The sequence below is a fragment of the Planococcus glaciei genome, from assembly GCF_900099655.1.
Lineage (GTDB): Bacteria > Bacillota > Bacilli > Bacillales_A > Planococcaceae > Planococcus > Planococcus glaciei.
In genome coordinates, this window is sequence record NZ_FNDC01000019.1 from 1 (window position 1) to 50889 (window position 50889).

Consider the following 50889-nt stretch of genomic DNA (forward strand, 5'->3'; position numbering starts at 1 on the left):
GTCCAGTGATGATGGCAAAGAGGCCACACCCGTTCCCATCCCGAACACGGAAGTTAAGCTCTTTTGCGCCGATGGTAGTTGGGGGTTTCCCCCTGTGAGAGTAGGACATTGCTGGGCCAAGAAAAAAAGCCGTTGCCGGTATTTCCGGCGGCGGCTTTTTTTGTGTTTTCTTTTTTTATTTCTGCCGAATGCGCTATGCCTGCCAAACTGCTAAAGGCGGGACATTCCGGTATAATGAACGTAATTCAAATTAGGTAAGGATGGAGATTTATGACGCACCGCAGACCATTAATTGATGCTTTAACTGCATTTCAACAACAGCAGCCGATTTCATTTCATGTACCGGGACATAAAAACGGGGAGTTGTCGGCGTTGCCGCCTGAGATGCGTTCAGCGCTGCCGTATGATTTGACTGAAGTGACAGGCCTTGACGATCTTCATTATCCGGAAGAGGCTATTCAGGAGGCGCAGCAGTTGCTGGCGGAAGCTTACGGCGCGGACCAGAGTTTCTTTTTGGTAAACGGTTCGACAGTCGGCAATTTGGCGATGGTCTATGCGGCATGCCAAGAAGGGGATACGGTCATTGTCCAGCGCAATGCGCATAAGTCTATTTTCCATGCGTTGGAACTGGCAAAAGCACGCCCGGTATATGTGGCGCCGGAATGGGATGAAGAATCGCTGACAGCATCCGGTGTGGCATTTGCCGATATCACAGCCGCCGTCATGGCTTATCCCGAAGCGGCGGCCGTCATTTTGACCTACCCGAATTACTACGGCATGGCGACGGCCGGATTAAAGGAAACCATTGCGTTTTGCCAATCTCATGGGATGGCTGTATTGGTCGATGAAGCACACGGTGCCCATTTTCAAATCGGCGATCCGTTCCCTGCTTCGGCACTGGCATACGGCGCAGATGTTGTCGTCCAGTCCGCCCATAAGACCTTGCCGGCTATGACGATGGGGTCTTTTTTACATATTCAAGGCGATTTGGTAAACCGAGAAAAAATCAAGAAATATTTGCGGATGCTGCAGTCGAGCAGCCCGTCTTACCTTATTATGGCTTCGCTTGATGACGCACGCGCTTTTGTCCAAACGTATTCGCAGCCGGATATCCGGTATTTTAAAGATAAGCGGAAACAATTTATCAGAGGGCTGAAAAGCATTCCGAGACTGGAAGTCTTTGAATCGGACGACCCGTTGAAGCTGATGCTCCGGGTAGAGGGCTATAATGGCTTCCAACTGAAGACGCAGCTGGAGAAAGCCGGAATCCATGCGGAATTGGCTGATCCATATCAAGTGCTGTTGATTATGCCTTTATTAAAGCAAATTCATGCCTATCCTTTTGCGGAAGTGCGAAAACGGGTGAAGGAAGCGATAAGGGAACTGGATCAGTACCCGGGAGATGCGCTTGCGGTAAAGATGCCGATTCAGCAGGCCATCAGTGTCCCTGACATTTCCTACGCGCAAATGGACACGGAGGCCCGTGAATGGATCCCTTATACAGCGTCGGTTGGGCGAATTTCTGCCGGCATGGTCGTCCCTTACCCGCCAGGCATTCCGCTGATTGTTCCAGGGGAAAAATGGACCCTCGAAAAGCTTGAAGGACTCGCCGATTATTTGGCAACCGGAGCGCAGATTCAGGGAGAACACCGGCTGGAAGAAAAATTAATCTGTGTGCTGCCTGAGATAAAAAGGCAATAAATGCTGAGAATTGGGTATGGTAAAGTATACGAAATTTTACAGGGCGGGATGTGGAGATTATGATGGACCAGGAAAAGTACGCCATTGTGGATATTGGATCGAATACGATGAGGCTTGTGATTTACTCGCGGGATAAAAGCGGCAGGCTGACAGAAAGCGAAAACGTCAAAGCGGTCGCGCGCCTGCGCAATTATTTATCGGAAAGTGGAAAGCTGGAGCCGGAAGGAATGGATGTTTTAATACATACTCTCCAAGGCTTTCAGGAAGTGACGAGGCACCATAATCTCAATGAAGTCAGATGTGTGGCAACCGCTGCCATTCGGCAAGCCAATAACCAGGAAGAGATTTTGGAGCGGGTGGAAAAGGAAACCGACTTTTCGATGCGGATTTTATCCGAATTCGAAGAAGCGAACTACGGTTTTTTGGCGGTCGTCAACTCCACGCCATTTGAAAGCGGGATCACGGTGGATATTGGGGGAGGCAGTACGGAAATCACGTATTTCCAGAAGCGGAAGCTGATTTATTTCTATAGTTTTCCGTTCGGGGCCTTGTCATTAAAGCAGCAGTTCGTCAAAAATGATGTGCCGACTGCACAGGAGCTAAAGGCGCTTCGGAAGTTCCTGAAAGAGCAGTTCAGCATTTTGCCCTGGCTGAAGAACAAGAAACTGCCTTTGATCGGCATCGGGGGAAGTGCGCGGAACCTGGCTCAAATCCATCAGGAACACATCGGCTATCCGGTAGCCGGCATCCATCAGTACATGATGTCCGAAAGCAATGTGAAAAGCGTCCATAGCATGCTGTTGGGCATGGATTTTTCAGAAATTCAGCGAGTGGAAGGACTGACCAAGGACCGGGCGGATATTATCATTCCGGCCATCGAGGTGTTTGTCCACTTGATGGATTATATCGATACGGATACCTTTGCCTTAAGCAGAAAAGGCTTGCGTGACGGCGTATTTTATGAAGAGATGATCAAAGATTTCGAGCTTTCCATTTTTCCGAATGTGCTGGAAGAAAGTTTCTATGAGCTGGCCAGCGATTTTGACATCAACCTTACCCACGCCACTCATGTCACTGCGAATGCTACGATGATTTTCAGGGAACTGGAGAAATGCGGCGTCTTTTCTTTAGAGCCGAACGACACGAAATATATCCGCCTGGGCAGCGCCTTATACAACCTGGGCTCTTACATCGATGCAGAAGCGAGCCATCAGCATACGTTTTATTTACTGGCAAACCGCACCATTGACGGCTTGCTCCATAAAGACCGGATGACAGTGGCGCTGATTGCCTCCTTTAAAAACCGGGAAGTGTTTAAACGCAATGCAGCAATGTATGAAGATTGGTTCACAAAAGACGAACTGGCCAAATACAGTTTGTTTGGCGCCATTGTAAAACTGGCATACAGTTTGAATGCGACCAAGCGGGACATTATCAAGGATATCCAAATCGAAGCGTCGGCCAATCAGGAACTGGTGTTTAAAATCCGATGCAACAGTGATTGGAAACCGGAGCAATACCAAGCGGAAAAACAAAAGAAGCATCTGGAAAAACAGCTCAAGAAATCCATTCAATTTCAATTTATGAAGAATTAATTGCCTTTTGGCTCTCCTAATCCGGTGAGAAGGCAAGAATCTGACATGAAAAGGTGGTGGAACATGTGCCGAACGTAAAGAAAACCGCCGTTAATCTGGATAACCCTTCTTATTACAACAATAGAGAACTCAGCTGGCTGGCATTTAACGAACGGGTATTGAGGGAATCGCTGGATGAGCGCAATCCTTTGCTGGAACGCTTTAAGTTTTTGTCGATTTTCAGTTCGAACCTGGATGAATTTTTCATGGTGCGGGTGGCAGGCCTCCAGGACCAAGTCAAAGTGGGATTTGCCCGGCCGGAAAACAAGGCGGGCATGACGCCGCGGCAGCAGTTGAAGGAAATCGGCAATAAAACGCATGAGTTGGTAGATTTGCAGTACAAAACTTTGCGCGATGTGCTGATTCCGCAAATGAAGCAGCACGGCGTCCGGATCCATAAAATAGACGAATTGACCGAACGGGAGCTCAAGGAAATTGAAGCGTATTTTGATGAACTCATTTTTCCGGTGCTGACGCCGCTGGCGATTGATGCCTATAGGCCGTTTCCGATGCTGCTGAACCGCAGCATCAACTTGGCCGTTTTGCTTGAGGACCGGGATAAAGAAGCGGCTTCTCCGTTCAAAACAGCGATTGTCCAAATGCCGGCCGTACTGGACCGCTTTGTTTATTTGGATGACAAGGCGGGCAAAGAACGTTTTGTCCTGCTGGAAGACGTTATCCGGCGCTTTATCAGCAAATTGTTCCAAGGGTTTAAAGTGGTGTCGGCGTCTGTTTTCCGAATTACGCGCAATGCCGATATGACCATTCATGAAGAAGGCGCCCGCGACTTGCTGAAAGAAATTGAAGAAGAGCTCAGGAAGCGCAAATGGGGGGCAGCAGTCCGCCTGGAAGTGCAAAAAGAAGGCATTGACCCCGACATGCTTACGTATTTAACCGAAGCGCTCGAAATCAATAAAAAAGACGTTTATGAAGTGGAAGGTCCAATCGATTTGACCTTGTTTTTCAACTTCTATAAAAAAATGGAGAAAACCCATAAAAAGCTCGTCTATGAAAAACGAATTTCCCAGCCTCCCCGCGATTTGGCTTCCGGTGAAGACATTTTTGATCAAGTGGCTGAACAGGATATCTTTTTGCATCACCCTTATGAATCGTTCGGGCCTGTTGTGGAGTTTATGTCAAAAGCTGCTGATGACCCGGATGTTCTGGCGATCAAGCAGACGCTGTACCGGGTGAGCGGCGATTCGCCCATTATCAAAGCTTTGAAAAGAGCGGCTGAAAACGGGAAGCAAGTCACGGTGCTGGTGGAATTGAAAGCCCGATTTGATGAAGAAAACAATGTACAGTGGGCAAAAGAATTGGAGCAGGCGGGGTGCCACGTCATTTACGGCATCACGCATTTGAAAACCCACAGCAAAATTACGCTCGTTGTACGCAAAAAAGACGGACAGATTGCCCGTTTCGTGCATTTGGGGACCGGCAACTACAATGATCAAACTGCAAAGATCTACACCGATATGAGCCTTTTCACTTCTGACCAGGAATTCGGTGTGGATGCAACGAACTTCTTCAATTACTTGAGCGGCTATACGGAAAAGCCGGCATTCCATCATTTGTCCGTGGCGCCTTTCAGTATCCGCAAAGATTTTTTGGAGATGATTGAAGCAGAAATCAAGCACCACCGAAAATCCCATAATGGCCGCATCATTGCAAAGATGAACTCGCTTACGGACAAAGCGATCATTAAGAAGTTGTACGAAGCTTCGATCGAAGGGGTGCGCGTGGATTTGATTGTAAGAGGCATTTGCTGCTTGCGCCCCGGCATCAAAGGAATCAGCGAACATATCCGGGTCCGGAGCATTGTCGGGAGGCTGCTCGAACACAGCCGGGTCTATTATTTCTACCATAACGGGGAAGAAAAGACGTTTTTGTCTTCAGCCGATATGATGACGCGGAATATGGAAAACCGCATTGAAATTCTCTTTCCGGTTCGCAGCCGCCGGATTAAAAAACAAGTGAAGCATGTGCTGGAAATGGCTTTGAAGGACAATGTCAAAGCGCGTGAACAAGATGCATCCGGACAATACCATTACGTGAAAAGAAAAGACGGCGACAAGGAAATTAACAGCCAGCTGCAATTGTACAATGAAGCGTATCAAGTGGCAGAAGACGAGGAATGAGCCTGATTGAAGCTTTTAATCAGGCTTTATTTGCCTGTAAGTGCTCAGCTTCCTGTATAGTGGAAGAATAACAACATCAAGAAAACGGGTGAAACGAATGGGTTATTTAATTACGCTGGAAGGCGGGGAAGGGGCCGGGAAATCGAGCATCTTAGCACGTCTGGCTTCTGCACTGGAACAACAGGGACATACAGTGGTTTGCACAAGGGAACCGGGCGGCATCGAAATCGCAGAACAAATCCGGAAAGTGATTCTTGACCGGGAGAATGTCCAAATGGATCCACGGACAGAAGCTTTATTGTATGCAGCCGCCAGAAGGCAGCATTTAGTGGAACGCATTATTCCGGCTATGGAAGCGGGGAAAGTCGTGCTATGCGACCGTTACATAGACAGCAGTTTGGCATATCAGGGTCACGCAAGAGGCCTTGGCATAGAAGAAATTTACGCCATCAACAAATTTGCCATCGATGAATACATGCCGGATTTAACGCTTTATTTTGATGTAGAGCCGGCCGTCGGGCTTGCCCGCATCGAAAAAGACGCCGGCCGTGAAGTGAATCGGCTGGATGTGGAATCGTTGAAATTCCACGTCGCGGTGCGCGAAGGCTATCAGCTGCTTGTTCGGCAGGATCCGGAGCGGATCAAGGTCATTGACGCTGGAAACAGCATGGATGAGGTATTGGCGGATGCGCTCTATCGGGTCACGGAATTTATCGGAACAGACGGAAAATCCGGGAATCGCTGACAGAGGTGGGCCGGGTTTGATTGGGCATTGGAAGGGGCGGCCGCAGGAAAGATATGCGGTGCCCGCCTTTCTTCATGGTATACTTATATAGAAGGAATACGAAAAAGGAGTGAGTGCTGATGAAACTCGTTGTTGCAGTCGTGCAAGATCAAGACAGTAATCGTTTGTCCAATGCGTTAACAAAAAATGATTTCCGGGCTACTAAACTTGCCAGTACTGGGGGGTTCTTGCGCTCAGGGAATACCACTTTTTTGATTGGTGTTGAAGATGGCCTTGTGCCGAATCTAATGGATTTAATCCGGGACAACTGCCGTTCGCGTGAACAAATGGTTGCGCCTGTTTCGCCGATGGGCGGAAATGCAGATTCATATATTCCATATCCAGTTGAAGTGGAAGTAGGCGGCGCGACGATCTTTGTCTTGCCAATTGAGCAATTCCATCATTTTTAAGTGTTCCTAAAAACGCTTGAGGCGTGAAGCAATAAAGAGAAACTTCCACCGGCGGGGATTGTTCATTCTTCGCCGGTTGGCAGTTGATCCAAATAGACGTTTATGGACAGTTCGTCTCCGTTATATAGGGATAAATAATAGAGGAATCCCGTGCTCCGTCTGGAACACGGGATTTTTTACAAAGGCTGAATGAAGGTGAAAGTGTGCAAAAGACCATCGAAGAATTCCAGGAAATGCAGCCGGTCGTCATGAAAAGGCTCCAAGGCGCATATGCAAAAGATCGATTGGCCCACGCTTATTTGTTTGAAGGGCCGGCAGGGTCAGGCGTAACGGAAGTGACGCACTTTTTTGTGAAGCTGCTGCTTTGTGAAAATCCGGCAGAAAATGTTCCATGTGAAACATGCCGAAGCTGCCAGCTTTACAATTCAGGAAACCATCCGAGCATCGTATTCATTGAGCCGGATGGCCAAAACATCAAAATCGATCAAATACGTGAATTGATTTTCAATATGAATAAAACGGGTTTTAGTACAGGCCGTAAAATATATGTGATTCAAGATGCAGACCGTATGAACAACGCCTCTGCCAATGCATTGCTGAAGTTTTTAGAAGAACCGGAAATGAACGTCACGGCGATTTTGCTGACGGAGCGCTTGAATGCCATCATGACAACGATTCGTTCGCGCTGCCAGCTGGTATCGTTTCAGCCGCTGTCACGGCCGAAAATGATGGAACGGCTGATCGGCGGCGGCATGACGGCATCACTCGCCGCGACGGTCAGCATGCTGACGCAAAACTTGGACGAGGCAAAAGAGCTGTCGGCGGATGAAGCTTTCATTCAACAGCGCAAAGTTGTGTTAAAATTAGTGGAAGCTGTAAACAGCAATGTCCACGAAGCGCTTTTGTTGCTGCAATCGGAATGGCTTCCAGTATTTAAAGAAAAAGAAGATACCGAAAGAGGGCTCGACATGTTATTATTTGCATATCGGGACATCGCTTCGGTAAAAGCGGGTCTTGAAACTGCCCGAACTTATCCAGATATGGATGAACTATGGAAACAGATGGCGCTTCAGCGTTCATATCCCGTGCTTTCCAAGCAATTGCAGGCTGTTTTGCAGGCCAAACAGCAATTGCCGCGCAATATGAACCGAACGCTGCTGATGGAGCAGTTAATGCTGAACCTGCAGGAGGGATAAGCAAGTGTACAATGTAATTGGTGTCCGCTTTAAGAAAGCGGGTAAAATATATTATTTCGACCCTGGCGAGTTTGCGATCCAAAAAGACGACTACGTTATCGTAGAAACGGCAAGAGGGATTGAATACGGCAAAGTTGTCGTGCCGGTCAAAACAGTGGAGGAACACGACGTCGTGCTTCCCTTAAAACAAGTGGTCCGTGTTGCAAGTGAACGGGACCGCCAGCAAGTAGAGGAAAACCGCTTGGAAGCCGGACGTGCTTTTGAGATGGGAACGCAAAAAATCGAAGAGCACCGGCTGGAAATGAAGCTGGTGGACGTGGAATATACATTTGACCGCAATAAAGTCATCTTTTATTTCACAGCGGAAGGGCGTGTCGACTTCCGCAACCTGGTCAAAGATTTGGCTTCTATTTTCCGGACGCGCATCGAACTGCGCCAAATCGGTGTACGGGATGAAGCAAAAATGCTGGGAGGCATCGGCCCTTGTGGACGGATGCTGTGCTGTTCGACGTTTTTGGGCGATTTTGAGCCGGTGTCGATCAAAATGGCGAAAGACCAGAATTTGTCGCTGAATCCTTCGAAGATCTCCGGGTTATGCGGACGCTTGATGTGCTGCCTGAAATACGAGAACGATGAATACGAAACGGCGAAAAAAGAAATGCCGGACGTTGGCACCCGGGTTTCTACGCCGGACGGCGATGGCCGTGTCGTAGGCATGAATATATTGGAACGTGTGTTAAAAATTCGCTTAACTGAGCAGGAACAGACATTAGAATACTCATTAAGTGAGATAATGGGCCAAGGAACGAGAGCGTGAGGTGGTTTTAAGTGAAAGAGAAAAACTTTTTGGACACGGTCATGGATTTTGAGCAGCAGCTTGAATCCATCCAAGAACAATTTCGGGAATTGAAAGCCGTAGTTGCCCATACGATGGAAGAACATCATGCGCTGCAATTGGAGAACCATCATTTGCGTGCGCGTTTGGATGAACTCCATCAAGCGGTTCCGGAAACAGCAGCGGTGGATCCGATAAAATTGAAAAAAGCAGCCATGGATATCGGAGAAGGCTACGATAACTTGGCGCGTTTGTACCACGAAGGCTATCATGTGTGCCATGTGCATTTCGGCAGTTCAAGAAAAGGCGACGACTGCCTGTTTTGTTTATCCTTCTTAAACAAACAAAACTAAAGAAAAGCGGAAGCGCCTGGGCAGCTCCGAACAGCTTAAGGCAGACTGCCGAAGCGGCGCTCTTTGCCGCACAGGCGGGCTGCCTTAAGAACCGAGGAGCTAGGCGCTGCAGCTGGACATAAAGAAAAGCGGAAGCGCCTGAGATCTGGGTGCTAGAGCAAAAACAAACAGAAAAGGCTTCCGACACTCCGTGTGGCGGCAGCCTTTTCCTGTGTATCGGAGGTGAAAACATGTTATTGGATGACGAAAGACTCGATTATTTGCTGGCGGAAGACTTGCGCATCATACAAAGCCCATCGGTATTTTCCTTTTCCCTCGATGCCGTCTTGTTGGCGCGTTTTGCTTACGTGCCGTTAAAGCGGGGAAAAATTGTCGATTTGTGCACAGGCAACGGGGCCATCCCATTGTTCTTAAGCGCACGGACAGAATCTGCCATTGTCGGAGTGGAACTTCAGGAACGGCTTGTTCACATGGCCCAAAGAAGCGTCGCGTACAATGGGCTTGAAGAACAGATCCAGATTATTGAAGGGGACGTGAAGGAAATTCCCGCACGCCTCGGAATTGAAAAATATGATGTGGTGACATGCAATCCCCCTTATTTCCCTGCGCATGAATTGAGCGACAAAAACCTCAGTGAACATATGGCGATTGCCCGCCATGAACTCCACTTAACATTGGACGAATCGGTCCAGGCAGCCAGCAAACTGCTGAAACAGGGAGGCAAAGCCGCTTTTGTGCACCGCTCCGGACGCCTGATTGACATCATCACCGCAATGCGTGCCAACCGGCTGGAGCCGAAACGGGTCCGGCTGGTGTACCCGAAAGCGGGAAAAGAAGCGAATACGCTATTGATTGAAGGAATAAAAGACGGCAAACCGGACTTGAAAATTCTGCCGCCGCTGATTGTATATGGAGAAAACGGGGAATATACAGAAGAAGTGAGAGAACTGCTTTATGGAAACGAATAACCATTATTTTTATGTCCTTGAATGCGCCGATGGTTCCTACTATGCAGGGTATACGAATGATCTGCAAAAACGGCTGGAAGCCCATAACGCAGGAAAAGGGGCAAAATACACACGTGCCAAGGGTCCGGTCGAAATGATCCACCACGAAAGTTTCGAGACGAAATCCGCTGCGATGAAAGCGGAATATGCCTTCAAGCAATTATCAAAACCGCAAAAAATTCATTACATTGCTGAAGGAAAGGAAGATGGCAAATGAAATCCCAAAAAAGCTTCATGGAAAACAAAGCGACTCTGTACTTAGTGGCGACACCGATCGGCAATTTGGAAGACATGACCGTACGGGCAATCCGGGTCTTAAAAGAAGTGGATGTCATAGCCGCAGAAGACACCCGCAATACAAAAAACCTGTGCAATTATTTCGATATCCAAACCAAGCTGGTCAGCTACCATGAGCACAACCAGGACAGCGGAGGCTTTAAAATTCTCTCTTACTTGAACGAAGGCAAGTCCGTAGCGTTGGTAAGCGACGCCGGCATGCCCTGCATTTCCGATCCCGGCGAGGATATTGTGCGGCGGGTGGTGGAAGAAGATTATCCGGTCGTCCCGGTTCCGGGAGCGAATGCCGCACTCAGTGCCTTGATTGCTTCCGGCATTGCACCGCAGCCGTTTCTGTTTTACGGATTTTTGTCGCGCCACAAGAAAGACCGCCAAGCAGAATTGGAAACCTTGAGCCAAAAAGAAGAGACGCTGATTTTTTATGAAGCGCCCCACCGGTTAAAAGACAGTTTAAAAAGTATCCAGAAAGCCTTTGGCGATGACCGGAAAATCACGTTGGCCCGGGAAGTGACAAAGAAGTTTGAAGAATTTTTGCGGGGAACGGTGGAAGAAGCCGTCGAATGGGCAGAAGCCAATACTATACGGGGAGAATTTTGCCTTGTTGTAGAAGGAAATGCTTCGCCGGATGCCGCAGAAATCGAGCAATGGTGGGAGCATTTATCCATTGCAGACCATGTCACAGAACTAATGGAAAAAAAGCAGTTGACGTCCAAAGAAGCCATTAAACAAGTGTCGCATGAGCGGAATTTGCCAAAACGTGAAGTTTATCAGGCCTACCATATCTAAAGCATCCCATGCAAAAAAACCGGAACGCAACAGCGCTCCGGTTTTTATTGGCTTAAGCTTACTTTTTCAAGTTGTTTTGAATTTCTTTTACCAGCATTTCGGCGCCTTCAGGGCTTAAGATCAGCTTGCCGCCAACCAGTTGCATGTTGTCATCAGATACTTCACCTGTTACGGCACAAGTCATATTTGGCAAATACTTTTTCAAGATAATTTTATCGTCGTCAACGTAGATTTCCAGTGCATCTTTCTCTGCAATTCCTAGAGTACGGCGCAATTCAATTGGAATCACCACACGGCCTAATTCGTCAACTTTACGTACAATTCCTGTCGATTTCATAATATTAATCTCCCTTCAAATTTGTCGGATGTTTTCGTCAAAATTCGACATTTACCACTTCCTGTCATAAATCATACCAAGTACTGGCAATTTGGTCAATAAAAAACTATCGGCTTTATAATAAATTTTCTTATTAATTAATAATAAAATGATTAATAGGAGGTGTTTTGTCACAATTTTGTCCTTCTATTGCATTATGAAATGAAACGGTAATATTTCACAATGTTCTCACTTCTTCGCCATTGTCGAAAAAAGCCTCAGAATCGAAAGATTGTACAATATTGAGGACTTCGTTAAAATAAGAACTATACAAACAAACTGGAGGAATTTTTCGTGACTGCTAACAAAAACACTTTTTACCTGACCACCCCGATTTATTATCCAAGCGGAAAATTCCATATTGGGACTGCTTACACCACGGTCGCTTCCGATGCTATGGCCCGTTACAAGCGCTTGCGCGGTTTTGATGTCCGGTTCCTGACTGGGATGGATGAACACGGCCAAAAAATTGAAGAAAAAGCACAGGAAGCTGGCCTTGCGCCACAGGCATACGTGGACGACATGGCAGCTTCCGCTAAACAAGTTTGGTCGGTTATGGACATCACGTATGATGACTTTATCCGCACAACGGAAGAACGCCATAAAAAAGGCGTCGAAAAGATTTTTCAAACATTTTTGGACAACGGCGATATTTACAAAGGCGAATACGAAGGCTGGTACTGTACGCCATGCGAGTCGTTCTATACAGAAGCCCAGCTAGTGGACGACAATTGCCCGGACTGCGGCCGCCCGGTCCACAAAGTGAAAGAAGAATCGTATTTCTTTAATATGAAAAAATACGCGGACCGCTTGCTGGATTACTACGAAAACAATGTGGAATTCATTGAACCGGAATCCCGCAAAAACGAAATGATCAACAACTTCATCAAACCGGGGCTGGAAGACTTATCGGTATCCCGGACGTCATTTGACTGGGGAATTCCGGTTCCTGGAGATCCGAAGCATGTGATTTACGTATGGGTGGATGCTTTGTCCAACTACATTACGTCGCTTGGCTACGGCTCCGATGATGACTCGCTCTTCAATAACTACTGGCCGGCAGATGTCCATGTAGTCGGCAAGGACATCGTCCGTTTCCATACGATCTATTGGCCGATTTTCCTGATGGCGCTTGATTTGCCGCTGCCGAAGAAAATCTTCGCCCACGGCTTCATCATGATGAAAGACGGCAAAATGTCGAAATCGAAAGGCAATGTGGTGTACCCAGAAATGCTTGTGGAACGCTACGGCTTGGATGCAACACGTTATTTCTTGCTGCGTGAACTGCCGTTCGGCTCAGACGGGGTCTTTTCACCGGAATCATTCGTGGAGCGCACAAACTTTGATCTTGCGAATGACTTAGGGAACTTGTTGAACCGGACCGTTTCGATGATCAACAAGTATTTCGGCGGCGAAATCCCGCCGCTCCACGGAGAAGCTACAGAATTCGATGCAGCTCTGCAAGAAGTGGCGAAGCAGACGGTCGACGTATATGAACAGCACATGGAAAAAATGCAGTTCAGCATCGTGTTGAGTGAAGTATGGGCGCTTATTTCCCGCACAAACAAATACATCGATGAAACAAAACCATGGGTATTGGCAAAAGACGAAGCGCTGAAAGGCCAATTGGCTACTGCGATGGCTCATTTGGCAGAATCCTTGCGCATGACAGCGGTTATGCTGCAGCCATTCTTGCCGAATGCACCGAAACAAATCATCGAACAGCTTGGCCTGGCGGAAGAGGCGCTGGCTTGGGAGACGCTTCAAAGCTTTGGCCACATTCCAGAAGGCACAAAAGTCGTTTCAAAAGGCACCCCGATCTTCCCGCGCCTTGAAGTAGAACCGGAAGTGGCTTATATCCGCGACCAGATGCGCGGAGGTGCGCCGGCGGAAGCGGAAGAAGTGGTGGAAGAGATCATTGAAGAAGTGCCGGACGTACCGGAAATCAGCATTGATGAATTTATGAAAGTGGATTTGCGGGTAGCGACTGTAACGGCTAGTGAACCGGTGCCAAAAACGTCAAAACTGCTGAAATTGCAGCTCGACCTCGGCTATGAACAGCGCCAAGTGGTATCCGGCATTGCGGAACATTACAAACCGGAAGAACTGGTCGGCAAAAAAGTCGTCGTTGTGGCCAATTTGAAACCTGTAAAATTGCGCGGCGAATTGTCTCAAGGGATGATTTTAGCCGGTGAGAAAAACGGCTATTTGACACTTGCTGCAGTAGATCAAAAACTGCCGAACGGAGCACAGATCAAATAAATTACAAAGCATTTAAAGCAATTTGAAAAGGGCTGTCTACTGGACGGCCCTTTTTTATTTTGGATTTTATTAGGTGAAAAACGCCGTTATCAATTTATTTGTTATCTAAATAACATGTTTTGTTATCTAAATGTAATATTGGTGTGAAGAAAGAAACGAAGGAAACGATTAAAATAAGGTTTAATGTGAGGAGAGAGCGTTATGTTCATTGATACCCATGTCCATTTAAATGCAGACCAGTACGACGAAGATTTAAATGAAGTAATCGACAGAGCTTTAGAAAACAATGTTACAAAAATGATTGTCATTGGGTTTGATCGGAAAACGATCCAACGTGCAATGGAGCTTGCCGAGAAACATGAGTTTATATATGCCGTAGTCGGATGGCATCCAGTTGATGCCATCGATTGCACAGAAGAAGATTTGAAATGGATCGAAGAATTGGCAGCACACGACAAAGTAGTCGGCATCGGCGAAACGGGATTGGATTACTACTGGGATAAATCTCCGAAAGAAATCCAGCAGGAAGTGTTCCGCAAGCAAATCCGGCTCGCAAAAAAAGTCCAGTTGCCGATCATCATCCACAATCGCGAAGCGACGGAAGACGTTTTGCGCATCTTGAAAGAAGAAGAAGCCCATGAAGTAGGGGGTGTCATGCACTGCTTCGGCGGCAGCGTCGAAACAGCGCGCGAAAGCATCGCCATGAACTTTATGATTTCACTTGGCGGACCGGTTACGTTCAAAAATGCCAAAAAGCCAAAAGAAGTAGCAACAGAAATCGCCTTGGAGCACTTGATGATAGAAACGGATGCACCGTATCTTGCACCGCATCCTTACCGGGGAAAACGCAATGAACCATCTTATGTCCCACTTGTCGCAGAAGAAATTGCCCGTTTAAAAGGCATTTCGGTAGAAGAAGTCGGCCGCATCACGACACGGAACGCAGAGCAGTTTTTCAAGCTCAGCCAATAATCATCGAAAGAGAACAGGCCCATTTTGTTTGACACAGCAAAATCGAGTCTATATAATCACTCAGGTGAATGAGGAGGAGTTATTTTTGACGAAGAATATAGAAAATAATAACAAGAAATCAAGTTTATATAGTGGGAAATCTTTAGCGGTGGCGATTGCCACTGTTTTAATGTTTGCGGCTGTTTTGACGTTTGCCATTTATGAAGGCACAAAAAACACGGTAAAAATGACAGCAAACGGCGAAACCACGGAAGTCAAAACCCATGCCGATACAATCGGGGCATTTTTGGAAGAGCAGGAAATTCAAGTAGGACAGGATGATTATTTAAGCCATTCTGCAGATACGGCTATTAAAGAAGACGTGGCACTTGAATGGGATCAGGCAGAACAATACAAGGTATCAGTTGACGGCAAAGAAACGGCGGCTTGGACAACGGAGAATACCGTGAAGGAAATTTTGGCAAAAGCAAATGTTGAAGTAACGGAACATGATAAAATTACCCCTGCATTAGAAGAAGAAGTAGATGAGGATACAGCGATTTCTGTCGAAAAAGCCTATGAAGTAACACTTGTCGACGGCTTGAAAGAGAAAAAAGTATGGTCCACTTCGACTACGGTCGCTGACTTTTTAAAACAGAACAAAATTACGCTAGGCGAACTTGACCGGGTTGAAAACGGAATGGATGAAAAAGTACTTCCGAATTCCAAAGTCCAAGTTGTTCGTGTAGAAAAGGTCACCGATGTAGTGGAGGATTCTGTGAAATTTGCAGTAGAAACGAAGAAAGATGCCGGTCTATTGAAAGGGCAGGAAAAACTTGTCCAAAAAGGCCAAAATGGCGTTGTAGCTAAAACATACGAAGTTGTTAAAGAAAACGGCAAAGAAGTAAAACGTGCGCTTAAAAGCGAAAAAACAGTGAAAGCACCGACGAAACAAGTAAAAGCAGTCGGCACTAAAGTAATGGTGGCAAGCGCATCACGCGGCGCAACTGCCAAAGCATCAGCGAAAAAAGAAACAGCAGCTCCAGTCCAGGTAGCAGCTGCCAAAAAAGAAGCACCTGCTAAAGCAGCAGCACCAGCGAAAAAAGCGGAGCCTTCAAGAAAAGCTTCCGCGGCATCTACAACAGCTGCAGCACCATCAGGCGGCAAAGAGTTCTATGTATCGGCAACGGCTTATACAGCCAGCTGTGCAGGGTGTTCAGGCATTACAGCAACGGGCATCAACTTGAAAGCCAACCCTGGCCTTAAAGTCATTGCGGTTGACCCGAATGTCATTCCGCTTGGTTCAAAAGTGTATGTTGAAGGATATGGCTATGCAGTGGCGGGAGATACAGGCGGCGCAATCAAAGGAAACAAAATTGATTTGTTCGTTGCCAACCATTCAGATGCGATTGCATTTGGGCGCAAGCAAGTAAAAGTAACCGTCTTAAATTAATACATGGCAGATGGTCAAGGCTTTCTTGGGAATTCCCGGGAAAGCCTTTTACTATTTTACCCGGCTGTGTATAAAATAAAACAAGAATCGCGGGAAAAGAGGAACAACAATGAACATTAAAGAGATTATTATAGTAGAAGGAAAAGATGACACAGTGGCAGTCAAACGGGCGGTAGGGGCAGATACACTGGAGACGAACGGTTCTGCCATCTCAAAAGAAACCCTGGAGCGGATTGCCCATGCACAGGAGAAGCGCGGCGTCATTGTTTTTACCGATCCTGATTATCCTGGACGGCGAATCCGTGCTATTATTGAAGAACATGTGCCAGGGGTGAAACACGCCTTTTTAGCCAAAGAAAAAACCCTTGCCAAAAACGGCAAAGGCCTCGGCATTGAACATGCGAAAGATGAAGACATTCGAGCAGCTTTAGCTGCTGTATATACGCCCAGACAAGCAGAGCAAGCCGTTGAAATTACGATGGAGGATTTGATTGACGCAGCACTCGTCGCTCATCCTCAAGCGAAATTGCGCAGAACCCGTTTAGGGGCCATGCTTCAAATCGGCTACACAAACGGCAAACAGCTTCAGAAAAGGCTCCATATGTTCGGCATTACGAAAAAACAATTTATTGAAGCTGTGCAAGCGCTAAACCAGGAGGAACTTTAATGATGAAAGATATTGCAACACCTATACGCACGCAGGAAATTATGGCGAAGCACGGCTTGACCGTCAAGAAAAGCCTTGGCCAGAATTTCCTGATCGACCCAAACATCCTGCGGAAAATTGTCGGCAAAGCGAATTTGACCAAACAGTCTGCAGCCATTGAAATCGGGCCCGGGATCGGTGCTTTAACCGAACATTTAGCAAGAGAAGCGGGCAAAGTGCTGGCTTTTGAAATTGACCAGCGCCTGTTGCCGGTGCTTGCCGATACCTTGTCGCCTTACGACAATATTTCAATTATCCATTCGGATATTTTAAAAGCCGATGTCGAGAAAGCCATCAAAGAAGAACTGGCTGGCTACGAAGATATTGTGGTCGTGGCGAACTTGCCGTATTACGTGACCACACCGATTATTATGAAGCTGCTTCTTGAAAAGCTGCCGATCCGCGGGCTCGTGGTCATGCTCCAAAAAGAGGTGGCAGAACGCATTACGGCACAGCCGGGCACCAAGGCCTATGGGTCGTTGTCTATCGCGATTCAGTACTACACAGAAGCGGAAATGGCGTTGACGGTGCCGAAGACGGTCTTTATGCCGCAGCCCAATGTTGATTCTGCGGTCATCCGCATGATCAAGCGCCCGGAACCCCAGGTGAAAGTCATCAATGAAGATTTCTTTTTCCAAGTGACCCGGGGGTCATTTGTTCAGCGCCGCAAAACGATCTTGAACAATCTGCAAACGGCTATGCCAAACGGCAAAGAGAAAAAAGAACTGATTTTAAAGGCATTGGAAGAAGCGGAAATCGATCCGTCCCGCCGCGGAGAGACCCTGTCAATCAAAGAATTTGGCTTGTTGGCGGATAAGTTGTATCCATATTTCGCCTAAAACCTTTCATTTTGTTACAGTTATGGCACATCTTTTTGAATCGGACAGGTATTTCGGATAAAAAAATATTGACATCTTATGCACTACGCTGATAAAATTAGAAATTTACTTGACTGGACGGTCAGTTTCTGGTAGACTTTGTCTATAGTGAGGTGTAGACAAGATGCCCAAAACTTTGGCGGATATTAAAAAATCGTTGGACCTACATATTGGAAAACGGTTGATTTTAAAGGCAAATGGAGGACGTAAGAAAACGGTCGAACGCGCCGGAATCTTGCGAGAAACGTATCACTCGGTGTTCGTAATTGAACTTGATCAAGATGAGCATTCATTTGAACGCGTGTCTTACAGCTACGCAGACATCCTGACAGAAGCAGTGGAAATTGTTGTCTATGAAGGAACAGAAGAAGAACTTGTTGTTAAATAATGAACGGTATTCATATTGTTTTTTGAAACTCACAGCCCGTGCTTCAACGGCTGTGAGTTTTTTTGTTTATTTTCTCCATTTTTCCCCAAGCGCGCTTCATGTGTTAAAATAATCTTCATCAGAATATAAAGGAGGCAGTGGGATGCTCTACGTGAAGGCGCCTGCCAAAATCAATTTAACGTTAGATGTTTTACATAAGCGCCCCGATAACTATCATGAGATCGAAATGATCATGACGACAGTCGACTTGGCTGATCGGATCGGGCTAAAAGCAACAGAAAGCGGAATCTATATCGAATCTGCAGACCGCTTTGTTCCAAATGATTCCCGCAACTTGGCTTACCAGGCCGCCCAGTTGTTGAAAGATACGTACAACATCAAATCAGGGGTCATCATTTCGCTGGACAAACAAATTCCAGTTGCGGCTGGACTGGCAGGAGGAAGCAGCGATGCAGCTGCGACTTTAAAAGGCCTGAACCAATTATGGCAATTAAATCTGTCCCTTGATGAACTGGCGGAACTCGGAGCGAAGATCGGTTCGGACGTCTCTTTTTGCGTGTATGGCGGAACGGCTTTGGCCAAAGGGCGAGGAGAAATTATTCAAGAGCTGCCCGCACCGCCCAACTGTTGGGTGATTTTAGCGAAACCGACCATTGGGGTCTCCACCGCGGAAGTATACGGGGCATTCGACGCCAGAAAAGCCGAGCACCCGAATACCCAGGAAATGATCCAAGCGCTTTCAGACGGCGATTACAATGCGATGTGCGCCAATTTAGGCAATGCCTTGGAAAGCGTCACGTTGAATTTATATCCGGAAGTTGCCCAGATCAAAGAACAGATGAAGAAATTCGGTGCAGATGCCGTATTGATGAGCGGAAGCGGCCCGACCGTATTTGGGCTCGTGCAGCAGGAAGCCCGGATCCCGCGCATCTACAATGGCCTGCGAGGCTTTTGTGCCGAAGTTTATGCTGTCCGCTTGATTGGTGAACGGGAGCCACTTGCTTAAATACGTACATTTATGGTAAATTTTCTATAAATCATTCGTATTTAGGAGCGTGTATTATGAAGTGGAAGCGCAGTGAACGGTTAGTTGATATGACGCATTATCTTTTGGACCATCCACATAAGTTAATTCCCCTTACATATTTCTCAGATCTCTATGAATCCGCCAAATCATCAATCAGTGAAGATTTAGGAATTGTCAAAGAGACATTTGAGGAAAAAGGGATTGGGCTGTTAATGACAGTGCCTGGAGCAGCTGGCGGCGTGAAATATGTGCCAAAGCTCCATAAAGAGGAAATCAAAGCCATCATGGCGGAATTGATGGAGGAGCTTAGCCATTCCGACCGGCTTTTGCCAGGGGGCTATTTGTATATGACCGATGTACTCGGCAACCCCAATATGATGAACCGGGTCGGCAAAGTTTTTGCGTCCGCTTTTGCGGATGAAAAAATCGATGTCATTATGACGGTGGCGACAAAAGGGATTCCGATTGCCCATGCCATTGCCCGCCATTTGAACGTGCCGGTCGTGATTGTCCGAAGAGACAGCAAAGTGACAGAAGGTTCGACTGTCAGCATCAATTATGTGTCGGGTTCTTCCCGGCGCATCCAGACGATGGTGCTGTCAAAACGCAGCATGAAGAGCGGACAGCGGGTGCTCATCACCGACGACTTTATGAAAGTCGGCGGAACGATGAACGGCATGAAAAACTTGCTGGAAGAATTCGACTGTACGCTTGCGGGAGTAGCCGTATTGGTTGAAGCTGAGCATTCCGATGAGCGCCTTGTTGAAAAATACTTGTCGCTTGTCAAACTGCACGAAGTCAGCGAGAAAGAACGGACGATTGCATTGGAAGAAGGAAACTATTTTACGAATGGAGGAATTTAAGATGAAATTTGTAGCGACAGACAAAGCAGCGGCGGCCATTGGGCCATATTCACAAGGAGTTATTGCCGGGGAAATGTTTTACAGTTCAGGCCAGATTCCATTAACGCCTTCAGGAGAAATGGTCGAAGGCTCAATCGTTGAGCAGGCGCACCAAGTGTTTGCCAACTTGAAAGCCATCTTGGCAGAAGCCGGCTCTTCTTTGGAAAACGTCATCAAAACTACGGTCTTTATCAAAGACATGAATGATTTTGCGGCGCTTAACGAAGTATATGCTTCTTATTTCGGCGATCATAAGCCCGCCCGCTCGACGGTTGAAGTGGCACGCTTGCCGAAAGACGCAAAAGTGGAAATCGAAGTCATTGCAAAGATTACTGCGTAAAACCATCCTTCGGGGTGGTTTTTATTTGCCTGAAAATATTGATGAAATTTTCTAATAAATCCTGTAATTTTTGAAGGAGATTAGTCCCCTTTAGCGAATTACATATATTAGCAACACAAAATGCATCCAAGAGGAAAGGTGGTGACACAATGGAAGTAACCGACGTAAGGCTTCGGCGTGTGCAAACAGACGGCCGGATGCGGGCAATCGCTTCCATCACACTGGACAACGAGTTTGTTGTGCACGATATTCGGGTGATTGACGGCAATGAAGGATTGTTTGTCGCGATGCCAAGCAAGCGGACACCGGACGGGGAATTCAGGGATATTGCCCATCCAATCAATTCCGGGACGCGCAACAAGCTTCAAGAAGCGATTTTAGCCGCATACCATCAAAGCGAAAATGACCCGGTCTTTGAAGAAGCCGGTGTTTAAATGCGCCATCTCAGGAGCCTTCTATTGCAGATAGGGCTCTTTTTTTTGTCTTCCTTTTGATAATGTCATGGTATTGTCATGCTCGGAAACCTTGAAAAATCAAGGTTATTCCGCTATAGTCAATAAGGAAAAGCTAAAATATCCACTATATGAATGAAATAGATAACAAATCACTTGATTGGAGGACCTGACTACATGACGAATACATATGCAGTAGTATTAGCCGCTGGCCAAGGCACGCGGATGAAGTCGAAACTTTATAAAGTGCTTCACCCGGTTTGCGGCATGCCAATGGTAGAGCATGTCACCAATAACGTGGCACAGCTCGGCGTCGAAAAAATTGTTACCATTGTCGGCCATGGCGCTGAAAAAGTAAAAGAACAATTGGGTTCGAAAAGCGAGTATGCTTTGCAGGAAGAACAGCTGGGAACAGCCCATGCCGTGCAGCAAGCTGCTTCTTTGATTGAAGGGCTTCCGGGCACGACTTTGGTGGTTTGCGGAGATACACCGCTGATCCGTTCGGAAACGATGCAATCATTGCTTGACCATCATGCGGAAACAGGGGCAAAAGCGACAATTCTGACGGCAATTGCCGACAATCCGGCTGGTTATGGCCGGATTTTGCGCGACGAATCCGAAAGCGTCTCCAAGATTGTTGAGCAGAAAGATGCCTCGATTGAAGAGCAAAAAGTGAAGGAAATCAACACAGGCACGTATTGCTTCGACAATGAGGCATTATTTGAAGCGCTGAAATTGGTATCCAACAACAACGCCCAAGGCGAGTATTACTTGCCGGATGTTATTGAAATCCTGCAAAAACAAGGCGAAGTCGTGGCTGCATATGCGACAGACAGCTTTGATGAAACACTTGGCGTCAACGACCGGGTGGCATTGAGCCAAGCTGAAAGCTTTATGCGCGCCCGCATTGCTGAAAAGCATATGCGTGCAGGCGTTACCATCATCGACCCGGCAACAGCTTATATCAGTGCCGAAGCGGTAATCGGTGCAGATACCGTGATTCAGCCGAACGTCATCATCGAAGGCAATACCCAAATCGGTGAAGACTGCTTGATTTCATCGAACAGCCATATTGAAAACAGTGTCATCGGAGACCGTACGGTTATCCGTTCATCGCATGTATACGACAGCACAGTTGGAAACGACACGGCAGTCGGCCCTTATGCGCACCTTCGTCCGCAGTCCCAATTGGGTGATGAAGTGAAAATCGGCAATTTTGTCGAAGTGAAAAAATCGGAACTTGGAAATGGCAGCAAAGTTTCGCATTTAAGCTATATCGGAGATGCCAGCGTCGGAACCAACGTCAACATTGGCTGTGGAACGATTACCGTCAATTACGACGGCAAGAACAAATTCCTCACGACAATTGAAGATGACTCGTTTATCGGCTGCAATTCGAATTTGATTGCCCCGGTTACCATCGGCAAAGGCTCTTACGTAGCCGCCGGATCCACCATCTCTAAAAACGTCCCGAGCGATGCATTAGCGATCGCCCGTGCACGGCAAGAAAACAAAGAAGGCTATGTCACTAAATTAAACTCAAGAAAATAATAGGAGGCTACACACGAAATGAGTTATCAAATTGATGCAGCAACCACTAAGATGAAAATTTTCGCATTGAATTCGAACCAGAAGTTAGCGGAGGAAATTGCCGAACACATCGGCCTGCCGCTTGGAAAAAGTTCAGTTACCCACTTCAGTGATGGGGAAATCCAGATTAATATTGAAGAAAGTATCCGTGGCTGTGATGTTTTCATCGTGCAATCGACTTCTGAGCCGGTCAACGAGAATTTAATGGAACTGCTGATCATGATTGATGCAGTAAAACGTGCCTCTGCCCGTACTGTAAACGTCGTAATGCCTTATTACGGCTATGCCCGCCAAGACCGTAAAGCGCGTTCGCGCGAACCGATCACGGCGAAATTGGTGGCCAACCTTCTGGAAACAGCAGGAGCAACCCGTGTGATTGCACTTGACTTGCATGCGCCTCAAATCCAAGGATTCTTTGATATCCTGATTGACCACTTAGTGGCTGTACCTCTTCTTTCAGATTATTTCTTGAACGACAGCGGCATCGATTTGGACAACGTCATTATCGTTTCACCGGACCACGGCGGGGTGACACGTGCCCGCAAGATGGCGGACCGCCTGAAAGCGCCGATTGCCATCATTGACAAGCGCCGCCCGCGTCCGAACGTAGCGGAAGTCATGAACATCGTCGGGAATGTAGACGGCAAAACGGCTATCATCATCGATGACATCATCGACACAGCCGGCACCATCTCCATTGCGGCAAGTGCGTTAGTTAAGAGCGGAGCAAAAGAAGTATACGCTTGCTGTACGCACCCGGTATTGTCTGGCCCAGCAGTAGGACGGATCAACGACTCGGTTATTAAAGAATTGATCGTGACCAACTCCATTGCCTTGCCGGAAGAAAAGAAATCGCCGAAAATCAAACAGCTTTCTGTAGCTAAGTTAATGGCTGAGACCATCGTTCGTGTCCATGAACAAAAATCTGTCAGCACATTGTTTGATTGATCTGAATACATGCTTATTGGTTCTTTAGGTTTGGTTTTCCTCTAGCAGGGTAAATACTTGTTATGGACAACTAAACTGGAGGATGAGTATATATGACATCAAAAATCTCGGTACAAAAAAGAGAAACCGGTACACCCCACTCTAAACTAACGGAACTGCGCGGACAGGGAATTGTGCCTGGCGTCGTTTACGGCTACCAGACAGAAACTACGCCTGTAGCAGTTTCTGAAATCGACTTGATTAAAACATTGCGCGAATCTGGACGCAACGGGGTTATTAACCTGGAACTCGAAGGCAAAACCTTGAATGTGGTATTGAGCGATTTCCAGCGTGACGCTTTAAAAGGCAGCTTCGAACACGTGGACTTTTTGGCAGTCAATATGTCAGATGAGCTTGAAGTAGCTGTAGCTGTACATTTGATCGGCGAATCACCTGGAGAAAAAGAAGGCGGCGTAGTCAACCAGCCGAACCGTGAAGTAACGATTAAAGTGAAGCCGGCTGATATTCCGGATTCCCTTGAAGTGGATGTAGCGAACCTTGCAATCGGCGACACAGCAACAGTCGGCGATATCCGCGGAACAGTTTCTTACGAAATCCTGGATGAAGACGACTTTATCCTTGTTTCTGTAACAGCTCCACGTTCACAGGACGAACTGGATGAGCTTGAAACGCCTGCAGCTGAAGATGCTGAGCCGGAAGTAGTCGGCGGCGAATCGGACAGCGAAGAAAAAGAAGCGTAATTTAAGAGAATACAGGGGCTGTCTAGCGACAGCCCCTATTTTTCTGTTTTAAAGCGTAATATGATAAAATAAATAGCAGTGAAAAAGAAAAGGAAGATTCTTATGAAACTGATTATTGGCTTGGGGAACCCCGGCAAAACATACGAACAGACGCGGCACAATATCGGGTTTAAAGTGATTGATTACCTGGCTTCCAAATGGAATGCGCCTTTGACGCAAACGAAGTTTAAAGGCATGTACTCGATCATTCACCGGCCTGAAGGAAAAGTCATGCTGTTAAAACCGCTTACTTATATGAACTTGTCCGGAGAAAGTGTCGGAGCGTTGATGGATTATTACGATATCGACATTGAAGACATTGTTGTCATCTACGATGATCTGGATTTGCCGACCGGCCAGCTCCGTTTGCGCCAAAAAGGCAGCGCGGGAGGGCATAACGGCATCAAATCGCTGATCCAGCATTTGGGGACGCAGCAGTTTAACCGTATCCGAATCGGCATTAGCCGCCCGCCGGCAGGCATGAAAGTTCCCGATTACGTTCTGTCGCGTTTTTCCGACAACGAAACCCCGGAAGTGGCAGAAGCGGTCAAGCAAAGCGCAGAAGCTTGTGAGCTGTGGCTGTCGAAAGCTTATCCGGAGGTCATGAATAACTTTAATGGATCATAAATTCGCTTTGGCGCTGTTGGCGTTCAGGGCTTTTTTCTGTTTTCGCCATACTGGTTGATTTACTCACTTACCTTGAAAGGAGGAATCTAAATGGAACAAATTTTGCAGGTGTTTTCAGAGGATTCCCATATACAGAAATTCATAGCCGATTTGAAAAAAGGCAGCGACCACCATTTGATTTCGGGCTTGTCCGGCAGTGCCCGGCCTGTCTTCTACCAGACGGTCTGGTCGGACATGCAGGCGCCTTTATTAATTGTGACACCGAATTTATTGAATGCGCAGCGCACCTACGATGATTTGGTTAAATTAATGGGAGAAGAACTGGTCCACTTGTATCCGGCTGATGAACTGATTGCGGCAGATGTGTCGTTTTCGGGGCCTGAATTGCGGGCTCACCGAATGGATACGCTTGACCATATGTACAGTGTCGGGAAAGGGATCTATATTACGCCAGTTGCCGGGATGCGCAAATTGATGCCGTCGCACGAGCAATGGGAAAATTCCACGCTGCGCACAGCAGAAGGGGAAGAGTTGGATACCGATCAATGGCTGCTGAAGCTGGTCGCCATGGGCTATTCCCGAACTCCGATGGTGACGACGCCGGGGGAATTTGCCTTGCGCGGAGGAATTCTCGACATCTATCCGTTGAACTTTGAACATCCGGCCCGCATCGAACTGTTTGATACGGAAGTGGATTCCATTCGGCTGTTTTCCGCTGAAGACCAGCGCTCTCTTGAAAAAATGAAATCGCTGTGCATTTTGCCGGCAAACGAACTGGTGCTGTCCAAAGCCCAGCAGCTGGCGTTGGCGGAAAAGCTGGAAGCCCAATTGGCCGCTTCTTTAAAGAAACTCAAAGCAGAAGATACAAAAGAAGCGCTGCTTCAACATATCCAACACGATATTACGCTGCTGCGTGAAGGCAATGTGCCGGACCAGGTCGCAAAATATGCGGCACTCGTCGAATCGCAGTCGGCTTGTTTAAGCGATTATTTCCCGGGAAATGGCGTCATTTTATTTGATGAACTTGGGCGCATCCAGGAAATGACCGATACCCTGGAGCGTGAAGAAGGCGACTGGATCGTCTCGCTTTTGGAAGAAGGGAAATTCCTGCACAATTTGCGCCTGTCTTATTCCTTCCGGGAGGTTTTAACTAAAACCAAACAAAAAATGGCGTTTCTGTCGTTGTTCGTCCGGACCTTCCCTTCCATACAAGTGAAAAATTCCATCACGTTTTCCTGCCGGCCGATGCAATCGTTCCATGGCCAGATGAATTTATTGAAAACAGAAGCGGAGCGCTGGGAACAGGCGAAATTCCAAGTGTTTATCATTGCCGAAGGCCAGGAGCGCTTGCAGAAAGTCCGCTCCGTGCTGGAAGACTATGATATGGAAGCGGAAATCGTGACCGCCACTACGAAAATCCAGGGCGGCAAGATGTATTTGGTGGACGGCGACCTGTCCGGCGGATTTGAGATGCCTTTGCAGCGCTTGGCCATTTTGACGGACGGGGAATTGTTTAAAAAACAGGCGAAGAAAAAAACACGCCCGCAGAAATTGACCAACGCCGAGCGCATCAAGAGCTATTCGGAAATTAAACCGGGCGATTATGTCGTGCATATCCATCACGGCATCGGCCGCTATGTCGGCATTGAAACGCTGGAAATCGGCGGCGTCCATAAAGATTACCTGCATATCATCTATAAAGCGGATGACAAATTGTTCGTGCCGGTCGACCAGATCGATTTGATCCAGAAATACATTGCGTCGGAAGAAAAAGAGCCGAAGCTCCATAAAATGGGCGGCGCGGAATGGAAAAAGACGCACCGCAAAGTGTCGGCTGCTGTCCAGGACATTGCCGACGACTTGATCAAACTGTATGCCGAACGCGAAGCGCTAAAAGGCTATGCCTTTACGGAAGAGCAGGACATGCAGCGTCAGTTCGAAGCTGAATTCCCTTACGAAGAAACGGTTGACCAGCTGCGCTCCATCAACGAAGTGAAACGCGATATGGAAAAAGAGCGGCCAATGGACCGCTTGATCTGCGGCGACGTTGGATACGGCAAAACCGAAGTGGCGATACGTGCCGCATTTAAAGCGGTGCTTGATGGCAAACAAGTGGCCTTTTTGGTGCCGACGACCATTCTCGCCCAGCAGCATTTTGAGACGATGAGCGAACGGTTCAAAGACTACCCGATTACGGTCGGGCTGATGAGCCGCTTCCGTTCCAAGAAGCAGCAGACTGAAACGGTGAAAGGCTTGAAGAACGGCTCGGTTGATGTCGTCATCGGCACACACCGGATCCTGTCAAAAGACATGGCCTATAAAGACCTGGGCTTGTTGATCATTGATGAAGAACAGCGCTTTGGAGTCACCCATAAAGAAAAGATTAAGCAAATGAAAACGAATGTTGACGTCTTGACCTTGACGGCCACGCCGATTCCGCGGACGCTCCACATGTCGATGATCGGTGTACGTGATTTGTCTGTCATCGAAACACCGCCGGCAAACCGCTTCCCGGTACAAAGCTATGTCATGGAATACAACGGCGCACTTGTCCGCGAGGCAATCGAACGGGAAATGGCGCGCGGCGGCCAAGTATTTTTCTTGTACAACCGGGTGGACGACATGACCCGCAAAGTGGAAGAAATCCAATCCTTGGTGCCGGAAGCGCGGGTCGGCTATGCCCACGGCCAAATGTCCGAAACGGAACTTGAATCGGTCATTCTCGGTTTCCTCGACGGCGATTACGACGTCCTGGTAACGACGACGATCATTGAAACCGGCATCGATATCCCGAACGTTAATACGCTTATCATCCATAATGCGGACCGCATGGGCTTGTCGCAGCTGTATCAATTGCGCGGACGCGTCGGCCGTTCAAGCCGTGTTGCTTACGCTTATTTCATGTACCAGCGCGATAAAGTGCTGACCGATGTTGCTGAAAAGCGCTTGATGGCTATCAAGGAATTTACCGAACTCGGTTCCGGCTTTAAAATCGCCATGCGCGATTTGTCGATCCGGGGTGCCGGGAACCTGCTAGGTTCGCAGCAGCACGGCTTTATCGATTCAGTCGGTTTTGATTTGTATTCACAAATGCTTGAGCAGGCAATTGAAGAACGCCGGACGGGCATGAAAAAAGAAGAAATTCCCGAAGTGGAGATTTCGCTTGATATTGATGCGTATATTCCGGACAGCTATATTGGCGACGGCTACCAGAAAATCCAGATGTACAAACGCGTCAAAGGCATTGATGAGGTTGGGGAAGTGGCTGAACTGCAAGACGAACTGATCGACCGCTTCGGCGATATGCCGATTGAAACAGACCGCCTGCTGCGCATTGCCCGCATGAAAATTTGGGCGCGCCAGACCGGCGTCGAAACGATCAAACAAAACGGCAAGCTGATTTCGATCCGCTTGTCTGAAGACGGCACCGCTGCCGTTAACGGCGGAAAGCTGGTGGAAGAATCAGCAGCTTACGGACGTGCAGTCGGATTCAGCATGTCGGGCCAGCAATTGGTCATGACCATCGATGAAAACAAATCCGGAAAGCATCATCCGTTTGATGTGCTCGAAGGCATGATGAAGTTGATTCCGGAATCGCTCCGCGAAGAAAAAACGGTGAGTTAATTTTGAACAGGGAATGAGTGAAGCCCGTTGGCCAATGAAGGAACCATGAAGACATTTATGAAAGGCGCTGTTCTTTTGACGATGGCGGGCTTAATCGTTAAACTGCTCAGCGCCGTTTACCGGGTTCCTTATCAAAATCTGGTGGGGGATCAGGGCTTTTATATTTACCAGCAAGTGTATCCGTTTATTGGAATATTTAGCACGTGGACATCGTACGGTTTTGCCGTTGCCGTGTCGAAAATGATGGCGGATTCCGATGAAAGGGAGCATGGTTCCATCCTGAAAATCGCTTTTGGGTTTATTGCTGTCATTTCGACGCTGTTTTTCCTGAGCCTGTATTTGGGCTCGGATCTTTTGGCGGGGTGGATGGGAGATGCCAAGCTAAGCGGATTATTGCAGGTAGGAGCTTTTGCGGTGCTGTTAATGCCGCCGCTTGCTGTTTTGAAAGGGTATTTCCAGTCAAACAACGACATGGCGCCGGTCGCCTATTCGCAAGTCACCGAACAAGGGATTCGCGTGTCGGTCATTTTACTGGGCACCTGGATTGTCGTCTCAAGCGGATTTTCCCTTTATGCTGCAGGGCAGATGGCAATGTTCGGGGCTGTGGCCGGGGAAATTGCCGGTGTCATTCTGCTGGTGGCTTATTTCCGCAAGCGCGTCTTCAAATTACAAACAGCATCCAAGCTGCGCATTTGGCCGGTCATTAAAAACATGACGGCCATATCGCTCAGCATCAGCATGAGTTCGCTGATTCTGCTGTTTTTCCAATTGGCCGATTCGTTCACCGTGTTTCAGCTGTTGACGGAAAGCGGCCTGGACCGGACGCTCGCCATGGAGCAAAAAGGCGTTTACGACCGCGGCCAGCCGCTTGTCCAGTTCGGCATCCTGATCGCCACGTCGCTTGCTTTGACCATTGTGCCGCTGGTGGCCCATATGTCGAGAAAAGAAAGCGGCCGTTCAGCGCAGATGTATGCAGGGCTCGCGTTCCGAATTTCATTTCTGTTTGCGTTTGCGGCAGCTGCCGGCCTGACCTTCGTCATGCCCTATGTCAATGAAATGCTGTTCCAGACGCGGGATGAATCGCTGACGTTAATTATTTTTAGCTGGCAAATCGTCTGGATGTCGCTGCTGTTGATTATGACCGCCATGCTTCACGGCCTAGGCAAAGTCAAAGTCCCGGCGCTGCTGTTGACCGGCGGCTTACTTATTAAAATCGCCGGCAATTGGCTCCTCGTGCCGATATGGGAAGTAACAGGCGCAGCGGTCGCCGGAAATCTGGGTCTGGCATTCATTGTCATCGGCCTGCTTCAGTACTTTAAACGGGTTTGGCCGATCCGTTTTGCACCGGCCCGTTACTACGGCTGGCTTGGCTTGTCCGCGGCAGCCATGGGCATTGCCGTTGTCGGCTGGGCTGTTTTTTCGGACATGGTGTTATTTGACGGTGCCGCCAGCCGGCTGGCCGCTTTGTTGACTTCGTTGACGGCGGTGCCGCTTGGGGCAATCGTCTTCCTGCTGCTGATTGCCAAGAGCCGGATCATTACCGAGAAAGAATGGTACATTATTCCGTTCGGCAGGAAGCTGGCCGGCCTCCAGTTGAAAATCCGACAACAGAAAAGAGGGCAAAGATGAACACGATACAGGTAATCGGGCTGGGCGCAGGGGATTTGGATCAACTGCCGCTTGGCGTTTACAAGAAATTAAAACAAGCTACTAACTTATACGTCCGTACCCAGGACCATCCGGTGCTGACAGAATTGGCAGCAGAAGGTGTGGAATTCACGTCATTTGATGCTGTTTACGAAAAACACGATACGTTTGCGCCGGTATACGCAGAAATTGCCGATACATTGGTGGCGTATGCAAAAGACCAATCCGTCATTTATGCGGTGCCGGGGCATCCCCTTGTCGCCGAACAGACCGTCCAAAATTTAATCGAAGCGGAAAAAGCCGGAGCTTGCCAACTGTCGATTGAAGGCGGCCACAGTTTTCTGGACGCCTTGTTTGGTGCGCTGCGCATCGATCCGATTGAAGGCTTTCAGCTTCTTGACGGGACGGAGATGAAAAGCGACGATGTCAACATGACACAGCATATTTTAATTGCCCAAGTGTATGATTCGTTCAGCGCTTCGGAAGTCAAACTGACGCTGATGGAAAAATATCCGGAAGAGTATCCGGTGACCATTGTCACTGCAGCCGGTTCAGCGGACGAAGTCCTGCGCACGGTTCCGCTATATGAACTCGACCGTGCCGCGGAAGTGAACAATTTAACGACGGTTTATGTGCCGCCGGCAAAAGACCAGCTCGTGCGTTTGAAGGAATGGCAGACTTTCCGCAGCATTGTGGCACAGCTGAGAAGCCCGGAAGGCTGTCCGTGGGACCGTGAACAGACGCATGAATCGCTGCGCCCTTATTTGCTTGAAGAAGCCCATGAGCTGATCCAGGCGATTGACGAGCAGGATGACGAAGCCATAGCGGAAGAACTGGGCGATGTGTTGCTGCAAGTATTTTTGCATGCCCAAATCGGCCAGGACAACGGCTATTTCCAGCTTGAAGATGTTTTGTCGGCTGTGAGCTCGAAAATGATCCGCCGCCATCCGCATGTTTTCGGAGATGCCGAAGTGGAAGATGCCGATGAAGTGGTAGCTAATTGGCAAGCCATTAAAGCGCAGGAAAAACCGGCAGCCGAATCGATTTTGGACGGCCAGGAGCGCTTTAGTTCGTCGCTCATTACGTCTTACAACTACCAGAAAAAAGCGGCGAAAGTCGGCTTCAGCTGGTCGGATGCAGAAGGCGCCTGGGAGAAATTCGAAGAAGAACTGCAGGAATTCCAAGCGGAACTGGCGAAAGGTTCTAAAGACCGCCAATTGGAAGAACTTGGCGATTTGCTGTTCACCTTGGTGAATATTGCCCGGTTCTACGAATTGTCGCCGGAGCAGGCAATGGTGCATGCCAACCGCAAATTCCATCAGCGCTTCCGCCACGTGGAAAAACGCGTACAGGAAGGCACCGGCAACTTTGGCGATTATTCGCTCGACCAGCTTGACCAATTCTGGAACGAAGCCAAAGCTATGGCAAGAAAGGAAGACTGACCTATGCGACTCGATAAATTTCTGAAAGTGTCCCGTTTGATCAAACGCCGGACGCTCGCTAAAGAAGTGGCCGACCAAGGCCGCATCACCATCAATGGCACAAAAGGAAAAGCCAGTTCCGTGTTGAAAGAAAACGACGAACTGCAGATCCGCTTTGGCCAGAAAGTGGTGACGGTACGGGTAGAACAATTAAAAGAAAATGTGCGAAAAGAAGAGACCGCCAATATGTACACCATCTTGAAAGAAGAAAAGCTTGAAAAAGTGGAACCTGAATTCATCGATGACGAAGCGTGAGAGTTGAAAAAGCGGTTCCGGAAGCAGATGCTTCCGGAACCGCTTTTTTTTGTATGGATTAGTTTGCCATAAGTGCAACGAGCAGCGCTTTTTGTGCGTGCAAACGGTTTTCAGCTTCCTGGAAGACGACGGAATGCGGGCCTTCCAATATGCCGGTAGTCACTTCTTCTTCACGGTGTGCCGGCAAGCAGTGCATGAAGATATAATTTTCATTGGCATGTGCGGCAAGCGCTTCGTTGACTTGGAACCCTTTAAAATGCTCCATGCGTTCCAGCGCTTCTTGTTCCTGCCCCATGCTGGCCCAGACATCGGTGTAAATGACGTCACAGTCTTTTACGGCTTCCACTGGATCTATCGTTACGTGAACCTTGGCGCCGGTTCCTTGGGCGATTTCCTGGGCCAGTGCCACCATTTCCGGTTTTGGCGCATACTTCGCCGGAGCGGCGATGGAAATATCCATGCCCACTTTGGCAGCGCCGATCATCAATGAGTTCGCCATATTGTTGCCGTCTCCGATATAAGCCATTTTTTTGCCGGCAGCTGTGCCGAAATGTTCCTGGATGGTCAGCAGATCAGCAAGTACCTGGCAAGGGTGAAAGTCATCCGTCAGGCCGTTGATGACGGGCACCGAACTATGCTCGGCCAATTCCGTGACGGTGTCCTGGTGATACGTGCGGATCATGATGCCGTCCAAATAGCCGGACAGCACTTTTGCCGTGTCGGCGATGGTTTCGCCGCGTCCCATCTGGATATCGCGGGTGCTGAGGTGCATGGCGTGCCCGCCGAGCTGCAGCATGCCTGCTTCAAATGAAACGCGCGTGCGGGTCGATGATTTTTCGAAAATCATGCCGAGCACTTTGCCTTCCAATAAAGGCAAGTATTTGTTTTCCGGTTTTTTTAAGTCGGCTGCCAGCGACAGCAAATCCAGAATTTCAGAGGAGCTGTAATCTTTTAGCGATAACAGGTGATTTTGAACAAGTTGCGGTGCGAGCGGCAATGCAATGGTCATTTAACAAGCACTCCTTTCGTTGATCCGTGAATGGCCTTGACGTGTTCTTGAAAAGCCATAACCGTTTCTTTGCGCGTCCACACATGCAGCCGGTGAATAGCAGCTTGTGCGGCTTGGTTGGCGCCCGGGTCCGGCGTCAGGTCGATATAAGCTTTTTTGTCAGCAGTTTTCAGCCATTGTTCAAAAGGCAGGCTCGCTTCCGTGCAGAAGCTGAAACCATGCTGCTTCCAGAACTGCGGGTCGATTTGCGCCAAGGAAGCTTCGGTGATGAAGACCGTGCCGCCGCCTTGAAGGGCGGCCAATTGCTGGGAAGCGCCGTCCAGCGCTTTTTGCATGGCAACGGCCGAATCCGGGCTTTGGCCGATGACTTCGCCGGTCGACATCATTTCAGGAGACAGCACCGGCGACAATCCAGGAAGCTTAATATGGGAAAACACGGGTGCTTTCACGGTATACTGCGGCTGCCCGTTGTATTGTTCTTCAATGCCGAGTTCGTTGAACGGGGTACCGAGCATCAACGCGGTTGCCAACTGGACAAGCGGAACGTCTGTTGCTTTTGAGCTGATCGGCACGGTGCGGGAAGCCCGTGGATTGATTTCCATGACGTACAGCTGGTCGCCTTCATAGACAAACTGGATGTTGAACAAGCCGGTATACTTCATGCTGCGGGCAATATGCTCGGCGGTGGCCGTGAGTTTTTCCATCGCTTGTGCAGTCAGTGAAACAGGAGGCGTGATGGAAATGCTGTCGCCTGAATGGACGCCTGTGCCTTCAATATGCTCAAACACAGCAGACACCCAGACATGTTCGCCGTCCGTTAAAATATCCGCTTCTACTTCTTTGCCGGTGATGAAATGGTCCACGAGAACCGGGAATTCCATCGCGGTATGCGTGAGCCATTGTGTAAGCTCCGCTTCATTGTGCAGGACGATCATGCCTTTGCCGCCGATGACGTAGGAAGGGCGAAGGAGCACCGGGTAGCCAAGCTTTGCGGCATAATCCGGAACTTCCGCTGCCTTGTTTGCTGTAAAGCTTGGGATGACCGGAAGCCCGGCCGACTCCAGGAACGAATAAAAGCGGTCGCGGTCTTCCATCTGATCGAGCAAATCGGCGCTCGATCCAAGCACAGTGATGCCGGCTTCTTCCAATTGAGCCGCCACATTCAGCGAAGTCTGGCCGCCGAATTGGACGATGACTTGCGTGATGCCTTCAAAATCCAGCACGTTTAAAATGTCTTCCGCCGTCAACGGTTCAAAATACAAGGCATCGGCAATCTCGTAATCGGTGCTGACCGTTTCGGGATTGTTGTTGATCATCACAGCTTCATAGCCCAGCTTTTGCAATGCCAGCACGCTGTGGACGCAGCAATAATCAAATTCAATGCCTTGGCCGATGCGGATCGGGCCGGAGCCGATGACCGCCACTTTTTTGGCGTTCAGTGCACGCGCATCAGAGGAACCTTTCCAAGTGGAGTACAAATAATTCGTTTGGGAACGGAATTCCGCCGCGCACGTGTCGATCACGCGGTAAGCGGGAAGCAAACTCCAGCTTTTCCGTTGTCCCCAGACTTCCGAAACCGGAATGGACCAAAGCTTGGCGAGCTGCTGGTCGCTGAAGCCCAAAGTTTTTGCCTGAAGCAGGCGGGCATGCGTCATGCTGTTCCAGGTTTCTGACTGCAGCTTGCGCCATTCCTCCACAATGCGGTTCAGAACAAATAAGAAATAAGGGGAGATGGCCGTCATCTCATGCAGCTGTTCCGTGCTTTTGCCCCGAATCATCAATTCGAATAACACAAAGAGCCTGCGGTCATCTGCTTCGATGGCCAATTTCTCCAATTCGGCATCCGCCATATCGGAAAGAGCCGGCAACCGGAAGCCGTCCAGCGGAATATCCAAAGAACGGATGGCTTTTTGGAAAGCGGCTTCCATGCTGCGTTCAATCGCCATCACTTCGCCCGTCGCTTTCATTTGCGTGCCGAGTTTGCGGTTGGCTGTCTGGAATTGATCAAATGGCCAGCGCGGAATTTTTACCACGACATAGTCAAGCGCCGGTTCGAAACTTGCGAAGGTGGTGCCAGTCACTGGGTTTTTCAATTCGTCGAGCGTGTAGCCGATAGCCAGCTTGGCTGCAATTTTAGCAATCGGATAGCCGGTCGCTTTCGATGCAAGTGCGGACGAACGGCTGACGCGCGGATTCACTTCGATTAAATAATAAGCGGAGGTTTCCGGGTGGAGCGCAAACTGTACGTTGCAGGCGCCGATAATCCCTAACGCTTCGATAATGTTGATGGAAGCAGTGCGCAGCATATGGTATTCCCGGTCAGTCATCGTTTGGCTCGGCGCGACGACAATCGAGTCGCCGGTGTGGACGCCGACAGGGTCCATGTTTTCCATGTTGCAGACAGTGATGCACGTGCCGTTCGCGTCACGCATCACTTCGTATTCAATTTCCTTGTAGCCGGCAATGCTTTTCTCAACCAGGCATTGATGGATGGGGCTGGCACTGAGCCCTTGGGTCACAAGCGTTAAATACGTTTGCTCGTCCTGGGCGATGCCGCCGCCAAAGCCGCCAAGAGTATAAGCGGGGCGGACGATCAGCGGATAGCCGGCCTGCGCGGCAAAAGCCAAAGCGCTGTCCGTTGAATAAACGATGTCGCTGTCGGGCACCGGTTCATGGAGCACGTTCATCAGCGAGCGGAATTGCTCCCGGTCTTCGGCTTGTTTGATCGATTTGATATTGGTGCCAAGAAGCGAAACGCCGTATGTTGATAACACGCCTGAATCGGAAAGAGCCATCGCCAAATTCAAACCGGTCTGGCCGCCGACTGTCGCCAGCAAACCGTCCGGGCGTTCTTTTTCAATGATGGCTGCTACGCTGTCCACCGTAAGCGGTTCGAAATAAACTTTGTCCGAAACCGTCTTGTCTGTCATGATGGTCGCCGGGTTGTTGTTGACCAGAATGACTTCGATGCCTTCTTCTTTTAAAGCGAGGCAAGCTTGCGTGCCGGAATAATCAAATTCAGCTGCCTGGCCGATAACGATGGCGCCCGAGCCGATCACCAGCACTTTTTTTACGTCCTGATTTTTAGGCATGGATTGTCACCTTCTTTTTCTGTTGTATCGTGGAAAGGAATTGATCAAATAATTGAAGGTGCTCCGCCGGTCCGGGAGCTGCTTCGGGATGGAACTGCACTGTCAGCACCGGAAGTTCCGGATGTTTGAGCCCTTCAATGCTGCCGTCATTGACGTTTTGATAGAGAACCGACAGGGGCGTTTCTTCGATGCTGGCATCTTCTACAACGTAGCTGTGGTTTTGAGAACTCATCGAGACGCGTTTTGTTTCTACATTGATGACGGGGTGATTGGCTCCCCGGTGGCCGTAAGCCAGCTTAGTCGTCTTGGCGCCAAAAGCGGACGCCAGCACTTGGTGCCCCAGGCAAATGCCGAATGTCGGGTAGCGTTCTGCCCAATCACGATATGTAGGAAACAGAGGTGTGAGGGCTGCCGGGTCGCCCGGTCCGTTTGAAAACAGCAGGCCATCCAGTTGAAGCGCATCCAGTTTTGCTGTCGGCAAGGTATGGGGGATGATGCTTACTTTGCAGTTCCGCTTCAGCAGTTCATCCAAAATTGAGGATTTATACTGAAGGTCAATCAAGCCGATATGGATGTCTCCATTGCCGATCACTCGGATGTCTTCTTCCGGCATGCTGTTTGAAAAGAAATCGGTTTTCAGCGGTTTCCAGAAAGCCGGAACGGAAAAGCCAGGGCCCATATAAGCAGGCATCGTGCCGAATTCGCGGACGGTTTGGATAACAGACCGCGTATCTACACCACTAATAATCGGTATCTGCGCATTTTCCGCAAACTCACTTAAAGTCATGGCGCCTTTTTCAACCGGTCCATCGTATAATTCCGCGACCACAACACCGGCAGCCTGGATTTTTCCCGATTGGACATGGTCAGCTTGAATGCCGTATTGGCCGATCAATGGATACGAAAAAACAATGATTTGTCCTTGATAAGAAGGGTCGGTTAATACTTCTTCATAGCCGGTCATGCCGGTGTAAAAGACGATTTCCCCTTGAATGCCGCTTGTTTTGCCATGCCACTTCCCTTTAAATGATTCGCCGTTTGAAAGCGAGAGCAACCCTGCCATATGTTCACACTCCATTCTTTTATTCATTAATGATGTATATTTATTAATTAGCTTAGACGAAGAAATTGAAATATCTCTTTGTTTTACTGAATATAAAGATAGTAACTCATATTATAAACTGCATAAAAATTAAGTCAATAGAATTTTTATTAATTTTAATGAAGGGTGATTTTAAGGAATGTGAAGGGTTTTTGTGAAAGGCAGGGAAAATTCGGAAAATCTTCTGTACTTTAGGGTTTTCGAGCCCTGGTGTTATCGTGTATAATGGCTACAAAGTAACCGAAGGGGGGGAACAAGTCGTGAATTTGAAGAATGAGAAAAAAGTGGAAACAGGTGAAGTCACTTCAATTCGCAATGACTATGTCCGCTCGGTTGAACGGCGGGAAGCTCATAAAGTCCGCTTAATGAGAAGGCTGTCGGTTTTTGCAGTCATCGTGGTCATGGCGAGCATTTGGATTGGCACCACCATTTATGCCCAATCCCAGACCATTTCAGAAAAAGAGCAAGCGCGCGAACAGGCCTTAGCAGAACTGGAAGCGGTGGAGCAAGAACAAGCCCAACTGAACGAGCAGATTCTGTTGTTGAATGACGATGAATACATCGGAAAAATGGCGCGCAAAGAATACTTCTTATCAGAAGATGGGGAGATCATTTTCACCGTTCCTGAAGATAAATCAAAAAGCAAAGAAAAAGAGGATGAAAAAGAGTAGTCAGTTGACACTCTTTTTTTGATGGTTATAATAAAAAGTGGGAAGAGTCCCGTTATAATAAGCATATGGCCCAAATCGGTGTCATCTTAATTTTTAAGGAGGAGCATTTTTTTTATGTCGATTGAAGTAGGCAGCAAGTTAGAAGGTAAAGTAACAGGTATTACAAATTTTGGAGCATTCGTTCAGCTTCCGACTGGTGCAACAGGCCTCGTGCATATTAGTGAAGTCGCCGACAATTATGTCAAAGATATCAACGATCATCTAAAAGTAGGCGAAATGGTCGAAGTCAAAGTGATGAATGTGGAAGCAGACGGCAAAATCGGCCTCTCTATCCGCAAAGCTAAACCTCAGCCAGAAGGCGCTCCACAGCGTCCAGAACGCCCGCAGCGTCCTCGCCCAAGCAACAACCGTTCATTCGAGCGCGCGCCTAAAGAGAATTTTGAAACAAAAATGGCGAAATTCCTGAAGGAAAGTGAAGAGAACATGACTTCATTGAAACGCGCAACAGAATCTAAACGTGGTGGCCGCGGCGCAAGAAGAGGATAACTTGCTAGCTGTTTTAATAGCATAAGGAAATGCTTCAACGCAGCTCAACAATTTAAAGTAGAACGCTTCTCAATCCGGGGAGCGTTTTTTTTATCACCAAAGTCAGGAGTGTGAAAGCCATCAGGAAAGAACAAGTTCTAGAAGCGTATCAAGAATATGAAATCTACCTGGCTTCCTTAAATACGGCCTTAAAAAACGAAGTGGATGCGCACACGCCGATTGTCTCAGGCAAATGGTCGCTTGCTGAAATGATTCTGCACTTGGCGGAATGGGACCGGTTTATCCGGGAAGAGCGCCTGCCGCTGCTGAAAGTCGGAGCGGAAGTCGCGCCTTTTCCGGATGTCGACGCTTTTAACACAGCTGCGGCAGCGCCGGCCAAGCAAATGGCGTTTTCGGAAGTATTGGCTCGTGCCCAAAAGGAACGGGCGCTCCTGGCGAAGGACATCGAAGAATTCGATGAAGTCCAGTGGAATGCAGCTTTTAAAGTTGGCAGCCGTGAAACGACGGTGTCTTCTTACGTAGCAGGATTCTTGCGGCATGATGCCCATCACCGCGGCCAAATTGATGAATTTTTGCATAAAAAAAGCAGCATCCTTTGAAAGGATGCTGCTTTTCATCAATCTATAATGGCGGCAGAGGGGATCGAACCCCCGACCTTACGGGTATGAACCGTACGCTCTAGCCAGCTGAGCTACGCCGCCTTGTTTAAACGAACATTTAATATCATACTATCGAACATTTAAAGTGTCAATTGCAATTTGAAAAGTTTTTTTGAGAAAGCTTATAATTAAAGAAAGAACAGCAAACGAGGTGTCCGCATGAAGAAGTTCCACAAGAAAATGATGGAGTATATAAAAAAGCATCGTTTGCTTGTGCCGGGAGACAAGGTGCTCGTCGGCTGTTCCGGCGGCATCGATTCACTGGTGATGCTGCATTTTTTAAAATCGAATGAACGCCTTCTCGACATTTCCGTCTATGCGGTCCATGTCAACCACATGCTGCGGGGCGAAGAATCGCTGCACGACCGCTTGTTTACCGAAGCGTTTTGCCAGACCATGCATATCCCATGCTTTAGCCGGGATATTCCGATTCCGGACATTCTGGAAAGGGACGGCGGCAATAAGCAGCAGGTTTGCCGGGAACAGCGCTATGCCTATTTCAAGGAAGTCATGGAAGAAACGAGTGCAGTGAAACTGGCGACAGCGCATCATGCAGATGATCAGCTTGAGACCATTTTAATGTCAGGCTTAAGAGGCACGCTGCAATATGGAAGTTTTGGCATTCCGCAGCGCCGCCCTTTTGGAGGAGGAGAGCTGATCCGGCCGATGCTTGCAGTTAACCGGGACGAAATTGAGCATTACGCAAAAGCACATGCCCTTGTACACCGGGAAGACCCGAGCAATGCAGAAGAGCTCTATACAAGAAATCGGCTGCGCCATACCGTGGTGCCGCTGCTGAAAAAAGAAAACCGGATGGTGTCGGAACAATTTGCCGAATTGGCGGGCATGATGCAGCAAGATCAGCAGTTTTTAATGGAGCTGGCTGAAGAAAAGCTGCACTGGATGATCCGCTATGAGGACAATGGCCTCGGGCTCTCGGCTGAAAGTTTTAGCAAAGAAGCACTTGCTTTACAAAAAAGAATGGTTCTACTACTATTAAACTATCTATATAATGAACAGCAAGTCGTAATCACAAGGCAGTTGGCCGAACAAGTGCAGGAAGTGATGCAAGGTTCAGCCGGTACTGTTTTTTTACATTTGCCGCAAAATTGTATGATGGTTCGCCAATACGATTCGGTTTTTTTCAGCCGCCATCCGATTGGAGAAGCCGCGGATCAAGAAGTTTCTTCCATTTCAGCTGAATGGTCGAAGGAATTAAAGGGGTATCGCTACAAGGCAGTTCCACTACCTCTCGCTGAACCCGCGGAAGGCTGCGTGTTCTGGTATTTTTCTTCAAACGGCGGAATCCGGTTGCTTGCAAGAAGCCGCAAGCCTGGCGACCGCATTCAGCTTTCCGGAATGGAACATTCGAAAAAAGTGGCGCGCTTGATGATTGATGAAAAAGTACCTGTCTCTTTGAGAGGTGACTGGCCGGTCATTGCAACTGAAAATGACGACGTATTGTTTGTGCCAGGTTTGCGCCCGTCAAATTTCTTCAGCCGGGTAAAGCGCGATGAAGATAACTGGGTATTGATAGAACAAAAAGTTAAGATCGCAAAAAGCGGATTATAGGAGGTCCACCATGCTAGAGAAAGACATTGAAGAAATATTAATCTCAGAAGAACGCCTGCAGGAAAAAGCGCGGGAACTAGGGGAAACATTGACCCGTGACTATCAGGACAAATACCCGTTGGCAATTGGGGTATTAAAAGGCGCCATGCCATTTATGGGAGATTTGATGAAACGTATTGACTGCTACGTAGAAATGGACTTTATGGATGTTTCAAGCTACGGCAATGCGACGGTTTCTTCAGGAGAAGTGAAAATCGTAAAAGATTTGAATACCAGCGTGGAAGGCCGCGATCTTCTTATTATTGAAGATATTATTGACAGTGGATTGACACTCAGTTATTTGGTGGATCTATTTAAATACCGGAAAGCAAATTCGATTAAAATCGTCACGCTTCTTGATAAGCCATCAGGCCGGAAAGTAGACTTGAAAGCGGATTATATCGGATTTGAAGTACCGGATGCATTTGTTGTCGGATACGGCCTGGATTATGCAGAAAAATACCGCAACCTGCCTTATATCGGGATTTTAAAACCGTCGGTGTATAGCGAAGACCAAGAATAGTCAACAGAAGTTCACAAACCGTTAATTCAGTAGGGAAGCCAAGAGCTTTTCGTTGTATGCTGAAATGTTCCTATGTTAGTATTTAGTATAGTTTTGGGAAACTTTGTGAGGAGGCTTGGAATGAATCGAATATTTCGATACACCATATTTTATTTACTGATTTTCCTAGTGATTATCGGGATTTTGGGAACGTTCAACAACAGCGCCCAACCGACTGAAAATATAGGATACAACGACTTTTTGGAGGCATTGCAAGATGGAACCGTCACTGAGGTGACCATCCAGCCGGATGCCAATGTTTACGAAGTAACAGGGAAGCTTCAAGGCTATGACGAAAACCAGTCATTTGTTACGAATATTCCAATGGAAAATGAAGCAGTGATAACAAAAATTGATGAAATTGCCACAGATCAGGGAGTCGACGTTGACTACTTGAAAGCTCCGCAGACAAGCGGCTGGGTTTCTTTCTTCACAGGGATCATTCCATTCATTATTATCTTCATTCTTTTCTTCTTCTTGCTGAACCAATCACAAGGCGGCGGTGGCGGCCGAGTGATGAACTTCGGGAAAAGTAAAGCGAAGCTGTATGACGACCAGAAACACAAAGTCCGCTTCAACGACGTTGCTGGAGCAGACGAAGAGAAACAGGAACTTGTCGAAGTTGTTGATTTCTTAAAAGACCCACGCAGATTCGCCGATATCGGCGCGCGCATTCCAAAAGGGATTTTGCTTGTAGGGCCTCCGGGTACCGGTAAAACCTTGTTGGCTCGTGCAGTTGCCGGTGAAGCGGGCGTGCCATTCTTCTCCATCAGTGGTTCGGATTTCGTAGAGATGTTTGTCGGAGTCGGGGCTTCCCGGGTCCGTGACCTTTTCGAAAACGCGAAGAAAAATTCTCCTTGTATCATTTTCATCGATGAAATTGATGCAGTTGGACGCCAGCGTGGAGCTGGTCTTGGTGGCGGACACGATGAGCGTGAACAAACATTGAACCAATTGCTTGTTGAAATGGATGGCTTCGGCGCAAACGAAGGCGTCATCATCATTGCAGCAACAAACCGTCCTGATATTCTGGATCCAGCTCTTCTGCGTCCTGGCCGTTTTGACCGCCAGATCACAGTTGGCCGCCCGGACGTTAAAGGACGCGAAGAAGTATTGAAAGTCCATGCACGCAATAAACCGCTTGATCCGACAGTGGATATGAAAGCAATTGCACAGCGCACACCTGGATTCTCAGGTGCGGATCTGGAGAACTTATTGAACGAAGCGGCACTTGTTGCAGCTCGCCGCAGCAAACTCAAAATTGATATGTCCGATATTGATGAAGCAACAGACCGTGTTATTGCCGGTCCAGCTAAAAAGAATCGGGTTATTTCGAAAAAAGAACGCAATATCGTGGCTTTCCATGAATCTGGACATACAGTTGTAGGTCTAATCTTGGATGACGCGGACATTGTCCATAAAGTAACCATCGTTCCTCGCGGACAAGCCGGCGGATACGCTGTCATGCTTCCAAGAGAAGACCGTTACTTTATGACGAAGCCGGAATTGCTGGACAAAATTGCTGGATTGCTCGGCGGCCGTGTAGCTGAAGATATTATCTTCGGTGAAGTATCAACCGGCGCGCATAATGATTTCCAGCGTGCAACAGCGATTGCCCGCAGCATGGTAACGGAATACGGTATGAGCGATAAGATCGGACCGATTCAATTCGGTCAGGCGCAAGGCGGAAACGTCTTCCTGGGCCGCGACTTTAACTCGGAACAAAACTACTCGGATGCGATTGCGTTTGAAATCGACCAAGAAATCCAACGCATTATCAAAGAGCAGTATATCCGTACGAAAGAAATTTTGACTGAAAACAAACATCTTCTTGATTTGATTGCTACAACATTGCTTGAAGTTGAAACATTGGATGCTGCCCAAATTCTTCACTTGAAAGAACACGGCACGCTTCCTGAACGTTCGTACGAAGCATTGAATGGCGATTTTGAAAAAGAAGGCGTGGATTTGACGAAGGATGAAACTCCTGACGTAACAGGCGCTCCTAACGATCCGTCATCAGGAGATTTGCCGAAAGAAGGAAGTACTTCCGGAAGCTCTTCAGGCCCAATTCAAGAAGAACGCAAATAAGCAAAACAACTAAAGCTGTCTGTTCCCTCAAAGGGGCGGGCAGCTTTTTTATGGTCCTGCTCCTTTTATATAGGTCCTAACGCTTTTCTTATTTCTCTGAAAATATGGTATGATGTTTTGGAAAAACCTGAATAAGCGAGGGCGCAATTATGATTTTAGTAATGGATGTCGGAAACACCAATATTGTATTGGGCGTTTACGGCCAAGATCGGCTTTTGCACCATTGGCGACTGGAAACGGACCGCCACAAAACAGAAGATGAATTCGGCATGCAGGTGAAAGCGCTGTTAACGGATGCCGGATTAACGTTTGCTTCGATCAACGGCATGATCATGTCTTCAGTCGTTCCGCCGATTATGGCGGCTTTGGAACGGATGTGCCAAAAATATTTCCACATCAAACCATTGATTGTGGGTCCGGGCGTCAAAACCGGCTTGAATATAAAATATGACAATCCGCGGGAAGTAGGGGCGGACCGGATCGTGAATGCAGTCGCTGCCATTGAAGAATACGGGGCTCCGTTAATTATTGTGGATTTTGGGACAGCTACCACGTACTGCTATATCAATGAGCACCGGCAGTATATGGGAGGCGCCATTGCCCCGGGCATCAACATTTCAACGGAGGCTTTATATAGCCGGGCTTCCAAATTGCCGCGCATCGAAATTGCCCGGCCTGCCAGCGTGGTCGGAAAAAATACGGTATCCGCGATGCAGTCCGGAATTGTTTATGGCTACGTAGGACAGGCAGAAGGCATTGTGGCACGCATGAAAGCGGAGAGCAAACAGCAGCCAAAAGTGATTGCAACCGGCGGCATGGCTTCGCTGATTGCCGACGAATCCGCAGTTATTGATAAAGTGGATCCTTTTTTAACATTGAAAGGACTTTATTTAATTTACAAGCGCAACCAAGCGCAATGAAAGGAACGATGATGAACATGGGAGATTATTTAGTGCGAGGGCTCGGCTTTAATGGCAGCGTCCGCGCTTTTGCGGTCGATACAACGCAAACGGTAGCGGAAGCGCAGAAACGCCACATGACCTGGCCGACTGCTTCGGCAGCCCTCGGCAGAACAATGACGGGCGGCGTGATGATGGGTGCTATGCTAAAAGGCGACAACAAAGTCACCATTAAAGTGGATGGCGGCGGCCCGCTCGGTGCGATTCTGGTGGACAGCAATGCCAGAGGCGGAGTGCGGGGCTATGTCACCAATCCGCAAACCCATTTTGAGTTGAATGATAAAGGAAAACTGGACGTGCGCCGAGCTGTAGGGACGGAAGGCATGTTCGCAGTTGTAAAAGACTTGGGGCTCCGGGACAATTTCACGGGCCAAACGCCGATTGTTTCCGGCGAAATCGCTGAAGACTTTACGTACTACATGGCCATTTCAGAACAAGTGCCTTCTTCGGTAGGGCTCGGTGTGCTAGTGGATACGGATAATTCGATTCTTGCAGCAGGCGGCTTTATTGTTCAATTAATGCCGGATACGGACGACGAAACGATTTCCAAAATTGAAGCACGCCTCTCCAGCATCGAACCGGTTTCAAAAATGATTCAGCGGGGCTTGTCTCCTGAAGAAATTTTGGAAGAAGTGCTTGGGAAAGGAAATATTCAAATTCTGGAAACCATGCCGGTGAAATTTGAATGCAATTGTTCGAAAGAACGGTTTGCTGCTGGAATCCTCGGGCTTGGCCAGCATGAAATCCAAAACATGATCAAAGAAGACGGCATGGCGGAAGCACAATGCCATTTCTGCCTGGAAACCTATCGTTATTCTAAAGAGGAGTTGGAATCTTTCATCGATGAGCTCAAATTATAATCGGAGACGCCCTACTGCACCTCCGGCAAACACATCTGCAGGGCGCCCTAAAAAAAGACTGAAATCCGGACCGCTTTTGTTCATGATCCTTGTGCTGTTTATCGCCAATCTTTTATGGTTTATTGCCTGGCTGATTCCCAATGCCCCTGAAAACACCGAAGAAGTCGCTTCGGTCAGCGGCGAAGCCATTACCCAGGGAGAGTGGATGGCAGCGATGGAAGAACAATACGGCCGCGATGTATTGCTGGAAATGGTTAATCAAAAAGTGATGGAAACGGCAGCAAAAGAATACGATATTAAGGTAAGCGAGAAAGAAATTGAATTGGAATTGGCGATGCTTCGCTCCGGACAGGACCGCACCGAATCCACTTTGGCCGGAGAAGATCCGGAATTGTTGAAAGACAAAGTGAAAGCCCGTTTAATCCTTGAAAAAGTCCTGACCAAAGATATTGTGATTAAAGAAGATAAAATCGAAAAGTTCTATAAAGAGAACCAGTCGCTTTATGATGTGGAAGATGCATACCGCACGCGCATGATTGTGGTAGATTCCGAAAAAGATGCGGAAGAAGCCCTTTCTGAACTGGAGAACGGTTCTTCGTTTGAAGCGCTCGCACGCGAACGTTCCCTTGATACTGCCACTGGCAGCCTGGGCGGTGACATCGGCTATATTTCCGCCGATCAAAACTCGGTAGACCCGGCTATTGCCGAAACGGTCACTTCGGTAAAAGTGGATGGCTACTCAGATCCGCTCAAGCTGAAAGACGGCCGCACCGCTATTATTTCGGTGACGGAAAAAGCAAAAGGGCAAACATTTTCATTCAAAGAAGTGAAAGATCACATCAGCCGCGAACTGGCACTTGAGCAGCTGCCGCAGTCTGTAACACCGGAAGCGTTCTGGAAAGAGTTTGATGCTGAATGGTTTTACGGAGAATAACGAAAAGGCATTTCCTCCGGGAAGTGCCTTTTTTCTCATAATTCGTGCAGTTTGACAATAAACAATTAACATTGATACGATAAAGGGAGTACAATGCAGATAAAACTAGTAGGAATTAGGAGTGTTGAAAAATGGCGCGTATTGGAAATTCTGTAACTGAATTGATCGGGCAAACCCCCATCGTCAAATTAAACCGTATGACAGGGGCTGAAGATGCGGACGTTTATTTGAAATTAGAATACTTCAACCCTGGCAGCAGTGTAAAAGACCGTATTGCTTTGGCTATGGTCGAAGCGGCTGAAAAAGGAGGCAATTTAAAAGAAGGCGATACTATCATTGAGCCGACAAGCGGCAATACTGGCATCGGCTTGGCGATGATCGCAGCAGCAAAAGGCTACAAATCGGTTCTGGTAATGCCTGAAACGATGAGCATGGAACGCCGCAATCTTCTTCGCGCTTACGGAGCAGAACTTGTATTGACTCCAGGGCCGGACGGCATGAACGGACCGAATGGCGCCATTAAGACGGCTGAAAAATTAGCAAATGAAAATGGCTGGTTTATGCCGCAGCAATTTAAAAACGAAGCGAATCCGGAAGTGCACCGTTTAACTACGGGGCCAGAAATCGTCGAAGCGATGGGCGATCAGCTGGATGCATTTATTTCAGGCATCGGAACAGGCGGAACCATCACTGGGGCCGGCCAGGTATTGAAAGAGAACTATCCGGATATCCAGATTGTAGCTGTTGAACCAACAGACTCGCCGGTGCTTTCAGGCGGCAAACCGGGACCGCATAAAATTCAGGGAATCGGTGCTGGTTTTGTGCCGGACATCTTGGATACAGAAATTTATAGTGAAATCATCCAAGTAACAAACGACCAATCGTTTGAAACGGCCCGCCAAGCAGCGCGTGAAGAAGGCATTCTTGGAGGGATTTCTTCAGGGGCAGCAATTTACGCAGCGCTTCAAGTGGCGAAACGCCTTGGAAAAGGCAAGAAAGTATTGGCGATCATTCCGTCAAACGGCGAACGTTACTTGAGCACACCGCTTTATCAGTTTGAAGAAAACAACTAAATCCGAAATTGAAAGAGTATGCCTCGTGCATGCTCTTTTATTGTGGCGATTTTCAATACGCGTTAAGATAAAGGCAGCAGCACGGCTATTTCCCGGGAAATAGAATTTAAAGAACTGGAAGGTGGAACAAATGGCAATCGACTTTAATGAAAAAACATGGGTGATGGGCATCTTGAACATTACCCCAGACTCCTTTTCAGATGGAGGGAGCTATTCGACGGTGGAGCAGGCGGTAGCCCGAGCCAAACAAATGGTGGAAGATGGAGCGGATATCATCGACGTAGGCGGCGAATCCACCCGTCCAGGCTATACGTTGATATCTGATGAAGAGGAAATCAGCCGTGTAGTTCCGGTCATCGAAGCTTTGGTGAAGGAAGTGGACGCTTATATTTCAATCGATACATATAAAGCGACAGTGGCCGACGCTGCTGTTAAAGCGGGAGCCCATATCATCAACGATATTTGGGGCGCTAAGTACGAGCCGGAAATCGCCAAAGTAGCAGCAACTCACAATGTGCCGATCATCTTGATGCATAACCGTAACGATACGTCATACACGGATTTCTGGGGAGACATTCAGCGAGATACGCATGAAAGTATTCAGATTGCACTGGACGCTGGCGTTGCGAAAGAGCAGATTTGGCTGGATCCGGGCATTGGTTTTGGAAAAACCACACACCATAATATCGAAATGATGCAGCATTTGGATCAATTTGTTGCCCTTGGCTATCCGGTCCTGCTTGGAACTTCCCGCAAATCGTTGATTGGGAAAGTGCTCGATGTACCGGTGAGCGAAAGACTGGAAGGGTCGCTTGCCACCGTTTGCTACGGAGTCGAAAAAGGCTGTCAGATTGTCCGCGTCCATGATGTGAAAGAAACAAGCCGAGCTGTCCGTATGCTTGATGTATTGACCGGCAAGCAAACATACAAAGGAGTGGAGTAATGGATTATATTCATGTAAACGATATGGAGTTTTACGCTTACCACGGGGTCTTCCCGGAAGAGACAAAACTGGGGCAACGCTTCCGGCTGACGGTTTCGCTTGCGGTCGATTTGAAAAAAGCTGGAGAAACAGATGACCTCGTTCACACAGTCCATTACGGAGAAGTGTACGAAGCCTGCCGCCAAATTGTGGAAGGCGAGCCGAAAAAGCTGGTGGAAGCTGTGGCGGAAGACGTGGCTGCACGCATCCTTTCCGAATTTCCCCTTGTGAAAGGGATTCGTGTGCAAATGATCAAACCGGATCCGCCGATACCAGGCCATTACAAGTCGGTCGCCATCGAACTGACGCGAGGGAAATTTGTATGAACGAAAGTTACTTGTCGCTCGGCTCGAACATGGGGAACCGGCTGGATATGCTCAAGCAAGCAGTCCGGATGCTGGCGGAACATCCATCGATTGACGTAGCAGCGATTTCTTCCCTCTACGAAACAGAACCGGTAGGCTTTACCGAACAGGAGCCCTTTCTAAATATGGTAGTTCATGTCCGGACAGATCTTCCGGCACTGGAATTGTTGGATGTCTGCCAGGAAGTAGAACAAAAACTTCAGCGCAAGCGGATCGTCCGGTGGGGGCCGCGGACAATTGACCTTGACATTTTATTGTATAATCAAGACAATATGGAATCAGAGCGGCTCATTGTTCCGCACCCTCGGATGCACGAACGGGCTTTTGTCCTGATTCCTTTATTAGAAGTGAATCCGTCACTAGCGACCAACCCTCCGAATCCGGAAGGTGTCCAGCTATGGAAAACTTACGGCGGTGTCGATGCATTTTTAAGGTAGAACTGGCAGAACGTGAAGCTGTGAGCAGTGAGGTTTAATTTTGATAGACAAGCTGCCGCGATTTTGTGGCAGCTTTTTTATGTCTAACGAATAGAAATTGTGTACAATAGATAAATACACGAACGAGCGTGGTTTTTAAATACAAAGGAGTGTAGGACATGTCAGAAGAGTTAAATGATCAAATATTGGTGAGACGCCAAAAAATGCAAGCTTTCCAAGACCAGGGGATTGATCCATTCGGCGCGCGTTTCGAACGCACCCATTCTTCAGAAGATATCATCAGCCAATACGGCGAGCTGTCTAAAGAGGAACTTGAAGAAAATCCGCAAGAAGTGGTAATCGCAGGCCGCATTATGACAAAGCGCGGAAAAGGGAAAGCGGGCTTTGCTCATGTTCAAGATTTAAAAGGCCAAATTCAAATCTATGTCCGTAAAGATGCAATTGGCGAAGAAGCCTATGACTTATACAACACAGTAGATCTAGGCGACATCCTGGGCGTAAAAGGGACAGTCTTCAAAACGAATGTTGGCGAATTATCCATTAAAGCGAAAGAAGTAACGTTTTTAACAAAAGCGCTGCGTCCGCTTCCGGAAAAATTCCATGGCTTAAAAGACGTAGAGCAACGGTACCGCCAGCGCTATTTAGACTTGATCACAAGTGAATCTAGCAAAGAAACGTTTATTTTGCGCAGCCGCATCATCCAATCGATGCGCCGCTACCTGGATAATCAAGGGTTCCTAGAAGTGGAAACGCCGATGCTGCATTCTATCGCAGGGGGAGCGGCAGCCCGTCCGTTCATTACCCACCACAATGCTCTAGATATGGAACTATATATCCGCATCGCTATCGAGCTTCACTTGAAACGCTTGATTGTCGGCGGATTGGAAAAAGTGTATGAAATCGGCCGCGTCTTCCGCAACGAAGGGATTTCTACGCGCCACAACCCGGAATTTACAATGCTTGAATTATATGAAGCATATGCGGACTATAACGACATTATGGCTCTAACTGAAAACTTGATTGCACATGTTGCAGAAGAAGTCTTCGGAACAACCACTGTTCAATACGGTGAAGACGAGATCAACTTGGCACCGGGCTGGAAACGTCTGCATATGGCTGACGCTGTCAAAGAATATACGGGAGTCGACTTCTGGAAGCAGATGTCGAAAGAAGAAGCTCAGGCACTCGCTAAAGAACATGGCATTGAAATCAAGCCTACTATGGAAGTTGGCCATATCTTAAACGAATTTTTTGAACAGAAAGTAGAAGAAGAATTGGTTCAGCCTACTTTTGTATACGGCCACCCTGTAGAGATTTCTCCGTTGGCTAAAAAGAATCCAGAAGACGAACGTTTTACGGACCGTTTTGAATTGTTTATTGTCCGCCGCGAACATGCGAATGCTTTTACGGAGTTAAATGATCCGATCGATCAGCGCCAGCGCTTTGAAGCTCAATTGGTTGAAAAAGCAGAAGGCAATGACGAAGCCCATGAAATGGATGAAGACTTTATCGAAGCATTGGAGTTTGGCATGCCGCCTACAGGTGGTCTCGGAATCGGGATTGACCGTTTGATTATGCTGCTAACGAATTCGGCTTCTATTAGAGACGTTCTATTGTTCCCTCAGATGCGTCCGCGTGATTAATTTACAAGTTCGAAGACATTGTAATAAGAGATGATTGGATCGACTCAAAACTAATATTAGTTTTGAGTCGATTTATTTTTAAAAAAGTGTTGCATGAATCGAGGAGTGATGATATATTAGTTGATGTCGTGTTTTTCAGGTTTGAAACACACGAAAAAATATTTGAAATTTGTTATTGACTTCTTAAAAAGAAGCTGGTAATATTGAAAAGTCGCCAATGAGCGGCGCACTAAACATGAACCTTGAAAACTGAACAGCAAAACGTCAACAGATAGCAACGGCCGCGCAAAACGGCCCGCGCAAAAATTACTGATCAGGCTTCGGCCAGATCAAGCGACTCGCGCGTTCTTCGGAACGGCGAGACGCCAGCAAGTATTTGAGCAATCAACTACTCTATAATGGAGAGTTTGATCCTGGCTCAGGACGAACGCTGGCGGCGTGCCTAATACATGCAAGTCGAGCGGAA

The 50889-nt window shown here is 48.0% G+C and carries 47 protein-coding genes, 1 tRNA gene and 2 rRNA genes; 45 read left to right on the forward strand and 5 right to left on the reverse strand.

All coding sequences use genetic code 11. From position 1 onward, the window contains the following. Position 1: 1 nt before the first annotated feature. The 12 genes from rrf (at position 2) to rsmI (ending at position 11141) form a co-directional block, all read left to right on the forward strand. A 5S ribosomal RNA gene (rrf, locus tag BLQ32_RS17770) occupies positions 2 to 117 on the forward strand. Positions 118 to 270: 153 nt separating this feature from the next. After that, positions 271 to 1701: an aminotransferase class I/II-fold pyridoxal phosphate-dependent enzyme gene (locus BLQ32_RS17775; protein WP_074511519.1), complete on the forward strand. Its 1431-nt coding sequence runs from the start codon at positions 271 to 273 to the stop codon at positions 1699 to 1701. A gap of 62 nt (positions 1702 to 1763) precedes the next feature. Continuing rightward, on the forward strand, positions 1764 to 3296 hold the full coding sequence (ppx, locus tag BLQ32_RS17780) for an exopolyphosphatase (RefSeq protein ID WP_036802146.1): 1533 nt from the start codon (positions 1764 to 1766) through the stop codon (positions 3294 to 3296). Between the two features lie 65 nt (positions 3297 to 3361). Beyond that, on the forward strand, positions 3362 to 5473 hold the full coding sequence (locus BLQ32_RS17785; protein WP_053167579.1) for an RNA degradosome polyphosphate kinase: 2112 nt from the start codon (positions 3362 to 3364) through the stop codon (positions 5471 to 5473). Positions 5474 to 5570: 97 nt separating this feature from the next. Continuing rightward, complete coding sequence (gene tmk / locus BLQ32_RS17790) at positions 5571 to 6218, forward strand: dTMP kinase (protein WP_036802094.1); 648 nt, start codon at positions 5571 to 5573, stop codon at positions 6216 to 6218. 119 nt (positions 6219 to 6337) lie between these two features. Continuing rightward, complete coding sequence (locus BLQ32_RS17795) at positions 6338 to 6667, forward strand: cyclic-di-AMP receptor (protein ID WP_036802096.1); 330 nt, start codon at positions 6338 to 6340, stop codon at positions 6665 to 6667. Positions 6668 to 6870: 203 nt separating this feature from the next. Then, positions 6871 to 7863 carry a DNA polymerase III subunit delta' gene (gene holB / locus BLQ32_RS17800; protein ID WP_074511520.1) on the forward strand — a complete coding sequence of 331 codons (993 nt, stop codon included), beginning with the start codon at positions 6871 to 6873 and terminating at the stop codon, positions 7861 to 7863. Between the two features lie 4 nt (positions 7864 to 7867). Further along, positions 7868 to 8680, forward strand: a complete 813-nt coding sequence (locus tag BLQ32_RS17805; protein WP_036802100.1) for a PSP1 domain-containing protein — start codon at positions 7868 to 7870, stop codon at positions 8678 to 8680. Between the two features lie 11 nt (positions 8681 to 8691). Next, on the forward strand, positions 8692 to 9051 hold the full coding sequence (yabA, locus tag BLQ32_RS17810; RefSeq protein WP_036802102.1) for a DNA replication initiation control protein YabA: 360 nt from the start codon (positions 8692 to 8694) through the stop codon (positions 9049 to 9051). Positions 9052 to 9281: 230 nt separating this feature from the next. Next, the gene (locus BLQ32_RS17815; RefSeq protein WP_036802104.1) at positions 9282 to 10019 is read left to right on the forward strand and encodes a tRNA1(Val) (adenine(37)-N6)-methyltransferase; all 738 of its coding nucleotides are present in this window, start codon (positions 9282 to 9284) and stop codon (positions 10017 to 10019) included. Then, complete coding sequence (locus BLQ32_RS17820; RefSeq protein WP_036802106.1) at positions 10006 to 10275, forward strand: GIY-YIG nuclease family protein; 270 nt, start codon at positions 10006 to 10008, stop codon at positions 10273 to 10275. Before BLQ32_RS17815 ends, BLQ32_RS17820 begins: the two co-directional genes overlap by 14 nt. After that, positions 10272 to 11141, forward strand: coding sequence for a 16S rRNA (cytidine(1402)-2'-O)-methyltransferase (rsmI, locus tag BLQ32_RS17825; RefSeq protein ID WP_074511522.1), 870 nt, complete (start codon positions 10272 to 10274; stop codon positions 11139 to 11141). The genes BLQ32_RS17820 and rsmI overlap by 4 nt, the downstream gene beginning before the upstream one ends. 58 nt (positions 11142 to 11199) lie before the next feature. Here rsmI and BLQ32_RS17830 read toward each other — a convergent pair whose 3' ends face one another. Continuing rightward, positions 11200 to 11478 carry a transition state genes transcriptional regulator AbrB gene (locus BLQ32_RS17830; RefSeq protein ID WP_036802110.1) on the reverse strand — a complete coding sequence of 93 codons (279 nt, stop codon included), beginning with the start codon at positions 11476 to 11478 and terminating at the stop codon, positions 11200 to 11202. Between the two features lie 333 nt (positions 11479 to 11811). Here BLQ32_RS17830 and metG point away from each other — a divergent pair, with 333 nt between their 5' ends. From metG to BLQ32_RS17920, 18 genes are all read left to right on the forward strand, one after another. Further along, complete coding sequence (gene metG, locus BLQ32_RS17835; protein ID WP_074511524.1) at positions 11812 to 13779, forward strand: methionine--tRNA ligase; 1968 nt, start codon at positions 11812 to 11814, stop codon at positions 13777 to 13779. A gap of 201 nt (positions 13780 to 13980) precedes the next feature. Further along, positions 13981 to 14751, forward strand: a complete 771-nt coding sequence (locus tag BLQ32_RS17840; protein WP_074511525.1) for a TatD family hydrolase — start codon at positions 13981 to 13983, stop codon at positions 14749 to 14751. Positions 14752 to 14836: 85 nt separating this feature from the next. Further along, positions 14837 to 16183 (forward strand): G5 and 3D domain-containing protein, encoded by a 1347-nt coding sequence (locus tag BLQ32_RS17845; RefSeq protein WP_244890385.1) that lies wholly within the window; start codon positions 14837 to 14839, stop codon positions 16181 to 16183. Positions 16184 to 16292: 109 nt separating this feature from the next. Then, on the forward strand, positions 16293 to 16850 hold the full coding sequence (rnmV, locus tag BLQ32_RS17850) for a ribonuclease M5 (protein ID WP_036802119.1): 558 nt from the start codon (positions 16293 to 16295) through the stop codon (positions 16848 to 16850). Further along, a complete protein-coding gene (gene rsmA / locus BLQ32_RS17855) occupies positions 16850 to 17728 on the forward strand; it encodes a 16S rRNA (adenine(1518)-N(6)/adenine(1519)-N(6))-dimethyltransferase RsmA (RefSeq protein WP_036802121.1) in 879 nt (292 codons plus the stop codon). The genes rnmV and rsmA overlap by 1 nt, the downstream gene beginning before the upstream one ends. A gap of 163 nt (positions 17729 to 17891) precedes the next feature. Further along, complete coding sequence (gene veg / locus BLQ32_RS17860; RefSeq protein ID WP_036802123.1) at positions 17892 to 18155, forward strand: biofilm formation stimulator Veg; 264 nt, start codon at positions 17892 to 17894, stop codon at positions 18153 to 18155. Positions 18156 to 18297: 142 nt separating this feature from the next. Further along, positions 18298 to 19161, forward strand: coding sequence for a 4-(cytidine 5'-diphospho)-2-C-methyl-D-erythritol kinase (gene ispE, locus BLQ32_RS17865; RefSeq protein ID WP_074511527.1), 864 nt, complete (start codon positions 18298 to 18300; stop codon positions 19159 to 19161). 56 nt (positions 19162 to 19217) lie between these two features. Continuing rightward, positions 19218 to 20045, forward strand: a complete 828-nt coding sequence (purR, locus tag BLQ32_RS17870) for a pur operon repressor (RefSeq protein WP_036802127.1) — start codon at positions 19218 to 19220, stop codon at positions 20043 to 20045. Position 20046: 1 nt separating this feature from the next. Beyond that, positions 20047 to 20424, forward strand: a complete 378-nt coding sequence (locus tag BLQ32_RS17875) for a RidA family protein (protein WP_074511529.1) — start codon at positions 20047 to 20049, stop codon at positions 20422 to 20424. Positions 20425 to 20573: 149 nt separating this feature from the next. Next, complete coding sequence (gene spoVG, locus BLQ32_RS17880; protein ID WP_036802131.1) at positions 20574 to 20858, forward strand: septation regulator SpoVG; 285 nt, start codon at positions 20574 to 20576, stop codon at positions 20856 to 20858. A gap of 195 nt (positions 20859 to 21053) precedes the next feature. Next, complete coding sequence (glmU, locus tag BLQ32_RS17885; RefSeq protein WP_053167571.1) at positions 21054 to 22427, forward strand: bifunctional UDP-N-acetylglucosamine diphosphorylase/glucosamine-1-phosphate N-acetyltransferase GlmU; 1374 nt, start codon at positions 21054 to 21056, stop codon at positions 22425 to 22427. An 18-nt stretch (positions 22428 to 22445) separates the two neighbouring features. Beyond that, entirely contained in the window at positions 22446 to 23414 is a 969-nt protein-coding gene (locus tag BLQ32_RS17890; RefSeq protein WP_036802134.1) for a ribose-phosphate diphosphokinase, read from the forward strand. A 92-nt stretch (positions 23415 to 23506) separates the two neighbouring features. Then, on the forward strand, positions 23507 to 24154 hold the full coding sequence (locus tag BLQ32_RS17895) for a 50S ribosomal protein L25/general stress protein Ctc (protein ID WP_074511530.1): 648 nt from the start codon (positions 23507 to 23509) through the stop codon (positions 24152 to 24154). A 102-nt stretch (positions 24155 to 24256) separates the two neighbouring features. Next, positions 24257 to 24820 (forward strand): aminoacyl-tRNA hydrolase, encoded by a 564-nt coding sequence (gene pth / locus BLQ32_RS17900; protein ID WP_053167566.1) that lies wholly within the window; start codon positions 24257 to 24259, stop codon positions 24818 to 24820. A 90-nt stretch (positions 24821 to 24910) separates the two neighbouring features. Continuing rightward, entirely contained in the window at positions 24911 to 28444 is a 3534-nt protein-coding gene (mfd, locus tag BLQ32_RS17905; protein WP_074511531.1) for a transcription-repair coupling factor, read from the forward strand. 27 nt (positions 28445 to 28471) lie between these two features. Further along, entirely contained in the window at positions 28472 to 30073 is a 1602-nt protein-coding gene (locus tag BLQ32_RS17910; RefSeq protein ID WP_083335394.1) for a putative polysaccharide biosynthesis protein, read from the forward strand. Next, the gene (yabN, locus tag BLQ32_RS17915; RefSeq protein ID WP_074511532.1) at positions 30070 to 31533 is read left to right on the forward strand and encodes a bifunctional methyltransferase/pyrophosphohydrolase YabN; all 1464 of its coding nucleotides are present in this window, start codon (positions 30070 to 30072) and stop codon (positions 31531 to 31533) included. The genes BLQ32_RS17910 and yabN overlap by 4 nt, the downstream gene beginning before the upstream one ends. 3 nt (positions 31534 to 31536) lie before the next feature. Next, positions 31537 to 31827, forward strand: a complete 291-nt coding sequence (locus BLQ32_RS17920; RefSeq protein ID WP_074511534.1) for an RNA-binding S4 domain-containing protein — start codon at positions 31537 to 31539, stop codon at positions 31825 to 31827. Between the two features lie 58 nt (positions 31828 to 31885). Here BLQ32_RS17920 and argF read toward each other — a convergent pair whose 3' ends face one another. From argF to BLQ32_RS17935, 3 genes are read right to left on the reverse strand one after another with little or no spacing between them, the layout of a single operon-like run. After that, entirely contained in the window at positions 31886 to 32836 is a 951-nt protein-coding gene (gene argF, locus BLQ32_RS17925) for an ornithine carbamoyltransferase (RefSeq protein WP_051413648.1), read from the reverse strand. Continuing rightward, positions 32833 to 35928 (reverse strand): carbamoyl-phosphate synthase (glutamine-hydrolyzing) large subunit, encoded by a 3096-nt coding sequence (locus BLQ32_RS17930; protein ID WP_074511535.1) that lies wholly within the window; start codon positions 35926 to 35928, stop codon positions 32833 to 32835. Before BLQ32_RS17930 ends, argF begins: the two co-directional genes overlap by 4 nt. After that, positions 35921 to 36991 (reverse strand): carbamoyl phosphate synthase small subunit, encoded by a 1071-nt coding sequence (locus BLQ32_RS17935; RefSeq protein WP_074511537.1) that lies wholly within the window; start codon positions 36989 to 36991, stop codon positions 35921 to 35923. The genes BLQ32_RS17930 and BLQ32_RS17935 overlap by 8 nt, the downstream gene beginning before the upstream one ends. A gap of 299 nt (positions 36992 to 37290) precedes the next feature. Between BLQ32_RS17935 and BLQ32_RS17940 the strand changes: the two genes are divergently transcribed. The 3 genes from BLQ32_RS17940 (at position 37291) to BLQ32_RS17950 (ending at position 38846) form a co-directional block, all read left to right on the forward strand. After that, entirely contained in the window at positions 37291 to 37701 is a 411-nt protein-coding gene (locus tag BLQ32_RS17940; RefSeq protein ID WP_036802156.1) for an FtsB family cell division protein, read from the forward strand. 114 nt (positions 37702 to 37815) lie between these two features. After that, complete coding sequence (locus tag BLQ32_RS17945; protein ID WP_036802157.1) at positions 37816 to 38247, forward strand: S1 domain-containing RNA-binding protein; 432 nt, start codon at positions 37816 to 37818, stop codon at positions 38245 to 38247. A gap of 110 nt (positions 38248 to 38357) precedes the next feature. Continuing rightward, positions 38358 to 38846, forward strand: a complete 489-nt coding sequence (locus tag BLQ32_RS17950) for a DinB family protein (protein WP_175557146.1) — start codon at positions 38358 to 38360, stop codon at positions 38844 to 38846. 28 nt (positions 38847 to 38874) lie between these two features. Here the strand turns inward: BLQ32_RS17950 and BLQ32_RS17955 are convergent. Then, positions 38875 to 38948: transfer RNA gene (locus tag BLQ32_RS17955), tRNA-Met, on the reverse strand. 117 nt (positions 38949 to 39065) lie between these two features. On the opposite strand from BLQ32_RS17955, the gene tilS reads away from it, so the two are divergent. From tilS to BLQ32_RS18015, 12 genes are all read left to right on the forward strand, one after another. Beyond that, the gene (tilS, locus tag BLQ32_RS17960) at positions 39066 to 40478 is read left to right on the forward strand and encodes a tRNA lysidine(34) synthetase TilS (protein ID WP_074511539.1); all 1413 of its coding nucleotides are present in this window, start codon (positions 39066 to 39068) and stop codon (positions 40476 to 40478) included. Positions 40479 to 40488: 10 nt separating this feature from the next. Further along, complete coding sequence (hpt, locus tag BLQ32_RS17965; protein ID WP_036802159.1) at positions 40489 to 41040, forward strand: hypoxanthine phosphoribosyltransferase; 552 nt, start codon at positions 40489 to 40491, stop codon at positions 41038 to 41040. Positions 41041 to 41160: 120 nt separating this feature from the next. Then, positions 41161 to 43170, forward strand: coding sequence for an ATP-dependent zinc metalloprotease FtsH (ftsH, locus tag BLQ32_RS17970; protein WP_074511541.1), 2010 nt, complete (start codon positions 41161 to 41163; stop codon positions 43168 to 43170). Positions 43171 to 43319: 149 nt separating this feature from the next. Next, entirely contained in the window at positions 43320 to 44090 is a 771-nt protein-coding gene (locus BLQ32_RS17975) for a type III pantothenate kinase (RefSeq protein WP_036802161.1), read from the forward strand. A 17-nt stretch (positions 44091 to 44107) separates the two neighbouring features. Further along, the gene (gene hslO, locus BLQ32_RS17980) at positions 44108 to 44989 is read left to right on the forward strand and encodes an Hsp33 family molecular chaperone HslO (RefSeq protein ID WP_074511550.1); all 882 of its coding nucleotides are present in this window, start codon (positions 44108 to 44110) and stop codon (positions 44987 to 44989) included. Beyond that, the gene (locus BLQ32_RS17985; RefSeq protein WP_053167550.1) at positions 44973 to 45923 is read left to right on the forward strand and encodes a peptidyl-prolyl cis-trans isomerase; all 951 of its coding nucleotides are present in this window, start codon (positions 44973 to 44975) and stop codon (positions 45921 to 45923) included. The genes hslO and BLQ32_RS17985 overlap by 17 nt, the downstream gene beginning before the upstream one ends. A 131-nt stretch (positions 45924 to 46054) precedes the next feature. Beyond that, positions 46055 to 46996, forward strand: coding sequence for a cysteine synthase A (gene cysK / locus BLQ32_RS17990; RefSeq protein WP_074511543.1), 942 nt, complete (start codon positions 46055 to 46057; stop codon positions 46994 to 46996). A gap of 130 nt (positions 46997 to 47126) precedes the next feature. Next, positions 47127 to 47939 (forward strand): dihydropteroate synthase, encoded by an 813-nt coding sequence (gene folP / locus BLQ32_RS17995; RefSeq protein WP_074511544.1) that lies wholly within the window; start codon positions 47127 to 47129, stop codon positions 47937 to 47939. Beyond that, positions 47939 to 48304, forward strand: coding sequence for a dihydroneopterin aldolase (gene folB / locus BLQ32_RS18000; protein ID WP_036802165.1), 366 nt, complete (start codon positions 47939 to 47941; stop codon positions 48302 to 48304). Before folP ends, folB begins: the two co-directional genes overlap by 1 nt. After that, positions 48301 to 48780: a 2-amino-4-hydroxy-6-hydroxymethyldihydropteridine diphosphokinase gene (gene folK, locus BLQ32_RS18005; RefSeq protein WP_074511545.1), complete on the forward strand. Its 480-nt coding sequence runs from the start codon at positions 48301 to 48303 to the stop codon at positions 48778 to 48780. Before folB ends, folK begins: the two co-directional genes overlap by 4 nt. Positions 48781 to 48938: 158 nt before the next feature. Continuing rightward, positions 48939 to 50423, forward strand: coding sequence for a lysine--tRNA ligase (gene lysS / locus BLQ32_RS18010; protein ID WP_036802167.1), 1485 nt, complete (start codon positions 48939 to 48941; stop codon positions 50421 to 50423). A gap of 395 nt (positions 50424 to 50818) precedes the next feature. After that, a 16S ribosomal RNA gene (locus tag BLQ32_RS18015) occupies positions 50819 to 50889 on the forward strand; the annotation flags it as partial.

Bases quoted from the DNA above. Each gene is read 5' to 3' on its own strand.
- BLQ32_RS17775 (WP_074511519.1), top strand. From the start codon at position 271: ATGACGCACCGCAGACCATTAATTGATGCTTTAACTGCATTTCAACAA.
- ppx (WP_036802146.1), top strand. From the start codon at position 1,764: ATGGACCAGGAAAAGTACGCCATTGTGGATATTGGATCGAATACGATG.
- tmk (WP_036802094.1), top strand. From the start codon at position 5,571: ATGGGTTATTTAATTACGCTGGAAGGCGGGGAAGGGGCCGGGAAATCG.
- BLQ32_RS17795 (WP_036802096.1), top strand. From the start codon at position 6,338: ATGAAACTCGTTGTTGCAGTCGTGCAAGATCAAGACAGTAATCGTTTG.
- BLQ32_RS17815 (WP_036802104.1), top strand. From the start codon at position 9,282: ATGTTATTGGATGACGAAAGACTCGATTATTTGCTGGCGGAAGACTTG.
- BLQ32_RS17820 (WP_036802106.1), top strand. From the start codon at position 10,006: ATGGAAACGAATAACCATTATTTTTATGTCCTTGAATGCGCCGATGGT.
- rsmI (WP_074511522.1), top strand. From the start codon at position 10,272: ATGAAATCCCAAAAAAGCTTCATGGAAAACAAAGCGACTCTGTACTTA.
- BLQ32_RS17830 (WP_036802110.1), bottom strand. From the start codon at position 11,478: ATGAAATCGACAGGAATTGTACGTAAAGTTGACGAATTAGGCCGTGTG.
- BLQ32_RS17840 (WP_074511525.1), top strand. From the start codon at position 13,981: ATGTTCATTGATACCCATGTCCATTTAAATGCAGACCAGTACGACGAA.
- rnmV (WP_036802119.1), top strand. From the start codon at position 16,293: ATGAACATTAAAGAGATTATTATAGTAGAAGGAAAAGATGACACAGTG.
- rsmA (WP_036802121.1), top strand. From the start codon at position 16,850: ATGATGAAAGATATTGCAACACCTATACGCACGCAGGAAATTATGGCG.
- veg (WP_036802123.1), top strand. From the start codon at position 17,892: ATGCCCAAAACTTTGGCGGATATTAAAAAATCGTTGGACCTACATATT.
- ispE (WP_074511527.1), top strand. From the start codon at position 18,298: ATGCTCTACGTGAAGGCGCCTGCCAAAATCAATTTAACGTTAGATGTT.
- purR (WP_036802127.1), top strand. From the start codon at position 19,218: ATGAAGTGGAAGCGCAGTGAACGGTTAGTTGATATGACGCATTATCTT.
- BLQ32_RS17875 (WP_074511529.1), top strand. From the start codon at position 20,047: ATGAAATTTGTAGCGACAGACAAAGCAGCGGCGGCCATTGGGCCATAT.
- spoVG (WP_036802131.1), top strand. From the start codon at position 20,574: ATGGAAGTAACCGACGTAAGGCTTCGGCGTGTGCAAACAGACGGCCGG.
- glmU (WP_053167571.1), top strand. From the start codon at position 21,054: ATGACGAATACATATGCAGTAGTATTAGCCGCTGGCCAAGGCACGCGG.
- BLQ32_RS17890 (WP_036802134.1), top strand. From the start codon at position 22,446: ATGAGTTATCAAATTGATGCAGCAACCACTAAGATGAAAATTTTCGCA.
- BLQ32_RS17895 (WP_074511530.1), top strand. From the start codon at position 23,507: ATGACATCAAAAATCTCGGTACAAAAAAGAGAAACCGGTACACCCCAC.
- pth (WP_053167566.1), top strand. From the start codon at position 24,257: ATGAAACTGATTATTGGCTTGGGGAACCCCGGCAAAACATACGAACAG.
- mfd (WP_074511531.1), top strand. From the start codon at position 24,911: ATGGAACAAATTTTGCAGGTGTTTTCAGAGGATTCCCATATACAGAAA.
- yabN (WP_074511532.1), top strand. From the start codon at position 30,070: ATGAACACGATACAGGTAATCGGGCTGGGCGCAGGGGATTTGGATCAA.
- BLQ32_RS17920 (WP_074511534.1), top strand. From the start codon at position 31,537: ATGCGACTCGATAAATTTCTGAAAGTGTCCCGTTTGATCAAACGCCGG.
- argF (WP_051413648.1), bottom strand. From the start codon at position 32,836: ATGACCATTGCATTGCCGCTCGCACCGCAACTTGTTCAAAATCACCTG.
- BLQ32_RS17930 (WP_074511535.1), bottom strand. From the start codon at position 35,928: ATGCCTAAAAATCAGGACGTAAAAAAAGTGCTGGTGATCGGCTCGGGC.
- BLQ32_RS17935 (WP_074511537.1), bottom strand. From the start codon at position 36,991: ATGGCAGGGTTGCTCTCGCTTTCAAACGGCGAATCATTTAAAGGGAAG.
- BLQ32_RS17945 (WP_036802157.1), top strand. From the start codon at position 37,816: ATGTCGATTGAAGTAGGCAGCAAGTTAGAAGGTAAAGTAACAGGTATT.
- tilS (WP_074511539.1), top strand. From the start codon at position 39,066: ATGAAGAAGTTCCACAAGAAAATGATGGAGTATATAAAAAAGCATCGT.
- hpt (WP_036802159.1), top strand. From the start codon at position 40,489: ATGCTAGAGAAAGACATTGAAGAAATATTAATCTCAGAAGAACGCCTG.
- ftsH (WP_074511541.1), top strand. From the start codon at position 41,161: ATGAATCGAATATTTCGATACACCATATTTTATTTACTGATTTTCCTA.
- BLQ32_RS17975 (WP_036802161.1), top strand. From the start codon at position 43,320: ATGATTTTAGTAATGGATGTCGGAAACACCAATATTGTATTGGGCGTT.
- hslO (WP_074511550.1), top strand. From the start codon at position 44,108: ATGGGAGATTATTTAGTGCGAGGGCTCGGCTTTAATGGCAGCGTCCGC.
- BLQ32_RS17985 (WP_053167550.1), top strand. From the start codon at position 44,973: ATGAGCTCAAATTATAATCGGAGACGCCCTACTGCACCTCCGGCAAAC.
- cysK (WP_074511543.1), top strand. From the start codon at position 46,055: ATGGCGCGTATTGGAAATTCTGTAACTGAATTGATCGGGCAAACCCCC.
- folP (WP_074511544.1), top strand. From the start codon at position 47,127: ATGGCAATCGACTTTAATGAAAAAACATGGGTGATGGGCATCTTGAAC.
- folB (WP_036802165.1), top strand. From the start codon at position 47,939: ATGGATTATATTCATGTAAACGATATGGAGTTTTACGCTTACCACGGG.
- folK (WP_074511545.1), top strand. From the start codon at position 48,301: ATGAACGAAAGTTACTTGTCGCTCGGCTCGAACATGGGGAACCGGCTG.
- lysS (WP_036802167.1), top strand. From the start codon at position 48,939: ATGTCAGAAGAGTTAAATGATCAAATATTGGTGAGACGCCAAAAAATG.